This is a genomic window from Bartonella sp. AC158YNML (assembly GCF_042196725.1).
Classification (GTDB): Bacteria; Pseudomonadota; Alphaproteobacteria; order Rhizobiales; family Rhizobiaceae; genus Bartonella.
This window is the reverse complement of the sequence record NZ_JBHIQU010000003.1, coordinates 57,672-115,342: the sequence shown is the minus strand read 5'-3', so window position 1 is coordinate 115,342 and position 57,671 is coordinate 57,672. Positions and strand designations below refer to the sequence as shown.

Genomic DNA, 57,671 nt, shown 5'->3' with positions numbered 1-57,671 from the left:
AAAGCGGATGTTCATAAAGCTTGTCCGTATCGACTAAAAGCATAAACCCAAAGCGACGCACATCATTATAAATAAGGTGATAAAATTCACCATCCCTTGTCTGAATATCCATGATAAAATGGTCATGCTTAACCAATTTATTTCTCGTTGAAAAAGCTTTTCTCAAAATGTCATTCTCTATACGCCATGAACCAGACATTCCTAAATGGCTTAAAATTGTTTCATTATGAGAAAGATGAAATAATAAATATTTCGCACGTCGACCAAGTTCTATAATTTTTCTGCCGATAAGGCGCTCAGAAAACGCCTCAGGAAAAGGAAAACGCAAATCTCTACGATTAAGTTTGACAGATACTATCTTTGCATCAGTTACAACGGACTCAAGTCCACGACGAACTGTCTCTACTTCAGGAAGCTCAGGCATTACTCTTCTTTAATAATTATACACTTTCCAATCGTATGACTGATAAATTGGCTTCTTCCCCCCCCTCCTCAAAGAACGAAGACTCCCACAACATCTGGTCTGTAAACAATCAAGTTTCTTGTTGAGTGGCTTTCTCTTGGCTTTCTACTCATGTGAGTCATTTAACTAAAGGCTTTATGGCCAAACCCTGCCTTGAATATATACCACACACTCTAAAATACTTAGCGTATCAATGAGACTTGCATACCACCCCACCTTAAATGACGAAGTTTTACAGCATAACAGAATTAAGTCCATTCACCCTTACGAAATACAGGAACTCTTACACCATCTTGGGTAATGCCATCTATGTCAATTTCACCAGAACCAATCATCCAGTCAATATGAATGACACTTTTATTTCCACCACGTGCTGCAATCTCTTCTGACGTCAGTGATGCCCCATCTAAAAAGCATTTGGAATAACACTGCCCTAAAGCAATATGACATGCAGCATTTTCATCAAATAAGGTATTATAAAAAAGGAGGTCACTCTTAGAAATTGGTGAAGAATGGGGCACAAGAGCAACTTCACCTAAGCGACTAGCCCCTTCATCACTTTGCAAAACCTGTTGCAAAACTTCCTGACCTGTTGATGCACGAGCCTCAACAATACGCCCTGCTTCAAAACGCATCTCAATATTATCAATCAGTGCTCCTTGATAAGAAAGAGGCTTGGTCGAACGAACAAAACCCTCAACCTTATGAGCATGAGGCGTGGTGAAAACTTCTTCAGTCGGAATATTAGGATTGCAAACAACACCATTTTGAGCCGCAGATGCACCACCATGCCATTCATGATCATCTGCCAAACCAACTGTTAAATCGGTACCTGGTCCTGTAAAATGCAAAGCAGAGAAACGCTGCTCATTAAGCCAAGATGACCGTTGTTTCAAAGCTGCATTATGGACACTCCATGCATGCACTGGGTCCTCATCTGTAACCCGTGAAGCAGCAAAAATTGCATTTGCTAATTTCTTAATCGCCTCATTAAGTGGTAAAGAAGGAAACATCGCCTCAGCCCATCCTGCTGTTGGATATGCAACAATCGACCAATTCATAGCAAAATTAGATATTTTTTTAAGAGCAGGCTGGTAAGCTAACGAAGTCGCCTTATTCAAACGCGCAACCTTGTCAAAATCTTGATTGGACAAAAGCAAAGGATTATCACCAACAATCGCTAAACGTGCTGCCCCATTTTCATAAGCCTTCGCCATTCCCTCATAGAGCCAAGAAGGAGCACAATCAAAACTAGCCGTATGAGCATTTTCAAAACGTGTAAGTGATAACATATCATCACTAAAAATTGGTGTAATGACACCAGCACCAATCTTATAAGCATGATATGCGATACGCCGAACAAAAGGGAGGGCTGAAACTGGAGCAGTTAAAACAAGATCCTGCCCCTCTTGTAAATTCAACCCCACTTTCACTGTAATTTCTGCAAGACGATTAAGCATTTCAGGCGAAATTGTCTCATGAATATCAAAGTACATTACCAATACCCTTCTTTAAATAGAATGCGTTCTTTATGTCGTCATATTATAAATTGTTATTCAATATCTTTTGAATTTACTTTCTCCACGTATAATTATGGATATCATGATCGCTAAAGAGTTCACTTAATTCATAAACTGCAATGGATTGTAAAAACACTTCCTTGGTCGTGCAAAAATTATCGGTTTGTGTACCGTTTTTCTAACATTGCAACAATTGCATTTAACTGATCTGATGAAGGTAACGCCATAATCGGTTTATTTTCTTCTTTCCTAGCTGGATGTTGAGGCGCATAGGCGGGAATGGGAACTTTATCAAGCTGTACCATCGCAAAAGACGTAGGATGGTCCGTCTTGGACTGTGCTACCTGTGTAGAAGAAGATATACTCTTTTCTGTTCTTATTCCTCTACTTTCTAAACTTTCATCCACAAAGCTTGGCGTATTACCAGAACGTTCTTGGGCAAACGCATAAGCAACATCATAAGGGCGATTATTTGTAGGAATTTGAAGTGATCCATCACGCGATCGTTTTTCATAAAAAGCATTTCCCCCTGCAACATGAACATAGTGCATGTTTTTATACGGAAAAGACAAACCAGCGGTATGAAAAAACTTAGCGTGTTTAACTTTCTTATCTCGTTCACCCCGTAAAACGGCATCAGCCGCTTCTCTTACACGAGCAACAGATGCTTTCTCCGTCATAGGACGTGTTAAAACACCAGGAGCAAACTGCTTATATTGACCAACAACACCACAAATCGTCTTAGGATAGGCGGTCGAATTAACACGATTCATAACAACCGTCCCAACGGCAATCATTCCTTCACGGCTTGTGCGATTTGATTCAAAATACATCGCTCGCATAAGGCATTGACGCTCTGTCAATGGATACGTAACCGTTTTTGTCTTATTATTTATTTTTCCAGTATCTAAATGATTTGAAGCACATCCCACAACAACTAACGGCGCTACACAACAGGTAACAAAAACATTCCAACGATTTTTTTTCATCTTATGCAACACATTCCTATAATCTCTAAGCTATTCAAATTTTGAAATGAGCTTTAAATGTATCTCTCAATAAAGTACATAGCTAATTGTTACCACTCAGTAAAACTTTAATACAAGAGGTAATCAAAAAGTATCTATGCAAAATAAAAAATAAAAAACTCTTAATTTACAGATCGATATTGTTATTCTTCACGATTCAATATAGGCCATAATAACCCAGACGTTTCAATTACAATAAAATAACACTATCCACTTCTTCTACATACGAAAAAAATAATACAGATATCCCCTTTGAATATAAAATTTTAACAAAATGATCTGAAAGGAAATTCCCCTAGAAAACTCCCCTCCAGCCACAGTGTGAATGATGGTATCATTCAATATACAAATATGTCAAATCAAGAGTTAGAAATCTGCCATGCTTCTCTGAAAAAACTCTTTGTTACTTCTTTGTGCTTTTCCATAAGATGGTTATCTTATTCTTTCTATAGCTGCACTCTAAGAAAATACTCATATATCTACAAACTTATTTTATACATATAAGAAAAATTTTAATCTATTTTCTTCTCACCTACCCCAACTTTATAAGTAAGATCATCGCGAGGACGATCAGAAGACATATGATAACCCGTTATGATATAATGCAACATTTCAGCAATATTGGTAACATGATCACCAATTCGTTCAATGTTTTTTAAACAAAACAGTAAGTGCGTACAAACCGTAATATTGCGCATATCTTCCATCATATACGTCAAAAGTTCACGAAAAAGAGAAGTATACAAAGCATCAATCTTCTCATCACGCTCCCGCACAGCGTCAACACGCTCTAATAGGCGACTCGTATAAGCATTTAACACTTCTTTTAATTGATTGAGCGCTAAAGCTGTAATTGTTTCAAGTCCATGATAAAAGGACGCAGATTGACGTATTTCTGAAAGTGCAACAGTCCTCTTAGCAATGTTTTTGGCCATATCCCCAATCCGCTCAAGATCAGAAGAAATACGAATGGCTCCAATAATTTCACGCAAATCAACAGCCATCGGTTGGCGTTTGCATATAATAGCAACGGCTTTTTCATCAATGTCACGTTCTGCTTTATCTAAAAACACATCATCGGCAATCACTGTCGTTGCAAGTTGAAGATCACTACACACAACCGATGCGACAGAACGTTCAATCATCCTTTCTGCATGGCTCCCCATTTCTGTAATCCTTACTCTTAAATATTTTAGTTCTGCATCATAAGAACGGACAGTATGTTTCATAGACATATCTTACACTCCTCAATTTACCTATCCAAAACGCCCCGTAATATAATCTTGCGTCCGTTGCTCTTTTGGTGAGGTAAAGATCATTTCAGTCGCACCAACTTCTACTAAATGCCCTAAATGAAACATAGCCGTATATTGAGAAACACGTGCGGCCTGTTGCATGGAATGTGTTACAATAACAATTGTATAATTTTGCCGTAACGCATCGATAAGCTCTTCAATCCGTGCTGTCGCAATGGGATCAAGAGCTGAACAAGGCTCATCCATCAAAATAACTTCAGGACTAACCGCAATAGCACGTGCAATACACAAACGCTGTTGTTGTCCCCCTGATAAACTTGTTCCAAGATCATGAAGACGGTCTTTTACTTCTTCAAACAAACCTGCCTGCCTCAAACTCTTTTCAACCACATCATGCAATTCAGAGCGTGTTTTAACCAAACCGTGAATGCGTGGACCATACGCAACATTCTCAAATATAGATTTTGGAAAAGGACTAGGCTTTTGAAAAACCATTCCAACACGAGCACGCAATTCTACAACATCAATCCTCTGATCATAAATATTCTCCCCATCTAAGGTAATAAGACCCGTTATTTTAGCACCTTCAATTGTATCATTCATACGGTTAAAACAACGCAAAAAAGTTGACTTCCCGCATCCTGATGGACCAATCAAAGCAGTCACTTGATGTTCAGGAATATCAAGTGTAATACCATGGAGTGCCTCTTTGTCTCCATAAGAAACCTTCACATCCTGACCACGCATTTTAATCTTCATTACAAAAACTCACCTTACAAAAATCTTATCGAAATTGTTATTTTATTAAAATTATTGGCGGCGTTCAAATCGTCGACGTAAAAAAACCGCAGAAATATTCATGATCGCAAGAAAAATCATTAATACAATAATAGCCCCTGACGTCTTTTCAACAAAAGCGCGCTCTGCTTCACCAGCCCACATAAAAATTTGAACAGGCAACGCTGTTGCTGGATCCATGGGAGTCGTAGGAATATTAACAACAAAAGCAACCATTCCAATCAAAAGCAAAGGCGCAGTTTCACCCAAAGCCTGAGCTACTCCAATAATTGTACCTGTCAAAATACCAGGCGCGGCTAAAGGAATAACATGATGAAAAATCATTTGTGTTTTTGATGCCCCCAACCCTAAAGCTGCTGCACGAATAGAGAGAGGAACAGCACGCAAAGCAGAACGTGTTGCAATAATAATCGTGGGGAGAGTCATGAGCGCTAAAACAAGCCCCCCAACAAAAGAAGCGGAACGTGGTAATCCCAAAAAATTAATAAAAACCGCGAGTCCTAAAAGACCAAAGACAATCGAAGGAACAGCTGCAAGATTATTGATATTAACTTCGATAAAATCTGTAAATTTATTTTTACGTGCATATTCTTCCAAATAAAGAGCCGTTGCTATGCCTATCGGAAGTGAAACCAATAAAACAATGCCTATCATATAAAGAGAACCAATAATCGCAACCCCTAACCCAGCAGTCTCAGGACGACTTGAAGCGCCAAGTGTAAAAAAACCAACATTAAATGTTTTATAAAGCGTACCATCATGCGCTAAACGCTTTATCCATTCTATTTGCCGATTAGAAACTTTACGGTTTTTTTCTGCTACATGCAGATCAATCTGCCCCTTATAAGCAGAATCGATATCCGCAGCTGCCAAAACTTTGATTTTTTGCATTGTGCCAATCAGTCTTGGATTCTTTGTCACCATTTCACGGAGTTGAACACGTACACCACTTGAAAACATACGGCTAACATCCCGCAGGGAGGCTCGATCATTTTGATCGATATCAAGTTTCTTGGCTAACGCATTGCGTACAAGAATTGGATAATTCGCCATTATGAGGACCTGTGGATTTGTTTTATGTTGACCACCTGGATCAATAATCTTTTCATCCAAATAAATCGATAATGTCATTTGACTCTGCAAAAAGGCTGTATAACCTTGACTAATGATAGACCATAAAAGCGCAAATAAAAAAAACAAACCAATAAAAATGGCAATCAAACCATAAGCACGAAAACGACGTTCAGCCCAATACCGACGTTTGAGGCTAATATTGCGACGAGGAAAAAGAATTTTTTCATTCATTCATATTGTTCCCGATATTTACGCACAATATAAAGAGCTAGAATATTCATCAAAAGTGTCATGACAAAGAGTGTCATTCCTAATGCAAAAGCCACCAAAGTTTGTGGAGAGTTAAACTCAAAATCACCAGTCAATTGATTAACAATCTTAACTGTCATCGTCGTCATTGCTTCGAAAGGATTGAGTGTTAAGTTTGCAGCAACACCCGCCGCCAAAACCACAATCATTGTTTCACCAATTGCACGCGATGCTGTCAACAAAATTGCTCCCATAATCCCTGGAAGCGCTGCCGGTATAACGACTTTCTTAATTGTTTCAGATTGTGTTGCTCCTAAACCATAAGAACCTTCACGTAAAATGCGTGGAACAGCTGTTATAACATCATCCGACAAAGAGGAAACAAAAGGAATCAACATAATTCCCATCACAACTCCAGCAGTCAAAACACTTTGCGCCATAATAAAACTAACCCCGTCTGAGAGAGAAGCAGAGAGATCTCGTAAAAATGGTCCTACAACCTTCAAAGCAAAAAAGCCATAAACAATCGTTGGAATGCCAGCAAGAACTTCTAACAATGGCTTCACAATTGCTCGCAATCGCGAAGAAGCATACTCGGCCATATAAAGAGCTGAAAATAATCCTATAGGTACAGCAAAAAGCATGGCAACAAATGCAATATAAAGCGTACCAGCAAGAAGTGGTATTAAGCCAAATTGTCCTACTTCACCGCTTGAACCGCTCGCGGAAAAACGCGGATCCCAAACCGTTCCTAAAAAGAAATTTGAAAAAGATACAGACTGAAAAAAGCTTATTGTCTGAAAAAACATAGAAAGTGCAATGGCTATTGTCGTCAAGATAGCAACGATAGAAGCACAAACCAGTCCAATAATAATCAAAGATTCAACCTTATTACGCGCACGCTGATGAGGAGCAATTTGCATTATTCCACAGATAAAACCAAAGAATGCAATAGCAAAAAGGAAACCATAACCAATGAACTGAAGCTTTTCAGAAGAAAATACCCATGACTGTGCCATTGTGTACACATCATCCGATACTTCATCAGGTAAAATAAATCCCTTCGCGAATAATTGTGCCTGCACTGTCTTATAGGAAGCTGTAGAAAGATCCCCTTCAAAGTGATGAAGCATTTTGGCAAGACTTCGAAGAGTCTCCCAAAGTAAATCATGATTTACAGGCTCTGTTATATGCGCACTATATGCCTCAAGCTCTTGAGAGGCATTATATTCTAAATAAATTGTACTCCCAGAATCCCAAAAAATTAAAAAAATAAAAGCTGGAATAACAGTAATCAAAAATGTCCACCAGCCATAATAATACGCACGAGAATGCATTTTATGTCGTCTGTATTCAAGAAAGCGTGCACGCATATAAGAAATACAAAAGCCACAAAATCCAAGAATTAATAACAGCAAAATAATGAAGGAAATGCGCATTTTATCTTTCAGTTTTTATAAAAAAATAGCACCCAAATTTCCTATCCCAGAAATCCAACAAATTTTCCCTGCAAATTATTTCAATGTCATTACTCGACCAGCAGAAAAATCAAAACGCTGTGCTTGACGTTCCTTTTCAGGAGAAACAATCAAACCATATTCAGCCAAAGGACCCTCTGGACCAATCATTTGGTCAGAAAGAAAAAAATCAACATACTCTCGCAAACCTGAAATAATACCTAAATGTGCTTTCTTAATATAGAAAAAAAGTGGACGAGAAACTGGATATTGTCCACTAGAAATCGTCTCAACTGTTGGCGCAAAACCGTTAATATCAGCAACCTTTAGCCTATCAGCATTATTTTGATAAAAAGACAAACCAAAAATACCAACCCCTGTTTTATTAGAAGTTAGACGCGCAAATGTTTCAGAATAATCACCATCAATATCAACCGCTTTTCCATCCTTACGTACCGCAATACAAGCAGTGTGTATCTCCTTATCATCCATTCCTAAAGACTTCATCACCTCAACTGCCCCACTCTCTTTACACCCCTCAATAAGTAATTTTTCCTCAAAAACTTCACGTGTCCCATGCTTCTCTCCAGGAATATACGCTGCTATCGTCCAATCAGGAAGAGCACTATTAACTGTACTCCATTTCAAAAAATTATTCGGTTGCAATTTTCCGTCTATAATAATTCGAGCAGCAAGGGCTTTATAAACATCTACTGGCTGTAATTTCCAATCAGGCCCCTTAATATCTGTTGCAAAAACAATGCCATCATACCCAATACGTATTTCCTCAACATCTTTTACACCAGCATCAAAACAAGACTGTAATTCACTCGATTTCATTGCTCGCGAAGCATTAACAATATCAACAGTGTTCTCCCCAATACCACGGCAGAACTCCTTAATACCAGCTCCTGTTCCACCCGATTCGATAACAGGAACCTTAAAATGGGGATAAATTTCTCCAAATGTCTCAGCAACAATCTTTTGATAAGGTAAAACTGTAGATGAACCAGTAATCTGTATTTGATCGCGTGCATTGCCTCCATTTGCTGACAGCAGTAGCGCAAAAATCAATCCCACTCCAATTGATAATACTCTGCTCATCTATAAACTCCCTAAAAATTGAGGACAAAGCCTCTTAATTCATATCATACGGTCATTGTAGTTCACATTTGCACCATAACAAATATAAAAAAACAATATGGATCATTTTTTTAAAACCATGTTTTTATCTTCTGTCAAATAAATTCATTTGAACGCTTGAACTCAATAACATCCCAAAACAAATGAGCAACATCTGTACCGCAGAAGCGTTTAATTTCACGAATTCCCGTAGGAGACGTCACATTGATTTCTGTTATATAATCTCCAATCACATCAATCCCCACAAAAAGAAGACCTCGTTCCTTTAAGGCTGGACCAATGCGTTCACAAATCTCATAATCACGTTTTGTTAACTCAACATTTTCCGCGCGACCTCCAACATGCATATTAGAGCGCACATCTGTTTCTGTCGGAATTCGATTAATAGCTCCAACAGGTGCACCATCAAGCAAAATAATCCTTTTATCTCCTTTTCGTACTACTTCTAAATAGCGCTGAACAATAAAAGGTTCGTGATAAATTTCTGCAAACATTTCCAACAATGATGCTAAATTGCGATCATCTTGTTTTAAATAAAAAACACCAGCGCCCCCATTCCCATAAAGTGGTTTAACAATAATATCGCCAAATGTCTTTCTAAAAGCTGTTATTTCTTCAATATCTTTGGTAATTAGTGTTTCTGGCATCAAATCGGAAAATTCAGTAACAAAAATTTTTTCTGGACTGTTGCGTACCCATGCCGGATCATTCACAACAAGTGTTTTAGGATGAATACGTTCTAACAAATGAGTCGTGGTGATATAATTGAGATCAAAAGGGGGATCTTGGCGTAAAAGAACCACATCCATATCTGTTAATTCTGTGCGAACAGGCTTTTCTAATTGATAGTGGCTTCCCTCTTTATCATGTACAATCAATGGCTCTAGTCGTGCAATCACACAACCATCGCACAGAGATAAACGATCTGGTGTATAATGGAAGAGAGAATGTCCACGTTCTTGTGCTGCTAAAGCGAGTGCGAATGTCGTATCTCCTTGAATCCGAACTGTTGAAATATGATCCATCTGAATGGCAATTTTCATAAATAAATCCTCCCTATCCTAAAAGCAGACTGGTCTATGCATCATAAACTTAGTAAACAATAAAAGAACTATGACAAGAGAAAATTTATGACACAAGAAACAGATACAAAATTAAGCAACGAAGAAATCGAACGCTATGCACGCCACATCATTTTGCCTGAGATTGGTGGTGCAGGGCAACAAAAGCTAAAAAAAGCACGTGTCCTTGTTGTGGGCGCTGGTGGTCTCGGTGCTCCTGTCTTAACCTATTTGGCTGCCGCAGGTGTTGGAACCCTTGGAATTATCGATAATGACATTGTTTCACTTTCCAATTTACAACGCCAAGTTATTCATAAAACAAGTGCAATGAACAAAAGCAAAACAGACAGTGCTGAAACCACTATAAAAGCAATAAATCCCCATGTTGTAGTTGAAAAACACACCCTACGCTTAGATAACAGTAATGTAGATAAACTGCTCAATGCTTACCACATCATTGTTGATGGAAGTGATAATTTTACGACACGCTATCTTCTTGCTGATCACGCTGCCCAATGTAAAAAACCTTTAATAAGTGGTGCTGTAGAACGTTTTAATGGCTCATTAACCGTCCTTATGCCATATAAAGACAATAATCCTCACTATCGCGATTTATTTCCCACGCCTCCTGCTCCCGATACTATTCCAACATGCGCTGAAGCTGGAATTATCGGTGTTTTACCCGGTGTTATTGGGACCCTACAAGCAATGGAAGTTATTAAAATGATCACAAACATCGGAGAGCCATTAGTAGGAAAGATTCTTCTCTATAATGGATTATTAGCACAATTTAATATTATTACTTATAAACGCTCAAATTATAAAGAAAATGCCATAGTTATTAAGAAGCTTGGAGAATCTTGATGATGTTCTCTCTTCCACTAACTTTTAGCACTCTCGCAATATGTATTGAAATACTAATATTTTATCGTAAGTCATCGAAACATTGTAACCAATGAAACCTATTAAATTTATCACAAATATGGAAAACCTTTTGTGAAAAAATAATTCTCTATAATGGATTATCATCATAATTTCATGTCATCGTCTATAAATAGACAGAGACTCGTGCAAACTTAGCTCCCATCAGTATTCTTGTGTAAAAAATTTTCAACGTAGATAAAAATACAATCAACGGAACTCTATTCAACTATTTTACTAGTCACACATAAAAATTGTTTCACATGAAAGTGCTCACTTCAAACCATAACCTATAAATAATCTAAGTCATATTTTAGTGATCGGTACTATAAAAGGTCAATGATCTGTCCACACACTTCTAACCTTAAGAGAAAACGTCTATTCATCAAGCATCATAAAATGCAGCTTAGGATTATTGCACGTATAAGAACAATCAATTGTCTCAGTTCATAAGAAAAATACATGGAATTGATGTGTATAGAAGGATTAAGATAAACCTCATGGAGAGCTTTAATTACATAATTATTACATTCAGAAGCAGAAAGCTGCGGCTCATGAATTGATAATCCTTCAGCAATAATTTCATAGAACAATTATATGTAGAAAAAGTGAAGCACACAAATCTTGAAAACCAATCCACAGACGACAGTGTAAAAAGTGCATTTTTATAAAAGATCTCTTTAAAATAAGCGAGTAAATATGCAATGTTAAATGTGTTCTGTTTTGCGTGAGGGGCGTTCGCCCTAACAAAACATCAATAAGAGCTCTTTTTATAAAACTGCGAAACTAAAATTACAAAAAAATCAGACTTCTTTCTAAAATTAACATCTATGGTATAAGTTAATTTGGCTCGTTCGCTTTATTATTATCCATTGGTAAAGGAACAGGATGATCGGATAAACTGCGTAAATAAAGCAAAAGATCAGCACGATCTTGGTCATTTTTAATTCCACGGAAAGACATAATGGTCCCAGGAAATGCTTCACGTGGAGAACGTAGATAACGATCTAACGTTACAAAATCCCATTTTTGATCAGAGTGCGCACGTAATACCCGTGAATATGCAAAACCTGCTGCTGATGCCAAAGGGCGGTCAACAATTTCCCAAAGAACTGGACCAACACGCCCTGCTTCATTGCGTCCAGAAGTATGGCATATGGCACATTGGCGAAAAATTTTACGGCCATTTTCAAAATCACCTTGTTGAAGGCGGCTATTGAGTGATAGAGAAACATCCATCGCTTTCTGTTTTTCTTTAAATATATCGTTCTTGGTAACTGTATGATAATATTGAACCGATGTAGGATGATCATAAACTATATTGCTGAGTGTGGAAATTCCCACAACAATGATCAACACACATAAACAAGCAAAAACAAAATAGATAACTCTCCAGCGATTCATAAAAATTCAAATGTTCATGGTTTCATTACTATTTTTAGTATAAGCTTTTTCTTTATAACACACAACATCCTAAATGCACCACAGACGACGTTTGGAATCTTGCAATGGCTCTTGAACCAATTATTCTTATTCCTGCCCGTATGGGCTCAACCCGCCTTCCTAAAAAAGCTCTCGCTGAAATCGCTGGAAAGCCGATGATTGTTCATGTCGCAGAACAAGCAAAAAAAGCCGCATTAGGTCGGACCATCGTTGCAACAGATCATCATGATATTGCTGAAGCCGTTACAGCTTATGGACATGAATACATCATGACATCTTGTGATCACAAGTCTGGATCTGATCGTATTTATGAAGCTTTAACCCATATTGATCCTGAACAACGCTACAACGCCATTTTAAATATACAAGGTGATCTCCCAACGATAACGCCTCATGAAATCATTCGTGCACTATGCCCTTTAGAAAATAGCTTTACCGATATTGCAACCTTGGGTGCTCAAATCATTGAAGAAAATGAAACAAGAGATCCCAATGTTGTCAAGATCATTGGGACACCGCTTTCTCAAAATCGCCTTCGTGCTCTTTATTTTACTCGCGCCACAGCCCCCTATGGAGAAGGCCCCCTTTATCATCACATTGGAATATACGCCTATAGGCGCGAAGCACTTGAAAAATTTGTATCATTCAAACCCTCTACACTTGAGCAACGTGAAAAACTTGAACAATTACGTGCATTAGAACATAATATGCGTATTGATGTGGAAATAGTCGATACTATACCTTTAGGTGTAGACACACAGCATGATCTTGATAGAGTCCGTGAGATTTTAGCATGACAACACTAAAAAAAACTAATAAAATCTCTTTTCAAGGAGAATACGGTGCTAATTCTCATATTGCTTGCTCCAATATGTTTCCCAATATGACTGCTGTACCCTCTGCTACTTTTGAAGACGCCCTTAATTTAGTGGAAAGCGGGAAAGCTGATCTTGCTATGATCCCTATTGAAAATACTCTTGCAGGGCGCGTTGCAGACATTCATCATCTTTTACCGCAGTCGTCTCTTTATATTATTGATGAATATTTTTTACCTATCCATTTTCAACTCATGGTTTTGCCCGGCGTTACATATGACGAAATTAAAACCGTCCACAGCCATACGCATGCCCTTGCACAATGCCGAAAAATCATACGAAACAACGGTTGGAAACCTGTTGTTTCTGCTGACACCGCTGGAGCTGCAAAATTTATTAAAAAAAATGCTAAACGTTCACAGGCTGCCTTAGCACCTTTAATCGCAGCAGAACTCTATGGACTTGATATTCTTGAAAGAAATGTTGAAGATAACCCTCATAATATTACCCGTTTTGTCATCCTTTCACGCTCCAAACGACATGTCCCCAAACCTCAAAATGGCGAAAAAATCATCACCAGTCTTCTTTTTCGAGTGCGCAATGTCCCCGCTGCTCTCTATAAAGCTATGGGAGGATTTGCAACGAATGGTATCAATATGACAAAATTAGAAAGCTATCAAATTGGTGGAAATTTCAATGCAACACAATTCTTTGTTGATATTGAAGGACATCCTGAAGACCCGATGATGAAACTTGCCTTAGAAGAATTATCTTTCTTTTCTGCAGAACTGCGTATTATCGGTACTTATCCAGCACAAAACGATCGAACATCGTATATATAAAAGCAATTAAGCTGCTATCATTTTTTGTTGATATCAAAAAGCATCGTAAAAATTTCATAATGCAACGCATCTTGAAAGGGCTCGTTTTTTTCTACTCAACACCCTTTATAAACACTGAAGAAGAAAAAACAGCTCGTAACAGAATATATAAATTATTTTCATAATATTTTCTCACAAATTATATCACGATAAACCGCAATTCAACTCGTATAAAAACCAGTGTAAAAAATACAGTAACCAAAAATAAAAACGCTTGTACCATCTATTTTCCTTTATATATTCAAAGAGAGACTCTTGAGAAAAGTCATTTCCTCTGACAATATTCCAATAAAGATAACGAACTTCTAAATTCGCTCTCAAAACAATTAAAATTATTATACATAATAGAGCATTCAAATCTCTTAGATTAATACCATTCTAAACATAGTTTGAAACTAGAAAATGCAACTTAGCCCTGATTTTAGCATTAAGTTTGAGCTTTTATCTTTATAAAAATTGATTTATGATTCACCTCACTTTAGAAAAAGGAGAGGATAATGAAAAAAGTCTTCACGCGAGGATTATTAGCTGCAAATATTCTCGCCTACTCTAGTGTTGCATTTGCTGGCTTTGGTGAAAAAAAATGGAATTTTGCGCGGGATGAAAGTGTTGTGATCACACCATCCTATACATTCCAGCAAGGAGTTGAATACTCTTGTAATATCTTTAAACCGAAGAAAGTATCCTTTACTTTATCATACTCTGCCCCTTCTGATTTAAACAAATTGAGAATTTTTGTTGATGATGAAAAGAAAATAACCCATGATAAAGAAAAGAAAATCTTTACCCTAAAAAATATAAAATCTCTTCATATAAGTTTTCCTTGGTCAGGACGTTATATTTTTAAAAATATTACGAACAAAAAAGTTGTTGGAACAGATTGTGACACAGGAGGTTATGATTAACAATATTTCTATAACATCTAAATTTGAGTAGAGTTATTCTTTTTTTTAGGTGTTTTTTTCAAAATACGGCATAATGAGCCATTAAAACTAATCGCTGAAAAGATTATTTTTATATTAATATGGCAAACCTTAAGATGCTTATAAGGTCAGATATTAAAGAACTTTTGCGAAAACTAGAAGACTAGACTTAAATTGTTCTGTATTTTCTACTATCAGAGCTATTTTTTTAATAAGAATATAACTTCTATCTTCGCAACTGCTTTATTTTAAGTACTATAAAGCACATCGTACCCAAATCACTTAGATAAACAGAAAAGTAAAATTTGCATCTACAGATGCATTCCTCACTGCACTTTAAGTCATACTCATTCAGCTTTTTATAAAAATTTATCTCGCTTTTCCCTCCTTATTAAAGAATATAATTATTTAAGGCTATAAAATGTCGTGTATATAAAATACCATTTTTACAGTTATAAAATCATAAATCTGTGCCAGCCACCATTATTATTTTATAGCTTTTAAATTGCATCGTCTCTTGTATGAGTACAGTCCTTAAAAGATATGTGAAATCTTTTCTCCAATAATGGGAACACATATATTGATTTATCTAGTGATGAGCCCAACGTCTTTAATGAAGAAAATCAGCACTCAAGAAAAAAGAGCGATAACATCTACTCAAGATTTACATTCATAGATGTTAAAAGAAAAAATATTACGTATTTGATATTCTCGTTCACAATAGAAATGATGGAGTGGTATTATAAGATAAAACATTAACTCACTATAATTAAGTCTTTGATATTCATACTGAATCAATTAAAATCGTTTTCTTGAAAGTTACAAAGAGGAGTGGTGTGTGAGTAAAATTGATTGAAAAAAGGAATAAAAATGTTCCTTATGAAACCTCTCAAATGCAAAGGATTGCAACATTGGGGAGATGTTAAATAATATAAGGGTTCTGGCTTGTACTTTTATTAAACATAAAGATGGTAGTGCACAATGGACTTATACCTCAGCGGCAGTATGTATACACTTTACAAGTGATGTGATGAAATAGAGTTAAAAATATTTCGTGTAAAAGCATGTAAATGTAAAACTTAAGTGTATTGTGTTTAGAGTGTTCTGTTTTGTATGAAGGGGGAGACGTCATTGAATCAATATTTTATAATTTTCATAAACAATATTCTTCCTCTAAATTTCTCATTATAATTCATTGCACGATCTATATGCTTTATTTTCCTTTTTTGCCGTTGCAAATTTTAATGATTCAACTTCGTAATTTTAGAACAGACAGAGCTATCCTAAAATTCTTACAGGCAAGTTTGAACGAATGATTATAATTATACATTCAGATTATCTTAAACGAAGAAAATATTTTCATCCCCAATAAATATGAAAAACTCCTGCTATGAAAACTGATAAATCCTCAATCTCTTTGTTGTTTATATGTCAATAAATTAAACGCAAAGGAAAATTCTTTGTCGTTCTTAGGATATTTTTCGTTTCCAAGCTTGATTTTTCATTCCAAATCGACAATATGAACTTGGGAGGTTGGTGGTGGACGAACTACTCGCCAACTGGGTCAGGTCTGGAAAGAAGCAGCCCCAACGGGTTCTGGTACGGGTCATCGTGCCGACCTCCTATTTTGCTGAAGAAATTATTTTTATGCTGTCTTTTAGCGAAGTATTTTTAATCTTCAGAGCGGCATTTGTATGCAATGAGTAGAGGGATTTGATTGTCTTTAAATAAAGGCCCCCATAAATAATTTGATTAAGAAAAAATCCTTTTATATGAAAGTACAGTATTGACCTATGCTTTTGTATTATCAAAATATACGCATAACAAACTTCGAAGTTGGAAACATTCATGGAAAGTATACCGGTAGAAACAGCCTATCGTGTTCTTGCTCGTAAATATCGACCACAAAACTTCTCTGATCTCATTGGTCAAGAAGCTATGGTGCGTACTCTCACCAATGCCTTTGAAAAAGGTCGTATTGCACAAGCGTGGATGTTAACAGGGATTCGTGGCGTAGGTAAAACCACAACAGCACGTATTTTGGCACGTGCGCTCAATTATAAAACAAAAGATATTGACCAACCAACAACCATATTAGACTCTCTTGGTGAACATTGCGTACAAATTATCGAAGGACGCCATATTGATGTTATAGAAATGGATGCCGCTTCTCATACGGGCATTGACGATATTCGTGAAATTATTGAACAAATACGCTATCGTCCTGTTTCTGCGCGCTATAAGGTTTATATTATCGATGAAGTCCATATGCTCTCAACACAAGCCTTTAATGGTTTGTTGAAAACTCTTGAAGAACCACCATCCCATGTAAAATTTATTTTTGCCACAACAGAAATTCGCAAAGTTCCTATTACAATCCTTTCACGTTGCCAACGTTTCGATTTGCGACGTATTGAATCAAAAGCTTTGAGTGCACATTTGCGCCAAATTGCAAAATATGAAAAGGTAGAAGTGGAAGAGCAGGCACTCTCTATGATTGTTCGTGCTGCAGAAGGCTCTGCACGTGATGCATTATCCATTTTTGATCAAGCGATTGCCCATAGCAATGGCAATGTTAATGCTGTTGAAGTGCGTACAATGTTAGGGTTAGCTGATCAAGCACGTATTATCGATCTCTTTGAGTTTATCATGAAGGGTAATGTTGTCAATGCATTACATGAATTACGCAGTCAATATGATGCAGGTGCTGATCCTCTTACTATATTGACAGAACTAGCCGATTTTAATCATCTGGTCACACGTTTACGTTTTACACCAGAAATAGTGGAAGATTTCTCACTAACTGAAGAACAACGTTTAAGAAGTTTAGATTTTTCAAAAAAACTTTCCGTTCCTGTTTTATCCCGAAACTGGCAAATGTTACTCAAAGGCTTACAGGAAGTGAATCAAACTGCACGTCCACTTCAAGCCGCTGAAATGCTTTTAATTCGTCTCGCTCACACAGCTGACCTACCAACTCTTGATGAAGCTTTAAAAAAGCTTACGCAAGAAAAAACACCTCTCACACTCGTTACAAATTCTTCTCATCAAGAATCTACGAATGCAAATAATATAGCAAAAAAAACAACGGTCGATGCCCATACTTTCTCAAGCGTTACCAATACATTATCAGATTTAAAAACATCTTTGAAAAGCCAATTAGATAATTCCTTACAACCGGAAAATTTAGTTAAAAATCAAACTCCTGAAAAAACCAACGCCCACGAAGTAACAAAAACTCTTGAAGCTTTTCAATCTACTGATCTTTCTGAAAAGATTGAAAATTTATCGCATTGTGTCACACAAATAACAGAAGAGATTACTGAACCTAAAACTCTCGTAATTAATTCTTTGCACGATATTGTTCAATTAGCCGAACAGCATAATGACACTCCTTTCAAACTCCTTATTAAAGAATTTGTTCATCCTGTTTCTTTTGATGTTGGGCATATTACCTTAAGACTTTCTGAAAATACCCCACAATTTCTTGCTCATGATATAGAAAAAAAGATATCTCAATGGACAGAAAAACGCTGGACAATAACTTTTGTTAATGAAGGAGGTGGCCCAACCTTACAGGAGGAAAGTATAGCGATTCAAAAGACTCTTTTTTCCAATGCAGAAACAGATCCTGATATCGCAAAAATCCTCAATCATTTCCCAGAAGCAAAAATTGTCGATATTCGACTCAATAAAAAAGAAAATGATCTTGATTTACTTCCTAATACCTTTAAAAATGCTGATATTTTTCAAAATAACAGTAATATCAATGATGAATAAGGATACCTCTTCCTATGCGTGAAATGATGAGCATGATGAAAAAAGCCAAAGAAATGCAAGAGAAAATGCAGCAAATTCAAGAGGAAATGGCGAATTTACAAGTGGTTGGTGTTGCTGGCGGTGGGCTTGTCAGTGTTACATTAAACGGCAAAAATACCATAACCGCCATCCAAATTGACCCTTCATTACTCAAACCGGAGGAATCTGAAATTCTTGAAGACCTTGTTATGGCAGCCCATAATGAAGCCAAAGCAAAAATTGAAATGGCTATGGAAGAAAAAACTAAAAGCATGACAGCAGGGCTACCACTCCCATCAGGTTTCAAGCTTCCATTTTAATGAAACGGATTTTTTCCGTGGGACAAAAATATGTCTAAATACATTGCAGGACCTGAGATTGAACGTCTCATTCAGATTTTATCACGGTTACCAGGTCTTGGTCCACGTTCGGCACGTCGTGCTGCGCTTCATCTTATCAAAAAAAAGGAGACATTGCTGGAGCCTTTGGGAGCGGCTATACAAGCAGCTATAGAAAAAGTCGGCATTTGTTCTGTTTGTGGAAATGTCGATACCATTGATCCTTGTTCAATTTGCACAGATTTACGCCGCGATGATACAACAATCATTGTTGTTGAGGATATTGCTGATCTGTGGGCCCTTGAGCGCGCAAAAACTTTAGCCGCACGTTACCATGTGTTGGGTGGACGACTCTCTCCCTTAGATGGAATAGGCCCTGATGAACTCAATATTGCCACCTTAATACAACGTGTTGTACAAAACCCTATTACGGAGATTATTCTTGCTGTCAATGCGACTGTCGAAGGTCAAACAACTGCTCACTATATCACCGATCAGCTTTCCAATTTTCCAGTTAAAATTACGCGACTTGCTCATGGTGTCCCTGTAGGAGGCGAGCTTGATTATCTTGATGACGGAACTTTAGCAGCAGCTGTACAAGCACGAACAAACCTTTAAAACTTTTTCTTCTTAACCTTTAGCTTTTTAATGACGGGGGAATATTCAAGTGATCAAGAAAAAACTCTCACTTTTAAACGACTTTGGTCCTGGTATTTTAGTATGTTTACTCATATCAGCCTTAGCTTATGGTTTAGAAGTTGTAGAAAAACAGCTTTTTGCAGAAGCGTGGCTTGAAAGCCTTGTTTTGGCAATTCTTTTAGGCTCTATTACCCGTAGTTGTTTTACTTTGCCAACATATTTTCAAAAAGGTATCACCTTTTGTGCAAAAACACTTCTCGAAATTGCTATTGTTCTTCTAGGTGCAAGCATTAGTATTAATGCAGTCCTTTCAGCTGGTTGGAATTTACTTGCTAGCATCGTATTCGTTATATTCATAACAATTATCCTTAGCTTTGTCATTGGTCGACTTTTCGGGCTTTCTACACATTTAGCAATGTTAGTTGCTTGCGGGAATGCTATTTGTGGCAATTCAGCTATTGTCGCTGTTGCACCTGTCATAAAAGCAAAACATGACGATGTAGCCGCGTCAATTGCCTTCACTGCTCTTTTAGGGGTTCTTATTATTTTATTTCTACCCTTTTTACATCCATCTTTGAATTTGTCATTTAGCCAATATGGCGTGCTTGCTGGCATGGTTGTTTATGCTGTACCGCAAGTTTTGGCAGCAACAGCATCTATCTCTTTTGTAAGCGTCCAAATTGCAACAATTGTTAAATTGGTACGCGTTCTCATGTTAGGTCCTGTTATTTTTATTCTATCAATTATCTATCATCGCTCAGCACAAACACGTTTTCGTCTACATACTCTTGTGCCATGGTTTATAATCGGCTTTATTATCATGATGCTTATCCGCTCAAGCGGACTTATTCCTGAAACGGCTATAAATCCGATCAAACTTACTGCTCAGGTGTTCACTATCATTTCAATGGCAGCATTAGGTTTAGGTGTTGATATACGATCATTAAAAAAAGCAGGATGGCGCGTTATTTTGGCTTCAACCTGCTCCATAATTATTCTCGGTATTTGTAGCCTTATCATGATACAATTGAATGATTTAAATCATATAATACTTTGAAATATGCATTAATTGTTTCTTTTTTTAAGGGAGTATGCAATCAACCCAAAGTCCTCATTATTATTAAAATCAGTTCTTTCATAAACCAGAAAAAGTTCTAAAATACTGCTCATTATTCTATACAAAAAATTGAAAATGCTACGATATGAAGTGAAAACTATCGAATTTGCTTTTTCAATAAGCTTTTCAGTCTATAGTGATTTGCAACGGTATAGTATTCAATATGGAACGCATACAAAATAATGCTCTTTATTTCAGATCTGATTAAGTTAATTTTTTATAGAAGACTGATAGAATATGTTCTTTAATGAAGTCATCCTTCTCACGAAGAGAAAATACCTAAAACAGAACATATTTATGTTGCTCATTCACGTACTTGTAAAAAAATACCTCTCAAGGCACATGAACTCCCTATCACGGCTGTGCCTTGTGAATAATATAATGTAAAATCCCCATGAAGTGTCTAAAATACATTGTGCATCCCCCTCTTCGCTTTATGAAGTAACAAGCCCTAGCATCATACTATTATTAACTCCCAATGTTGCAACAGCTCTTGCATTTAAATGGTTTATGACAGAAACTTTACTCCTTTCTTAAATAATTTTATCCACACGCCAACTCTCCTTATGTCGTGTGAGACAAGAGTTTTAATTTATGGGTTTGAAATAAAAAAATCTTACAATATCCAAGGCTAGTATTTAAAATGGAAATGATAAACTATCATTATAAATCAGTTCATTGATAACAAAAATAAATAAGAATCACATCAATATCTCGTTTATTCTATAAAAGATATTGTTACTTATTGGCACTAGCAACTTTCTTACAAATGAAATATACGACAATAAAAAGATTAAAAATATAACAGGCCTTTTGTTTACCGTTTTATTCAACTAAAATATTTTTATGCTTATCCTTGCTATAGATACTGCTTCAATTTATTGTGCTGTTGCACTTGTTCGCCATAAATCTGTTATTGCGCGTATTAATGAGCGCATGAACAAAGGGCATGCTGAAAAACTTATTGGGCAAATTACACAAATAATGGCACAAGCCAATATGACGCTTGATCAAGTTGAGCGTATTGCTGTCAATGTTGGACCTGGATCGTTTACTGGTGCACGTGTCGGTGTTGCAACAGCGCGCGCTTTGGCATTAGCACTTGAAATACCAGCTGTTGGAGTGAGTGCTCTTGAAGCGTTAGCTGCGCAAATAACAACCAATACAAAGAGTACATCAGCAATTACTGTTGTCATTGAAGCAGGGAGAGATATGTTTTACCATCAAAATTTTCATCAGGATCTTATCCCTTTGGGAGCGCCGGGATTAAAAACAGTTGGAAATATCATCGAAGATTTGCCTCCAAAAACCCAACTAACTGGCCCAGCTGCTGATGTCATTGTGCAGCATATGAAAAACCATAAAATAAACGAAAAAATTGTCCTAGAAAAAATCCCCTGCGAAGCGGCTGATATTGTAAACTATGCTTATCTTGCTGCAAACAAACAACCACAAAATTCACCTCGCCCACTCTATCTACGCAGTGCTGATGCAAAACAACAAACCGATTTTGCTTTACCACGAAAAAAATAATGTCCAAATTTTCATTAACAAAAAAAGATTTTGAGATTGCTCCGCTACAAGTTCATGATAGTGCGGCTCTTCATCAAATTCATCAATATTGTTTTACCCTTGCTTGGAAAAAACAAGCTTTTGATAATTTCTTAACAGATCATTCTATCTTCGGGTACAAAGTTTTTCTCATTGATCGCCCTGATCAAATTTTAGGCTTTTGCCTCTGCCGTCTCATCCTTGATGAAGCAGAAATCATCACAATTGCTGTCCACCCTCATTATCGTCAACAAGGAATTGGTACCCTGCTTGTCGATCGTACCGTTTGCCATCTTCACAACAAGCGCGCTATAAAATTATTCTTGGAAGTAGAAACAACAAATCTTTCTGCTTTGAACCTTTATCAACGCTTCGAATTTCAAAAAATTTCTAAACGTCTTGCTTACTACCCATCAAAAAATGGTCGCGGTGATGCAATTATCATGCAAAAAACTTTTAAGCAAATAGATTGAGATTTGTGTAAAAAACATTTAGACATGCACTATGAATAAAGTAAATTCTAAAAATACGCCTCCTGTTACTCCTAAAAAGGTTTTTATCAAAACTTATGGATGTCAAATGAATGTTTATGATAGCCAACGTATGACTGATAGTCTCAGTTCACAAGGCTATGTGACAACACACACTCCCGATGATGCCGATCTTATTCTTGTTAACACCTGTCATATTCGTGAAAAAGCAGCAGAAAAACTTTATTCTGATCTTGGTCGTTTGCGCATTATGCGTCAAGAACGCACACCTGATAAACCCTTGACAGTTGGTGTAACGGGTTGTGTTGCACAAGCTGAGGGAAGTGAAATCTTGCGCCGTGCGCCAACAGTGGATCTTGTTATTGGTCCACAAATGTATCATCGCCTGCCAAAATTGTTAGAAAAAGCCAAACAAGGAAAAAAGATTATCGAAACAGACTATGCTGTTGAAGATAAATTTGCTCATTTGCCGCCTCATAATAAACATGCAGTAAGAAAACGGGGTGTTAGCGCATTTTTAACAGTACAAGAAGGGTGCGACAAATTTTGCACTTTTTGTGTTGTTCCCTATACGCGGGGTGCTGAAATATCACGGTCCGTCGAGCAAATTACCGAGGAAGCCCGCCAGCTTATTGAAGCAGGTGTTAAAGAGATTACGCTGCTTGGACAAAATGTCAATGGTTGGCATGGACAAAGTGCTGATGGCAAAACTTGGCGTCTTGGCGATCTTCTTTATCATCTTGCAAAACTCGATGGTTTAAAGCGTTTGCGTTACACAACCAGCCACCCGCGTGATATGGATGATAGCCTTATCGCCGCACATCGAGATCTTGATATGTTAATGCCTTACCTCCATCTGCCTGTTCAATCAGGTTCAGATCGCATCTTAAAAGCCATGAATCGCCAACACAAAAGTTCTCATTATCTTCATCTTATCGAAAAAATTCGGACGGCACGACCCGATATTGCCTTTTCAGGTGATTTTATTGTAGGATTTCCAGGCGAAACAGATGAAGATTTTGAAGAAACCATTAAACTTATTCAACAAGTGCAATACAGTTCAGCTTATTCTTTTAAATATTCCCCCCGTCCTGGAACAGTGGGAGCTACCATGAAAAATCATGTTGATGAATCTGTAAAAGATGCCCGACTTCAACATCTACAGCACCTTCTCCTTGAACAACAAAATGTGTTCTTGCATTCTAAAATTGGTCAAAAAACGAACGTTCTTATCGAAAAACCTGGGCGTCACTCAGGGCAAATGGTAGGGCGTTCCCCGTGGCTTTTACCTGTTGTCGTCGATACAGAAGCCTCTACAGGTAGCGTGGTAGAAATTCATATTAAAAATGCAAGCTCAAACAGTTTTGTTGGTGAAGTGACCAATAGATAACCATGCCTCTAAGACCTTGTTCACAATAAATATTTTGGAAAACTCTTTTATTTTAAAAGAAAATGATTACATCTAAAGTGTGCACTTTTGCGAAAGAGAGTTTGTCTTTTATAGAGTTTACTCAAAAAGATGTGTAGTATTTATGTAGAGATGGAGAATAGGCTGAAAGCTTCAACCGAAAAAATAAAGCGCGTTAAAGAAAACGTAAATATTGCCCTTGAAAAGACTGATCCCTTGGGAAAAGTAAACGCTTCAGATACAAGCCAAGTTGTTTTGATTTTTGAAAACAATAAATATGCAAAAGTAGTTTTTGGTAAATTTGACGAAAACCTTGCTTATATCGGAAAAAAACTTGAACTCAGTATTCATCCGCGTGGTAATGAAGTCTTAATCCATGGAAGTATTTCTGTTATAAAACGTGCGCAATATGTATTGCAGCAGCTTTATGAACGTGCAAAAACACATCAAGAGCTCACTTTATCAGATATAAAAGGAGCGATTGCTATGGCAAGTATACCCAAAAAGCAGAAAGAGGACACAATAACACACAAATCTGCAACAAAAAGTACACCAGCACAGTTGAGAACTCATAAAAAAATAATTCATGCACGGACTCCAACACAAGATGCTTACATCCACGCTATGGAGCACACTGAACTTGTGTTTGGTGTAGGACCAGCAGGAACAGGCAAAACGTATCTTGCTGTTGCTCATGCCGCAATGCTTCTAGAACGTGGTATCATTGAGCGAATTATTCTCTCACGTCCTGCTGTTGAAGCTGGAGAACATCTTGGTTTTCTTCCCGGTGATCTCAAAGAAAAAGTTGACCCATATTTAAGACCACTTTATGATGCTCTTTATGATATGATTCCTGCTAAAAAAATAGAACGTATCTTAGCTTCTGGTGACATAGAAATTGCTCCTCTTGCATTTATGCGCGGGCGAACACTTGCCCATGCCGCTATTATTCTTGATGAAGCACAAAATACTACGCCCATGCAAATGAAGATGTTCCTCACACGTCTTGGAGAAGGAGCGCGTATGATTGTTACCGGTGATGTAAGCCAAATCGATTTGCCTACAGGACAAAAATCAGGTCTCACTGAAGCAATCCGCATTCTTTCAAATGTAGAAAATATTGCAATTGTGCATTTTGAGGAAAAAGATGTTGTACGTCACCCGCTTGTTACTGCTATCGTTCGCGCTTATGATCGTGATTCTAGAATACACAATAAAAAAAAATCACTCGCGTGCGACACATTAAAAAATGAATTTGATTCATCATGATTATTATTGATATAATGATTAAAAGCGCAGGGTGGAATGATGAGGAAATGCTTTATAATATCACCGAAAAAGCGTTAACGACAACAATGCATCATGTTTCATTGGAAAATGTTGTAAGCGAAATTAGCCTGCTTTTTACGGATGATGAACATATGGCACAAATCAATGCACAATGGCGCAATAAAAACAAATCCACCAATGTATTATCCTTTCCTGCTTTTCCCCTTAAAGCTGGAAATCCTCCTGGTCCCATAATGGGTGATATTATTATTGCACGAGAAACTGTTGTTCTCGAAGCAGAGAAAGAAGGAAAAACATTTCAAGACCATTTAATGCATATGATTGTTCATGGCATCTTGCATCTACTTGGTTATGACCATGAAACTGATAATGAAGCACATCAAATGGAAAAGCTTGAAAGAGAAATTCTTCAAAAGCTTTTCATAAAAGATCCTTACGCTGAATTGTCTATAAATGATAAAATTTAACTTTTAAAATTAATATTACGAGCATACCATTTAAGCCTCTCATTCATCTATTATAAAAAGAAAGTTTAGAAGATTTCAAAACCATGGCCAACAAAATAAATGCACAAAATAATAGTCCTACATCTTCTAATAATGAAAAAAATCCCTCTCAACAAACGAATCATACAGAAAAATATTCTCTGATGAATCATTTATTTTCATTCTTACGTGGTCGTAATTGTGCATCTACGTCACTGCGCGATGACCTTACCGTTGCCCTCACGACTAACAATGAAAAAGACACCGCCCTCTTCTCACCTGAAGAACGTACTATGCTGCATAACATTTTACGCTTACGTGAAGCACGCGTAGATGATGTTATGATACCCCGTTCTGAAATTGAAGCATTAGAAATAAACACTTCACTTGGAGAAGCCCTTAAATGTTTTGCAAAAATTGGTCATTCTCGCATACCAGTTTATGCTGAAACTTTAGATGATCCGCGTGGAATGATCCATATCCGCGATATTCTTAACTATATGATTCGCTTTATTATCACCCCAACAAAAACCGAACAGAAATCCGATTTTCTTCAATTAAACCATGCAGACTTGCATACCCCAATCGGTGAATTGGATCTAATCCGAAAAGTTCTCTTTGTTCCCAGTTCTATGCTAGCAAGCAAATTATTAACACGGATGCAAACCACACGAACACAAATGGCTTTAGTTATTGATGAACATGGAGGAACAGATGGTCTCGTTTCAATGGAGGATATTGTTGAATTAGTCGTTGGTGATATCGAAGATGAACATGATAATGTTGACAATGCTATCGTACGCGAACCCAATAATAAATGGCTCGTTGATGCAAGAACTGAACTAGAAGATGTGGAGAAAGCTCTTGGACCTGATTTTATCGTAGGGGAATATGGTGATGATGTTGATACTATTGGTGGTTTGATTGTCTCCATTCTTGATCGCATTCCTGAAAAAGGTGAAATTATCGAAGCTGTACCTGGCTATAGATTTCGTATTTTAGAAGCTGATAAACGCCGGATTAAGCGGTTACGCATTTTTCGCATTCCAGAAAATGAGAATCTTGAGAACAATGCCATTCCTAAAGAATAGTCCAGAGTTTTTTAACAATTTCATCGTTTTTTTGTCCTCTGTTACCGGCTGGAAGCGCCAAGCATTGATCTTTCTATGTGGTGCTTTTACTTCTTTTGCACTTCCACCCTTTTATTTGACACCTCTTTGCTTTTTAACTTTCCCCATTTTTATTGTTTTACTGGACTCAATACAGTCCTCCCCAAACAATAAAAAACATTTTTTTATCTACGCTTTAAGCTGTGGAACCTTTGGTTTTAGTTATTTTATTTGCGGACTTTGGTGGCTCTGCAATGCTTTGTTAACAGATCCAGATTCTTTTGGTTGGGCAGTTCCACTAGCCATTTTATTTCCTCCTCTCTACCTTTCTTTTTATTGGTTTTTTTCTGGTTTCATTGTCGGCTTATTATGGACAAAAGGAATAGCACGCTTTTTTGTTTTAGCCTTTTCTTTAGGATTAGCCGAGTGGTTGCGTGCGTTCTTATTCACAGGATTTCCATGGAATGCTCTTGGCTATACAGCCATGCCCACCCCAATGCTCATGCAATCTGATGCCATCGTGGGACTGTACGGAATGAATATTCTTGTGGTCTTAACCTACAGTTTGCCAACAGTTTTACTCACAGATGAAAAAAAGAAAGCTGCCCTTTCTCTTTGCTTAGCACTTATATTTATTCACTGTAGTTTTGGATTTTATCGCCTCCATACGATAGACAATACAGCTGAAGATCAAAAAAGAAGTTTTTGGGTGCGCATTGTTCAACCTTCTATACAACAAAATATAAAATTGCGCGATAATACACGAGAAGCCACGTTGGAAGCGCATATGAATCTGAGTGCAGCACCAGCAACTGGTAAAAATCCAGAACCTGATTTTATCGTATGGCCTGAAGCATCTGTTCCTTATCTTCTCTATGATCAATCATCTATCACAATGCACATCGCCTCTCTTTTAAAACCTAAACAATGGGCTATTATCGGAGCAATACGCGCCAGTGATGATTTACCCCATTCCCAAACACAATATTTTAATACAATTGTAGTCATTAACGCTCAAGGTAATATTTTTAACACTTCCGATAAACTTCATTTGGTCCCTTTTGGTGAGTATCTTCCCTATCAGAATTTATTGAAAAAAATTGGATTGCATATCCTCGCTGATAATATTGGTGGATATAGTGCTGCGCATGTGCGCGAAACTGTCACAATGCCAAACGGATTTTCTTATCTACCCTTGATTTGTTATGAAGCAATATTTCCTCATGAAATGACTTTTAAAGGTTCCCCGCCTCAAGCAATCATTAATGTTACAAATGATGCATGGTTCGGTGTAACACCAGGACCCTATCAACATCTTCAACAAGCACAGCTTCGTGCCGTTGAACTGGGAATCCCCCTCATACGGGCAGCCAATAATGGAATATCAGCAGTTATTGATTCTTATGGACGAATCGTTGTAGCTCTTCAACAAAATGCTGTGGGCATTATTGATTCAAAAATTCCACCATCCATTACCCCTATAGGAAGCAATGAATACAGAACTTTCTCTACTTTTATCTTATTCATCCTTATGCTATTGTGTCGTATTGGTTTTGGTTTTACAAAACAGCTTAAATGATTCAAGTGCTCCTTGTGCGATATTATGTTGCATATACCAGTAATATTGGGAAAAAATATTACATATTATTTTAATTATATGATAAACCAGCTTCGCATAAATCTGATGTTGGTTTAAAAGAAAAGTGCTGGAAATTAAAGAGTTGCATTATGACCGAAACTAGAAAAAAACCTGACCCTATAGATATCTATGTTGGAACTCGTATTCGTTTACGTCGTAATATTTTAGGACTTACTCAAGAAAAACTAGGTGAAAAATTAGGCATCACTTTTCAGCAAATCCAAAAATATGAAAAAGGAACAAACCGTATCGGTGCCAGTCGTCTTCAAGCGATAGCAGAAATTATGGATGTTCCTGTTTCTTACTTTTTTGATAAAGGACTTACCTCTCAACAAGTAGAAGGTTTTGCTGAAAGTGATCACAATTTTATGGACTTTTGTTCTAGCAGCGAAGGTATCCAACTCATGCGGGCTTTTACGAATATCTCTGATGCTAAAGTGCGTCGAAAAATCATTGACTTAGCAAAAGCACTTTCTGAGGAAGATTTAACAAATAAGCTATAAAATTAAAATTATATTTTTTCTCTCTTATTCATATAAATTCGCATTAACGATTTGCTGTGGAATTGGCAAACCGTAGAAATTTTAGTAGGCAATTAATTGAATCGTTGGTTTTCTTTTTGAAGGAGTTCCTATGCCGCATCAAGATTATCTTTTTACGAGCGAATCGGTATCAGAAGGGCATCCTGATAAAATTTGTGATCGTATTTCTGATGAAATCGTTGATATGATCTATAAAGAAGCTCAAAAGACTGGTACTGATCCGTGGTTAGTCCGCGTTGCTTGTGAAACTCTCGTCAGTGTAAACCGTGTTGTTATTGCCGGTGAAGTGCGTGTTCCCGATACACTCTTAAAAAAAGATAAAAATAAAGAGTTTATCTATGATAAGATTGGCTTTCCACTCATTAATCCTACGCGTTTTCGTACAGCAGCACGCCGTGCTATTCGTGCTATTGGCTACGAACAAGCCGGATTTCATTGGAAAACTGTTAAAATTGATGTTCTATTGCGCCCTCAATCTACGGACATTGCAAGAGGCGTTGATAATGCTACAGATCGGCATGGTGAAGAAGGAGCAGGTGATCAAGGTATCATGTTTGGATATGCTTGCCGTGAAACACCAGATCTCATGCCTGCACCAATTTATTATGCGCATAAGATTCTCAAACTTCTTGCCGCAGCCCGTCATAAAGGAGAAGGAGAAACTGGAAAATTAGGACCAGATGCTAAAAGCCAAATCACCATACGTTATAAAAATGGAAAACCTATAGAGGTAACATCCATCGTTCTTTCAACGCAGCACCTCGATGAAAGTTGGGATTCCAACAAAGTGCGTACAGTGGTTGAGCCATACATTCGTCAAGCTTTACATGATATTCCCATTTCTGATCAATGTAGTTGGTATATAAACCCAACAGGAAAATTTGTCATTGGTGGTCCTCAAAGTGATGCCGGATTAACAGGACGCAAAATTATCGTAGATACGTACGGAGGCGCAGCACCCCATGGAGGCGGTGCTTTTTCAGGAAAAGATACGACAAAAGTTGATCGTTCTGCAGCGTATGCAGCACGTTATCTGGCTAAAAATATTGTTGCAGCTCATTTAGCAGAAAGATGCACCATTCAACTCTCCTATGCAATTGGTATTGCACAACCTTTATCTATTTATCTTAATCTTCATGGAACAGGAAAAGTCGATGAAAAGGTTATTGAAGAAGCCATCCGCAAAATAATGGACCTTTCACCTACCGGCATTCGAAAACATCTTGACCTCAATAAACCTATTTATGCAAAAACAGCTGCCTATGGTCACTTTGGTCGTAAACCAAAACACGATGGTTCGTTTTCATGGGAAAAAACTGATCTCGTGAAAACGCTTCAAACAATGATCCAAATCCCATGATTAAACATAATATACGTAAGAGTGAAGCATTTTTTGGACGCCGACAAGGAAAACAACTTCGAAACAGTCAGCTTACACGTATAAAAATGCTTCTCCCATATTTTAATATTGATCTAAATGTCCCTCCTCCCTCAAACTTTACATCCTTATTTTCAAGCAAAGTAAAAGAAGTTCGACTTGAAATCGGCTTTGGTGGAGGTGAGCATTTACTCCATGAAATGGAACATTTTCCACAAACCGGTTTTATCGGCATCGAACCTTTTATTAATGGCATGGCGAAAATATTGTTGTCCCTTGAACAACATAAACACCATCAAAATCGTCTTCGCCTCTATAATGATGATGCTACGCGCCTCCTTGATTGGCTTCCTGATAACTCGCTTGATGGAATAGATCTTTTCTATCCTGATCCTTGGCCGAAAAAGAAACACTGGAAACGACGTTTCATCAACATAAAAAATCTTAACCGTTTTGCTCGCGTTCTTAAAAAGGGAAAAAAATTTCGCTTTGCTAGCGATATAGACAGTTATGTAAACTGGACCTTATACCATTGTGCACAACATGATTACTTTGAGTGGAAAGCAGAAAGCCCTCAAGACTGGAAAAACCCTTATCCACTATGGAGAGGAACCCGCTATGAAGCAAAAGCTCTCCGCGAAGGACGAACGCCTGCCTATCTTACCTTTATCAAGAAATAAATGATCAAGCGCTTTTCTCATAAACAACTTGAAAAATTTTGGATTTAAGAGTATCAATAGTTAAATTCTTGGTCTTATGATGAAGAGTGGGCCGTTGGACCCGCTCTTTTTTAATATCATAAAACTGATGAAACCAACTTGGATAAAATTTATGAATGAAGTTGAAAAAATAAGCAATCTTGACGAACCGCGCCTGTTTGAAGAAGATGGTATCGAAGCACAGGTTGCTGCTCTTGTCATACCACTACTTAAACCTTTAGGTTTTCGTTTGGTTCGCGTGAAACTTCTTGGTCAAAATGGTTTAACACTTCAAATTATGGTTGAACGTGCCGATGGTTCTATGACCATAGAAGATTGTGAAACGGTTAGTCGAACTGTTTCTCCCCTCCTTGATGTACAAAATGTTATTGAACGCAAATATCATTTAGAAATCTCATCCCCTGGAATTGATCGTCCATTGGTAAGAAAATCTGATTTTTTTCATTGGCAAGGGCATCTTGCAAAAATTGAAACCAAAATAACAATTGATGGGCGCCGAAAATTTCGTGGGACACTTACAAATATCACGCAAGATGGATTTATTTTAAACACTGATAAAGCTGCTTATGGAGAAGCCATGTATACCCCTATTTCCTTTTGTGATATTATAAATGCGCATTTAGTGCTTACCGATGAGCTTATTCGCGATGCATTGAAACAAAATAAAGATTTAAGTCAACAATTCATTGCCGAAGAGAACGTTAACGACTCTATACAGACGCTCAATTTCAAAAAATAATATCACTGGGAAATACCCATCGTGTGGCACAAAGAAGGAGAAAATTGATGGCTACAAGCGCTAACAGGCTTGAGATTCTGCAAATTGCAGATGCTGTTGCACGTGAAAAGTCAATCGACCGTGAAATTGTCATTTCTGCGATGGCTGATGCTATTCAAAAAGCAGCACGTTCTCGTTATGGTCAAGAAACCAATATTCGTGCTGAAATCAATTCTAAAACAGGTGAAATTAAATTACAGCGCCTGCTTAAAATCGTTGATGTCGTTGAAGACTATACAACGGAAATTACTTTGTCTGATGCTCTCAAACGTCAAGCAGAAGCAAAAATTGGTGATTTTTTTGCTGATCTTTTACCTCCTATGGATTTTGGACGTATCGCAGCACAATCTGCTAAACAGGTTATTGTACAAAAAGTACGCGATGCAGAGCGTGATCAGCAATATGAAGAATTCAAAAATAAAGTTGGTGAAATTATTTCTGGTACAGTTAAGCGTGTGGAATATGGTAACGTCATCGTTGATCTAGGGCGCGGTGAAGCTATTGTGCGCCGTGATGAATTAATTCCTCGTGAATCATTCCGCTATGGAGATCGCATTCGTGCTTTTGTCAATGATGTACACCGTGAAACGCGTGGGCCGCAAATTTTCCTTTCACGCACCCATCCCCAATTTATGGTAAAACTTTTCACTATGGAAGTACCTGAAATTTATGATGGTATTATAGAAATCAAATCTGTTGCCCGCGATCCGGGTTCACGAGCTAAGATCGCCGTTGTTTCACGCGATGGTTCCATTGATCCTGTTGGAGCATGCGTTGGAATGCGAGGAAGTCGTGTACAAGCTGTTGTTGCTGAATTACAAGGCGAAAAAATTGATATTATTCCTTGGTCGCCTGATGCAGCAACATTTGTCGTTAATGCATTACAACCTGCTGAAGTTTCTAAAATCATCCTTGATGAAGATGCTGAACGTATTGAAGTTATTGTGCCAGATGATCAACTTAGCCTTGCTATTGGACGACGTGGACAAAATGTTCGTTTAGCTTCGCAGCTAACAGGATGGAACATTGATATTTTAACGGAAAAGGAGGAATCTGAAAATCGTCAAAAAGAATTTACTGAACGGAGTAAATTGTTTATGGAATCCTTAGAAGTTGACGAAATGATCGGACAAGTTATGGCGTCAGAGGGTTTTTCTTCTATTGAAGAAATCGCCTATATTGATCTGGAAGAAATCGCTTCTATTGATGGTTTTGACCATGAAACTGCTAATGAAATCCAAAGTCGTGCCCGTGAATATCTTGATCGGCAAGAAAAAGAGCTCGACGAAAAACGTAAAAAACTCGGAGTTTCTGACGAATTGCGAACACTTCCTGGAATGACAAGTGCTATGTTGGTTGCTGTTGGTGAGGATGGTGTAAAAACAATAGAAGACTTTGCTGGCTATGCCGTTGATGATTTAGCCGGCTGGAGAGAACGTAAAGAAGGTCAAACACAGAATTTTTCTGGTATTCTGACCCCTTTTGACATTACACGTGATGATGCAGAAGCTATGGTTTTAGCCGCACGTGTACAAGCAGGCTGGATAGACCAAGCTGATCTTGTTACAGAAAATCCTGTAGAAGATGAAAATTCTGCAGAAAATGAAAAAACAGATGATTTGGATGTGGATACACTTTAAATGAATGAACGGACTTGCATTGTGACCCGAAAAAATGCTTCAGCACAAATGCTGATCCGTTTTGTTATTGGTCCCAATAACCAAATTGTTCCTGATCTTAAAGCGAATTTACCAGGGCGTGGCGTTTGGATTTCTGCCCATCACGCTGTTATTGAGAAAGCAATCAAACAGAAAGCTTTTCATAGAAATTTTAAAACAGATGTTGAGGTTGTACCAAATCTTGTGCATATTGTTGATACGCTTTTACTAAAAGCTGCTCTCTCAAGCCTTTCCATGGCAAGAAAAGCAGGAGCCGTTGTCGCAGGAGCAACAAAGGTTGACACCGCTATTCGCTCTGGTCAAGTTATTCTTGTACTCCATGCCAAAGAAACAACAGAAGATGGAAAACGAAAAATTGCACAGGCCATCCACACAACACAACAACAAACAAATCGCACTATAAAAACCATATCTTTATTTACAAGTGATGAAATGCGAGTGGCTTTTGGCTCTAGTCCTGTAATGCACGCAGCTTTATTGGACACAAAGGCTGCTGAAGGATTTCTCAAAACGATATATAAATTGATCACCTATCGTGATGACAAACATAGTAAGCTTGGTGAGATGACGGCACAAGCCGTGAAGGAAGTACAATGAGTGAAAATAACAACGACAAAACAACAATCAAGAAGACACTAACTCTCAAGCGGTCTGTCTTGGAAACGAGCACGGTCAAACAAAATTTTAGCCATGGCCGTACAAAGGCTGTCGTTGTCGAAACTAAACGGCGTAAAATTACGCGACCTGATGAAAAAACTGAGACCCTACAGCCCATTACAAAGCCGCATGTGGCTTCCCAGCGCTCTAAACCACGTTTTGAGGGAAAAAAGCCTCAAGAATCTGTAGCCAAAAGCAATCTTTCATCGGCTGAAATGGAAGCAAGACTTCGCGCATTAGAAGAAGCACATATCCAAGAAAGAATAACGCGAGAACAAGCCGAAGAAAAAGCAAAACGCGCTAAAGAACAGGAAGAAATTTTACAGCAAGAAATTAAAGAAAAAGAAATACATCCCCAACAAGAAGAAGAAAAACCGCTGATACAGACTCCACCTGTTCCTCCTCTCATCGAACAAACAGATATTCCTCTTGCGCCTAAAAACACAACTGTGATTGAAAAACGCAAAATAGATGAGGATAAAGAAGAAGAGCGGCATAACCGACGTTCTAATCTTTCTAAATCAGAAATACGCGCGCCAAAAGTTATCAAAGGGACTGATGAGCGACGTCGTGGAAAACTAACTCTTAATAGCGCACTGGATGAAGAAGGAAGCGCACGTGGGCGCTCAATGGCTGCAATGCGGCGCAGACAGGAAAAGTTTAAGCGTGCACAAAACCAAGAACCAAGAGAAAAAATTTCTCGCGAAGTTGTTCTTCCTGAAACAATTACCATTCAAGAGCTCGCACAACGTATGACTGAGCGTTCCGTTGATGTAGTTAAATTTTTAATGAAACAGGGACAAATGGTGAAACCTGGTGATGTTATTGACGCAGACGTTGCCGAACTCATCGCTGTTGAATTTGGCCATACTGTTAAACGTGTTTTAGAATCTGATGTAGAGGAAGGTATCTTTAATGTAACAGATAATCCTCAAAATATGCAGCAGCGTCCCCCTGTTGTAACCATTATGGGCCATGTTGACCACGGAAAAACTTCTCTTCTGGATGCTATTCGCAAAGCAAATGTTGTTTCTGGCGAAGCAGGTGGTATTACGCAGCATATTGGTGCCTATCAAGTAGAACAAAACGGTCAAAAAATTACTTTTATTGATACACCAGGGCATGCTGCATTTACCGCTATGCGTGCTCGTGGAGCTCGTGTTACCGATATTGCTGTTCTCGTTGTTGCCGCTGATGATAGTGTCATGCCCCAAACGATTGAATCAATCAATCATGCCAAAGCTGCTGGTGTCCCTATCATTGTTGCTATCAACAAAATTGATAAACCAGCTGCGAATGCACAAAAAGTACGTACAGAACTTTTACAACATGAAGTGTTTGTTGAAACTATGGGCGGGGAAACTTTGGACGTTGAGGTTTCTGCTAAAACTGGTCAAAACCTAGATAAACTTCTCGAAGCTATCCTTCTTCAAGCTGAAATGCTTGACCTGAAAGCAGATCCTCAGCGAACTGCAGAGGGCGTTGTCATTGAAGCCAAATTGGATCGAGGACGCGGATCTGTTGCAACAGTTCTTGTTCAAAAAGGTACATTACATCCTTCTGATATTATCGTTGCCGGAAATGAATGGGGTCGTGTACGCGCTTTGATTGATGACCGTGGTCGCCATGTCAAAGAAGCTGTTCCCTCTACACCAATTGAAATTTTAGGCATGCAAAGAACACCACAAGCTGGAGATCGTTTTGCTGTTGTCACACATGAAGCAAAAGCACGCGAAATTTCTGAATATCGTCAACGATTAGCTCGTGATAAAGCTGTTGCTCGACAAACGGGTTCGCGTGGTTCTCTTGAACAGATGATGACAAAATTGCAAACAACTGGTGTTAAGGAGTTTTCTCTTATTATAAAAGGAGATGTGCAAGGATCAATTGAAGCAATCGCTTCAGCATTAGAGAAGCTAGGAAATGATGAGGTTCGTGCGCGTGTTGTACATTCTGGTGCTGGAGGAATTACTGAAAGTGATATTTCTCTTGCAGAAGCATCTAATTCAGCTGTGATTGGTTTTAATGTTCGGGCCAATAAACAAGCGCGTGATTTTGCTAAAACACAAGGAATTGAAATTCGTTATTATAACATCATTTACGATCTTGTTGACGATATCAAAGCCGCCATGTCTGGATTACTCTCACCAGAACAGCGTGAAACATTCCTTGGTAATGCTGAAATTCTAGAAGTCTTTAACATTACAAAAATCGGAAAAGTTGCTGGATGTCGTGTTACAGAAGGTAAAATAGAACGAGGAGCAGGCGTTCGCCTTATCCGTGATAACATCGTTATTCACGAAGGAAAGCTAAAAACACTCAAACGCTTCAAGGATGAAGTCAATGAAGTACAAAGTGGTCAAGAATGTGGAATAGCCTTTGAAAACTATGAAGATATGCGCGCAGGAGATATCATTGAGACCTTCCGTATCGAACATATTAATCGCACATTATAAAATAATCCAATAACTTTACCCTAGTGTAAAATGAGGAAAGTTATTCGATTATATAGACAATGTCTCTTTTTTTCCTTATCTAAATGATCAAAAAAGAGGTCTTGTAGCGAGGATAAAACTTTGATGAAAAATGCAGGGCCATCAAAACGGCAACTTAGAGTAGCAGAGCAAGTACGTCACGCAGTAGCGCATATACTACAGCGTGGTATTTTGCTTGATGATGTCTTGAAGGATATTGTCATTTCTGTCTCTGAAGTACGAATGTCACCAGATTTAAAAATTGCCACTTGTTTTGTATCACCTCTCAGCACTCTTAAAAATACTTTCCATACCGATACCGATGTCATTGATATTCTCAATAAACATAGTCGTTTTCTCCGTGGAGAAATCAGCCATACGTTGCAACAAATGAAATATATGCCTCAACTGCGTTTCCGACTTGATAATAGTTTTGATAATTTTTCAAAAATTGATGCCCTACTTCGTTCGCCTGAGGTCGCGCGCGATCTTCACCATAGTGATAAAGATAAGGTTTAAGTATGGCACGACACCGCAAAAAAAAAGGACGTCCTGTTTCTGGCTGGGTCATATTTGATAAACCAAAGGGAATGAAATCCACAGAAGCTGTCTCACAAATCAAATGGCTCTTTCATGCACAAAAAGCAGGACATGCCGGTACGCTTGATCCTCTTGCTTCTGGTCTCTTACCCATTGCATTGGGTGAAGCAACCAAAACCGTTCCTTACGTGATGCAAGGCAAAAAAACTTACCGTTTTCATATCGCTTGGGGACAAGAACGTTCAACAGATGATCTAGAGGGAGAAATAACCAAAACATCTCTCAAACGTCCAACTCGAGAAGAAATACTTGCTCTTCTTCCTCAATATACAGGTATTATTTTGCAAACACCTCCACAATTTTCAGCAATAAAAATTGCTGGAAATCGCGCTTATGATCTAGCGCGTGAAGGGGAAATCGTTGAAATTCCACCCCGTGAAGTGGAAATAGAAACTTTCAAGTTAATAGAAACTCCTACCAAGGAGTATTCTGTCTTTGAAATAACCTGCGGGAAAGGAACTTATGTGCGCTCTTTAGCACGCGATATGGGACGTGATCTGGGATGCTACGGGCATATTGCTGACTTAAGACGTATTACCGTCGCACCTTTTGATGAAGAGGATCTCATCACATGGGATGAACTAAAAGCAGCTAGCCCGCTAAATAAAAATACTACAGAGGAAAATAATAGTTCTTTTGAAAAAAATTTCACAACACTCGATGGGCTCTTAATTGAAACGAGCGCCGCATTGGATTGCCTCTTTCATTATACCCTTAATGAAACCCAAGCACAAAGAGTTATGAAGGGGCATTCTATACTCTTGTGTCATCACAAAATACCTCTTGATGAAGATGAAATTTGTGTCCTCTATAAGGAACAACTGCTTGCTATCGGCACCCTCGACAAAGATCTATTTAAAGCAAAGCGGATTTTTACAATTTAATCGATTCTTTCCCCCTTTTTCGGAAAGATCATTTTTCTCTCTCAAATAAAGAAAATGTGTTGCTTTTCATTGTCTCCATTTTTCTTATTCACATCAAAAATTAAGTTAACGATACAAGCCAATACCATCATACACTTTGTCCCCCCCCCTAATGTAACAACAGTCCTTGCATTTAAAAAGATTCATAAGAGGCATGTTATATCCCTTTTTCAATCTCTTTTTACTCACACGTTAACCTCCGTTTGTAATGTATCAGCGAATGATTTGGATAGATTCAACCTAAACACATTTAAAATGAAATAATCCTACGATATCTAGACTTTTACATTCAATATAAAAAACAGTTATTTATTCTTATAATCAATGTGTTGGAATCATATTCATTGCGTCCAACCTTAAAAACTCAAGAATCTATATCATGTTAAATCACTCATTTGATCATTACAGTACACACCTACATAATCTCTTTTTGGCAAAAAGAATTGTTCCGAATAGAAAAACTCAAACCTCAGGATTTAAACACATTGTAAGGATAATCCCTTCCAACTATTTATCCAATAAAAATTGATCGTTGACCACCTAAAAATGGCATAATTATGCTTACAATCGATCATTCTAATCGTCACGAAAGCACGCAAAGGTTTTGTAAAAATATCTGTAAAGAATAAGAAATTGTCAAGCTAGGGATTAGCTTATCGTTGTTTTTTGTATCGAATAAAAAGCTAGTATATCTCTTCATTCCATGGTTGGTATTTTGTAAACAGTTTGAACTTTCTATACCAGATATGAGTAAAGATATATCTGGTTGAGTAATATTTAAAAGGATAAGATAGCTTCATTTTGCAAAAACATGCAAGCAAAAACAAGCTATTTTTCATCTTACTATTATCCCTTTCATTCGACTCTACTTTTTAAATAATAGGGATTACGCTTTGTCTTACGTTTTTATTTTTCTCGTTCTTTTAATATGATTATTTCTCACTCAAAATAGGACGCCTAAAATAAAAAATTGTTGTGCTGCTTATTCACATGCTTTTTTAAGAAACATTTCTCAATGCATTCGAACTTATTTCACAACAACGCTCGTAAAATATATAAAATTCATTGCGCATGGCCCCATCTTTACGCTTAATAAAAATATAAGCCGGTATCACCATTCTATTTTCTAATTTAAAGTGTCGTAATAAACCTTGGCACTCGAAATAGTTTATTAGAAATCCTCCTTTTTCTATCATACCCGCTCTTACTTGTGACGTACAAGAAAATGGTTTTGATTGATGCAATATAAAGTAAAGTAAACAGATTTGAAATGAGAAAAACTTAAATTTTTGAAGACTATTATTTACCATAAAAAATGATAATTAGTCATTTATAAGTCAATATATTAACTATTGTAATACCCGTTTTTTTGTTGTTGCACTTATGCAAAAAAATTGATCAAAATAATATTAACATAATTTAATATTTTACAAAAAAACTGTTTTAACCCTAAGGGAGATGATCAGAGGAGACTTTTAAAAGCATCTCATTGGCTTGGGGTATTGTTTGGCGTTCAATCATGCGGTGCACTCTTATACCGTTAGGAGCACAATTTAAATGACGCAGACGCTTATTGACTTCGGCATCCGCTTTTGTGCGACGATGATTATGGCGTAAATAATCTACCCATGTTGGCATATGATAAGCCTCTGTCCAATATTCAGGTCTTTCCAGATCTCGTAAAAGGACCCATTGACGCGCACCATCGCGTAACCGAATATGGCGTCGACGCGTCATCACTTTAAGAAACTCTTCGAGATCATTTTCATGAATTTGATAATCAATCATTATCATGATCGGGCCACTTCTTGCTTTGAGGTCGAGTAATAATTCCGGCTCTCTAAAATGATCAAGAGGATTTAAATCTATCTGAGGAATTTCTTGAATTCTAAACTTTACCCCCGCAAGAGCACCTAAAATCAAGAATAGAGAACAAATGCTCAAAGCAATTGTTGGAGAATAACCATCAGCCAAAACTCCCCAGATTGCACTTCCAATAGCCATCCCCCCATAAGATGCCGTTTGATAAAGTGCTAAAGAACGAGCTACAACCCAGCGTGGTGTAGAAAGTTGTACAGATGTATTAAACAACGATAATGCCAAAACCCAACATAAACCTGCAGGAAATAAAGCAATATGGCTTATAATCAATGAACGGCTTATTCCCAATAAAAAGCAAGAAAAGGCAAAACCAATAAATGCACTTGCAATAATTGTTTCTGAACGAAAATGATGCCGTACAAATTCATTAATAATACCTGCTGTCATGGCTCCTAACCCAAAACAACCCAGCAACGTACCATAAAGAAGGGCATTTCCTCCGAGAACTTTATGCGCAACAATTGGCAAAAGTGCTAAAATCGAAATTGCTCCTATACCAAAAAGGAACGCTCGAACCATAATACTTAAGAGATTAGGCGACATCGCAACATAACGCAAACCATCTGAGACAGCTCCTAACAGTCTTTCTCGTGGCAATGGGTTGTTTTTATAATTCGATTTCCAGAAAAATAACGCACCAATAAGAGGAATATAGCTTATAGCATTAAACAAAAAAGCAGCAGATGCACCCAAAGTTGCAATAATGGCACCACCAATCGCAGGGCCAACACTCCGCATCAAATTAAAGCCAACACTATTCAAACTAACAGCAGTAGGAATATTTTCCCTGCTCACAATATCTCCTATCGTTGCTTGCCAAGAAGGATTATAAAAAGCCGTGCCACATCCAATAAAAAACGTAAAACATAATAAAAGCCAAGGTGTGAGAAATCCCAGATAGGCTAAAACAGCTAAACTCATGGATATGACCATCATCATAATTTGCGCGCACAACATAATTTGACGCCGATTAAAATTATCAGCTAAGGCCCCTGCCATCAAAGAAAACATAACAAGTGGTAACGTTGTCGCACTTTGAACAAGCCCAACCATGGAATGCGAAGAACTAATCAACGCCATTAACCACCCTGCTCCAACAGCCTGTATCAATCCCCCTAAATTAGAAATAAGAGTCGATAACCATAAATTTCGAAATACCGAATTACGGAAAAGTTTTAATGTTGAAATGCTCTGCATCTTTTTCCTCCAAATCGGTATTTATCATTTTTTTACCATACACACGCAATAATTTTTGTATCAAAAGGATGCATAATTCTTTAAAAATTCTCATAAAACCCTCTTTAAATCAATATTTCTAAATAAAAGCCCTTGATTTAGAGAAAGACTTCAAAATGCTGTTAAGGACTAGTATTTTAACCTTCTTTCCTATATAAGAACGAGAATAGGTAAGAGTCTTCGACTCTTCTTGTTTCTTAACAGACCCTTGCTGAACGACATCTCGGCTGTGGGTGGCTTTATGTTTCTTCGTTTTTGGAAAGGATAATACGATGTCGATTACAGCTGAACGTAAACAAGCTCTTGTCGCAGAATACGCAAATAAAGTTGGTGATACAGGATCACCAGAAGTACAAATTGCTGTACTTTCTGAACGTATTTCTAATTTAACAAACCACTTTAAATCTCATAAAAAAGATAATCATTCTCGTCGTGGTCTTTTGAAGATGGTGTCTCAACGCCGGCGCCTTCTTGATTATCTTAAAGGAGTTGACCAAAATCGTTATCAAACACTTATTAAGAAATTAGGTTTGCGTCGCTAAAAGAAAAATGGGGGTGGTATTTAAAAAAACACCCATTTTTTTCAACGTGTTTCTTTCAGTTAAAATTTTTAAAAGCTGATAAGTTATTATGGGATAGGATTGCTTACCATTTCACATTTAATGCGGTTTTCTTCTTTTTTTACCAAAAGGATAGAAGTAACTTGTTGTCTACCCCAGAGCTTGAAAATATGCTACGCACAACCAGAATTTGAGCAATCAAAGATTTAAACACTGGTCATTAAGGATAAAAAATGTTTAAAACGCACAAGATAGAAATTGAATGGGCCGGGCGTCCGCTCACCCTTGAAACAGGGAAAATAGCGCGTCAAGCTGATGGTGCAGTGATTGCCACCTATGGAGAAACGATTGTCTTAGCTACCGTTGTATCAGCCAAAATCCCAAAACCAGACCAGGACTTTTTTCCACTCACCGTTAATTATCAAGAAAAATCCTATGCTGTTGGTCGAATACCTGGGGGCTATTTAAAACGTGAAAGTCGACCAAGTGAAAATGAAACTTTGGTTTCACGTTTGATTGATCGCCCAATTCGTCCCCTTTTCGTTGAGGGATATAAAAATGATACACAAGTTATTGTTTCCGTTATACAGCATGATCTCGAAAACAATCCCGATATCCTTGCAATGATTGCATCTTCTGCCGCATTGACCCTGTCAGGTGTTCCTTTCATGGGGCCTATAGCCGGTGCCCGCGTTGGCTATTGTAATGGACAATATGTTCTTAATCCTCATATCGATGAAATGCCTGAATCAAAACTTGATCTTGTTGTTGCTGGAACAGAAAGTGCTGTTTTGATGGTTGAATCAGAAGCACAAGAATTACCGGAAGATATCATGTTGGGAGCTGTGATGTTTGGTCACAAAGGCCTTCAACCTGTCCTTGATGCCATCATCAAGCTTGCTGAAGTTGCTGCAAAAGATCCTCGTGATTTTGTTCCTGAAGATCTTTCTGAACTTGAAAAAGCGGTGCAGAAAATGGCAGAACAGGATATACGAAAGGCTTACACAATTACTGATAAGCAAGAACGTTATGCTGCAATTGATGCTCTAAAAACAGAAATTATCAGTAAATTTATGCCAGAAACAGAAGACGACTGTCAATTCAGTGCAGATCAAATTGCAACCGTCTTTAAACAATTGCAAGCAAAAATTGTTCGTGGAAACATTCTTGATACCCAAAAGCGTATTGATGGACGCAATCTTTCTACCGTGCGCCCTATCCAATCAGAAGTAAGTATTTTACCCCGCACACATGGATCCGCACTCTTTACCCGCGGAGAAACACAAGCTATTGTCGTTGCAACATTGGGAACTGGTGAAGATGAACAATATGTTGATTCTTTAACGGGTATGTATAAGGAAACATTCCTCCTCCATTATAATTTTCCACCATTTTCCGTGGGTGAAACAGGACGCCTTGGTTCTCCTGGTCGTCGTGAAATTGGACATGGCAAATTGGCATGGAGAGCAATTCATCCCATGTTGCCAAATAAAGAATCTTTTCCTTATACCATTCGTGCTGTCTCAGAAATTACTGAATCCAATGGATCTTCTTCTATGGCAACGGTTTGTGGAACGTCACTTGCTCTCATGGATGCTGGTGTTCCTCTAGCACGCCCTGTTGCTGGTATTGCTATGGGCTTGATTAAAGAAGGAGAACGCTTTGCTGTTCTTTCTGATATTTTAGGAGATGAAGATCATCTTGGAGATATGGATTTTAAAGTCGCAGGAACAGAAAATGGTATTACTGCCTTGCAAATGGATATCAAAATTGATGGTATTACCGAAGAGATTATGAAAATTGCGCTTGAACAAGCCAAAGGTGGCCGAATCCATATCCTTAATGAGATGGCGAAAGCTTTAACCAGTGCACGTGCTGAGCTGAGTGAATTTTCTCCGAGAATCGAAGTTATGAATATTTCTGTCGATAAAATCCGTGATGTTATCGGCTCTGGTGGTAAAGTTATTCGGGAAATCGTGGAACAAACAGGAGCAAAAATTAATATTGAAGATGATGGTACCATTAAAATTGCTTCTGCTGATGCTAAAACCATTGAAGCGGCAAAACGCTGGATCCATTCTATTGTTGATGAACCTGAAGTTGGTGCTATCTACCAAGGAACAGTTGTAAAAACTGCAGAATTTGGTGCATTTATAAACTTCTTTGGTTCTCGTGATGGACTCGTTCATATCTCTCAACTTGCATCAGAACGCGTCGCCAAAACAACCGATATTATTAAGGAAGGCGACAAAGTTTGGGTTAAGTTAATGGGCTTTGATGAGCGTGGAAAAGTTCGGTTATCAATGAAGGTCGTTGATCAAACAACCGGAAAGGAAATCACCGGTGATAAAGCGATGAATGAAGAAAAGTGCGTGGATGAAAAAAAACAACCTGAAAATAAGCGCCGCCGTAAGAAAAAAGAAGAGTAAGCCTTTCTTCTTATCAATCATGAAATGCCATCCCAATATTGGAATGGCATTTTTCTTTGAAAGAGCCCTATGTGTTATTATTTTTGCCTTTTGAAAATCATGAACTCCCGTATCCAGATCCAAGCCAATGTTGGCTGAGTTTCGGTTTAACAGAAGTTCCGGCTCAAAAATGGGCGCAAAATTTAAAAATTATTACGCCTTGGCGACCAGATTTTTTAAAATTTGTCGATACTCAATTTCACTGCTCTCCTCAAATAGATAAAACTTTCAACTATGATGGTGCATTTTTACATTTGAGCAAATATCGTGGTTTTAATCAAAATTGTTTTCTTGATTTATTAGAATGCGTTAAACCCAATGGATGGGTTGTGATCAGTGGGAATAAAACTGCTGGTGCTGCTTCAATGATGAAATGGGTCAAAAATATTGTCCCCATCACCAATAAACTGTCTAAAAATCATGGTCTGGTATTTTGGCTGCAAGTTCCTCCACAAATAGAGAAACAGAATATTGTACAATTGCGCTCACCACCGCTTACTTTTGGTAAATTTCAAACTACTTCTGGTATGTTCTCACACGGTCGTATTGATCCAGGATCTGCTGCGCTTGCTTCTTATATGCTCAAAGTTATTTCTGGAAAAACAGCTGATTTTGGTGCTGGATGGGGTTATCTTTCTCACGTTGCGCTTGAAAGAAGTAAAAAACTCACTGCTCTCGACCTTTATGAAGCAGACTACAATGCTTTGAGAGCAGCAAAACAGCACCTTAAATCCATAACAACTCCTTTTCCAATTCATTTTTATTGGCATGACCTTGTACATGAACCTATCACAAATCTATATGACACAATCATTTCAAATCCACCGTTTCACACACAACAAACAACAGATGTTTCATTAGGAAAAAATTTTATTATAAATGCTGCAAAGTGCTTAAAGCCAAGCGGCAGTCTGCTTTTTGTTGCAAACCGCCACCTGCCTTATGAAACATTATTAAAAAATATTTTCCGCACAGTGTTGATACACGAACAACCCCATGGTTTCAAAATTATCGAAGCACGCAGATAAACAGAACAAGCAATAACTTTCAAAGAATAAAACGTGAAAGATCGATATCAGCAGCAAGCTCGCCAATAGATTTTCTCACGTAAGCAGCATCAATTGTAAATGTTGTTCCAGCTTTATCAGGCGCAGTGAAAGAAATTTCATCCAAAACGCGCTCCATCACCGTTTGCAAACGACGTGCTCCTATATTTTCAATCCTTGCGTTTAAATCTACAGCAATATCTGCTAAAGCATCAATAGCATCATCTGTAATTTCCAAATGAACCTCTTCCGTTGCCATAAGAGCGATATATTGTTTAATCAAACTAGCTTCTGGTTCCGTTAGAATGCGTCGTAAATCTTCCCTTGTTAAAGGGTTGAGCTCCACACGGATGGGCAAACGTCCTTGAAGTTCCGGTAATAAATCAGATGGCTTGGAAACATGAAATGCACCTGAGGCAATAAAAAGAATATGATCGGTTTTTATTTGCCCATATTTTGTAGAAATTGTTGTTCCTTCAACCAAAGGCAAAAGATCCCGTTGAACGCCCTCACGCGAAACCGCAACACTTGCTCCACCATCCCTGGTTGCAATTTTATCAATCTCGTCGATAAAAACAATACCGTCATTTTCAGCAACACGAAGCGCCTCTTGAATAATTTGCTCCTGATCAAGGAGTTTTTCAGATTCATCATCAATGAGCGGCTTAAAAGCATCTCTTACTGTCGTCTTACGGACTTTTGTACGACTGCCCATTTTTCCCAAAATATCTGATAAATTCATAATACCCATTTGCGCCCCAGGCATACCAGGAATATCAAAGGTTGAAGCACTACTGCTATTATTATCGGCGACTTCAATTTCAATCTCTTTTTCATCCAATTCACCTTCACGCAATTTTTTACGAAAACTATCACGAGTAGTAGGACTTGCTGTTTTACCAACAAGGGCGTCTAAAACACGCTCTTCAGCATTCACGTGGGCCTTTTCTTTTATTTCATCCCGTTTCTTTTCACGCACAAGAGAAATGGCAATTTCAACAAGATCTCGAATAATTTGCTCAACATCACGTCCCACATAACCAACTTCAGTAAATTTAGTCGCTTCTACTTTAACGAAGGGTGCTCCAGAAAGTTTTGCTAATCGACGTGCAATACCAGTTTTACCAACACCTGTTGGCCCTATCATTAAAATATTTTTTGGCATAACTTCTTCACGCATCGGCTCATCAAGCTGTTGCCTACGCCACCGATTGCGCAGTGCAATAGCTACAGAGCGTTTGGCATCATTTTGGCCAATAATAAAACGATCAAGTTCAGAAACAGTCTCACGAGGGGAAAATACAACACACATTTAAATAGCTTTCTCTAAAGAAGATAATTCTGCATCCAATGTTTCAATCGTAAAATGATCATTGGTGTAAACACAAATTTTAGCGGCAATAGCCATAGCTTTACGAGCAATAGTTTCTGCATCCAAATCCAAATCCATGAGTGCACGCGCTGCTGAAAGAGCAAAATTTCCTCCAGAGCCAATTGCCATAACCCCATCTTCTGGTTCTAAAACATCACCAAGCCCTGTTAGAGCCAAAGTTACTTTCTTATCAGCCACGAGCATCATTGCTTCGAGACGACGCAAATAGCGATCTGTTCTCCAATCTTTTGCAAGTTCTACACAGGCACGCATAAGCTGATCAGGATATTGTTCAAGCTTTGTTTCCAATCTTTCTAGTAATGTGAAAGCATCTGCCGTAGCACCTGCAAAACCAGCAATAACCACTCCGCTTTTGCCAAGACGACGGACTTTACGTGCATTGCCTTTCATAATCGTCTGTCCAAGAGAAACCTGACCGTCGCCAGCCATCACGACTTTGTCACCTTTTCGTACCGTAATAATCGTTGTGCCATACATTATGTCTGGCTTATGTTCTGTCATAAGGAGACTCCTTAATATTAACTTATCTTTTTAATATTGTCTTTTCATACAATGTAAAACTCAAGTACTATTGTCCTATTTAAGAACATATACAGTAAAACACAATGATTCAGCATAACTCAATTTGTTAAAATTGAAAAAATGATATTATTGTTGTCAATGTAAATTACTGCTAAATAGCTTTATGTAAACAGTTTATACCCCTTTAGAGGAAAATTATGAAAAAAATAGCTATAGGAACCTTAGGTGGAACAATTGCAATGACTGCTGATAGTTTTGGTCACATGCAACCGACTTTAACTTCAGATAACCTCATAAAAAGTGTTCCTGCTTTAAATAACGTTGCTGATATTCATGCACAAACATTAATGCAAATACCAAGTGGATCTTTATCGTTTCAAATGCTTTTTGAAATAATTAAGTGGGCAAAACAACAAATAAACGCTGGTGCAGAAGGTATTGTTTTAACACAAGGGACTGATACTCTGGAAGAAACAGCTTTTTTTCTTTCTCTTTATTGGAAAGAAGCTGAACCTCTCATCATAACCGGTGCTATGCGCATGCCTCATGAAGCAGGAGCCGATGGCCCAGCTAATATTTTAGCAGCCACTCATGTTGCGGCAGCCCCACAAAGTCGTAACAGAGGCGTTCTCGTTGTCATCAATGATACAATTCATTCACCTTATTGGCTCTATAAAAGCCATACCGTCAAAGTCGAAACATTTCAATCAGGTGTTGCAGGTGTTTTAGGAACTATTTTAGAGGGAAAACTTATTTATTTCAATGATCGAAAATTTTTCCCAAAAACGTTTGATTTTCCCCAAAACCATGATCATCAAATTGCACTCCTCTATTCCTCTTTATCTTCTGATGCAAAATTAATGAAACTATGCCTCGAAAGTGGGTATTATGCTGGGCTTGTTATTGCAGGTTTTGGTGCAGGACACTGTAGTTTTCAAGAAGCAGACCTCGTACAACAATATGCACAAAAAATACCAATCATTATTGCTAGTCGTTGTTGTAATGGCTCCACAACTCGTATAACTTATGGCTATAAAGGCTCAGAAATCGATATGATTGCTTCTGGTGCGCTCATGTCTGGTTATTTATCAGCCGTAAAAGCGCGTCTACTTTTATGGGCTTTTTTGGCGCAAGGGTATTCATTGGAACAAATCCGTGTAGATTGGAATGACTGGACGATAAGCTAACAAAAAATGACCTATTATCTTGAAGAAGAGAGCATGAAAAACAAAATTTACTTGAATACAAAGCCGTTCACATGTCCGTTCTTAATCGATTGCTGCGGCAAAAAAATTCTCGACCAATACAAATGATTGATACGACTATACAAAAAATTAATCAGAAAGATAATCTGGTCAAATCCGTTTCTGACCGATATTCACCCTACCGTGTCTTTACTGCACAACAATGGTCAGAGTTTCGTGCGGATACACCTCTTACTTTGACTTTTGATGAAATTAAGCGTTTACGCTCTATGGATGATCCTATCGATCTTGAGGAAGTTCAACGCATTTATCTTTCTTTATCGCGTTTGTTATCATGCCATGTTGAAGCCGTACAGGAACTTTTTCACAAACGTCAGAAGTTTCTCCATCAAGAAGAGATGAGGAAAACGCCTTTTATTATTGGAATTGCTGGTTCTGTAGCAGTAGGAAAATCAACCACTGCTCGCATTCTTCAAGAACTATTGAAACGTTGGACATCTAGTCTTAAAGTTGATCTGATCACAACGGATGGTTTTCTCTATCCTAACGCAATCTTACAGCAAAAAAATCGTATGAATCGTAAAGGATTTCCTGATTCTTATGACATTAAAAAATTGCTATGCTTTCTTTCTGCTATAAAAGCAGGTGTCGGAAATATTCGTGCTCCGCTTTACTCACATATGACCTATGATGTTCTAGAAAACCAGACAATTGCCATTGACCATCCTGATATTTTAATTGTTGAAGGTATTAATGTATTACAGGTCAGTGATCTTCCTAAAGATGGGAAAGCCATTCCTTTCGTATCTGATTTTTTTGATTTTTCAATTTATGTCGATGCTGAAACAGAAGTCATTCGTCACTGGTATTTGGAACGTTTTAAACGTTTGCGTAAAACAGCTTTCCAAAATCCTGAATCCTATTTTCATCGTTATGCCCACCTCAATGAAAAAGAAGCCTCAAAAATTGCTGAGGATCTTTGGCAAACGATTAATTTAAAAAATTTACAAGAAAATATATTGCCAACACGACCAAGGTCCAATCTCATTCTACGAAAGGGAAAAAATCATTTGGTCGAATATGTCGCACTTAGACGACTATAAGGATCTCATAACTATGCACCACCACCCCGTTCATTTTACCTCAACGCGTATCGATAACAGTTGCCCTATCATCTTGGTAAACCAAAGAACTCTTGCCAACTTATCACTTGATGCGTCAACAACAGCATGGATAAAAGTTAATGACTTTACTGGTAAAGCAGGACAAATACTCTTTATTCCTCACGAAACGGGGCATTTAAAAAAAGTTTTATTTGGAATTGGCAATGGTAACGATCCTTTTATCACAGGAGTTCTTGCTCAAAAACTTCCTGCTGGTCAATGGCATTTAGAAGGTACAACCTCTGATGAAATAAATACCTATCTTGGATTGGCATTCGGCAGTTATCAATTTAATCGCTATCGTCAAAATTCTTCTTTCAAATCATTATCTATCCATGTCAATGAGGCAATTGATCTTAATGAACTCCAACGAATTTATGAAGCTGTCTTCTTTGTCCGTGATCTCATTAATATTCCAGCCAATGATATGAACCCTGATACTCTCGAAAAAGAAGTACGACAACTAGGAAAAATTTATGGTGCTCATGTCCAAAGTATTTGTGGAGATGATCTCTTAACCCATAACTTTCCGATGATTCATGCCGTAGGACGAGCAGGCAGTACTCCACCACGACTGATTGAGTTACTCTGGGGCCAAGAACATCATCCTAAAATAACGTTGGTGGGCAAAGGCGTAACTTTTGATACTGGAGGACTCGATATTAAATCAGCCAATAACATGTTGCTTATGAAAAAAGACATGGGGGGTGGAGCAAACGTTTTGGGATTGGCTAAACTTATCATGGATGCAAAATTGCCTTTCCGTCTACGCGTTTTGATTCCAGCTGTAGAAAATGCAATTTCTGCCAATGCTTACCGACCAGGTGATATTCTTAAAAGTCGTAAAGGCTTAAGTGTTGAAGTGGGCAATACAGATGCTGAAGGGCGACTTGTCCTTGCTGATGCACTCGCCTATGGTGATGAAGAAAGTCCACAATTCATGCTTTGCATGGCTACTTTAACAGGGGCAGCACGCACAGCATTAGGACCAGATCTTCCGGCATTTTATTGTAATGATTCACTATGGGCACAACAAATTTCTGAATCTGCTCACGCTGTTTTTGATCCTCTTTGGCAAATGCCCCTTTGGCAACCTTACCAAGAGATGTTATCATCACCAATTGCTGATCTTAACAATGTAACTGGAAATAGCTTTGCTGGCTCTATAATCGCTGCTTTATTTCTTAATTCTTTTGTTGAAAAAACCAAACTTTTTGCCCATTTCGACCTTTATGGATGGGTTCCAAAAGAAAAACCAGGGTATCCTGTCGGTGGTTCTGCACAAGTTATTCGTGCTCTTTATAATCTCTTTAAAAATTAATTTTGACATAAAACAAACATAAAAATGGACAATTTTAGAACTTTAAGAGCAATTGTTCTTCATCTTTAATTGTGTTCTGTAATTTATTTGAGGATAAAAATTCTACCAATACAATTATTATGAGCCTATTTAAAGGAAAAAAAACAAAGGATGAAAGATAAATAAATGTTCCCTAGAGATCCGAGATTACATGCGTTCAGAGAAGATCTAGCAGACGAACGTCTTAAAGGCGAAATTACAGCTCAGCGCTTTGTGCAAGGTGAAAAAAGACGCGTTAATGTACCTGTTGCTGGATTGTTTAAAGAAAATAATAACAAAAGTGAAATGCAGACAGAGTGCTTATACGGAGAAGAACTTCTCATCTTTGAGCATGGAGAAGAAATGTCGTGGGCACAATCTCTCAAGGATGGTTATGTCGGTTATATTGATACAAAAGTTCTTTGTACATCAACCGTAGAACAAACACATGTTGTTACAGCGCCACGTACTTTTCAATATTCCCAAGCTGACTTACGTGGACCAGTAGAATATCCTTTATCTATAGGAAGTAAAGTAAGCGTTGTTAATGAAGTTGAAGTCCGTGGAACCAAGTATTCTATACTTGAAAATGGGGGCGCAATCGTTAGCGATCATCTCAGTCCAATTGGCAACGTCGTGTATAAAGATTATGTTAAAGCTGCTGAAATGTTGATCTATACACCTTATCGTTGGGGTGGAGCCAGTGGTTTTGGAATTGATTGCTCAGGACTGGTCCAACTTTCTATGACAATGGCTGGTCAAGTTGTTTTACGCGATACTGACATGCAACAAAAAACTATAGGAAATCCACTCTCAGATAGTGATAAACTTCAACGAGGTGATTTGATTTTTTGGAAAGGTCATGTCGCTATTATGACTGATTCTGAAAATATTATTCATGCAAATGGTTCCTCTATGGATGTTACGATCGAACCACTGGAAAAAGCAGTTACGCGTATTGCTCAAAAATGCCAGCGATATCCTGTAGAAAAACGACGTCCAACAACACTGGGAATATAGTACGTGCTTTTACATGAATATGACAATGTGGGCTATTGTTGGCTGTTTGCTTCATATCGACGTAAGAAGGTTTTTATAAATTGAATTTATATCAAATGGAGTGCATTGCTTAATTATCCCCTAAACCTCGGTATTTAAGAGGATTGTACTTTTTTATACATAAAACTTATTGAGTTTTTGTATTTTTTTTAGTGATGGGTGTGCGAATAGAGGTTAGAGAATAAGATTTTCTAACATACGCCCTACAGAGTTGCATTCTCTTTTACCAATTTTCTCCATGTATGTTTTGAATTTTGCTAAGTTATGTTGTAAAAAAATATTCAATATTTTTTCAAAAGTTTTTATCAACATACACTGTCCTTTGGATATTGCAAAAATTCAGCACCCAGCTTTCTCAATGGCTTTTTTAAATCATCATTTTTTACAATAATGTGTTGATTTTAAAAATAAAAAAGCATTATGCAACTCAAATGAGATCTCTTGCCATTCGTATTTTTCACTGTTCCACATATCCTTTTACTTTGAATTAAAAAATTGTCCAATGACAGCTTGTTAAATGGGTTTGCATGTAATTTGGAAAGTAGTTGAAATATAGATTAAATAGATAACGCATAAACTGTTAAAATATAATGGAAAGTATAACGTTGATTTTAAGAAATTATAATAAAGTTAATTCATAAGTTTATAAATATAAAAATAGCAACTTTCAGTGTATCTTGTATTATTCATTCATAGATAATGCTAAAAGATGAATTGAAAAGAAAATTCTCTCAATCAATACGCAATTGAATAATACAAGCGTGATACTATTTATAAGTACCTTCTATTATTATAGAATATAAAAAACATAAGACACTGCATAGTCTTTATCATTTTAAAAATATTGCTTTGCATAATTTTGAAAGCTATAATGCTACACAAAAAGGAAATGGATAAACCACACAATAATTTCTACCTTTATGCTTTTATCTTTTTCCAAAACGAATATACTTATCCTTCTATTAGCTTGTTCTTAAACAATTTTTTCTGATTTAGAGAAAGAGTATTTAAACAATGAAATAGTACAGCATGAAGAGAGACAGTTTTATGTAAAGGATATTTTATGATTATAAATCAATATGTTGATTTTAATATGCATCATCATGATGAGGAAGCAGTTTTTTATGCAAAAAAATCCTTTTGAATCCTTGCTCAATATGTATGCAATACACACCACACGATATTCTCTTCTCACAAACTCATTAAAGAAGAAAATTTCTCAATAACTGAATTAATGGTTTATCTGCATCAGGCATAGGATATTGATCAAGATCACCAATAAAAACCCATTCTAAATTTTGCCCTTCTCGTCCTTGCGCAACGCCCTCATAATGGTCACAAAGATACAATGGCATTAAGAGATGAAATGTTTTATAGCTATGACTTGCAAATGTTAAAGGGTGTAAATTATTTGGTTGAACATAAATACCAAGCTCTTCCTCTAGTTCACGAATCAATGATGCTTCCGGAGTTTCACCTTGCTCAACCTTGCCACCAGGAAACTCCCATAAACCAGCTAGTGATTTTCCTTCAAGACGCTTAGTTAGCAAAACACGATTATTCTGATCGAACAATGCGCATGCAACAACAAGAAGAATGGAACTTTTTATATACATATTACTCGCCAATAGGGATCATAAAGATAACTGTCTTTATCTATCATACCCCTCCTGCTCCTAAAAGAACTTACATCCTTCATTTTTTCTGAAAAATAATAAGCTGTTAAATATAAAATGCATCCGTTAACTTCTATAATTGCTGTTGATCATAACGTACTCTTTTGTTAAATCGCAAGACCAAACTGTCGCTGTACCATTACCCAAACCGATATCAACACGAATTGTGATGTGCTTACCTTGCATATAAGTACCTATTGTCTCTTCACAATACTCAGGATCTCGTTCGCCATTGATCGCCACACGATGCTCACCAAACCAAATCATCAATAGATCACGATCGACTTCAACACCAGCCTTCCCAACGGCCATAACCACCCGTCCCCAATTCGCATCTTCACCGGCAATAGCCGTTTTTACAAGTGGTGAATTTGCAATTGACAAAGCAATCGTTTTTGCAGCATCGTTTGTTGTAGCACCAATTACATTAACCTCAATTAAATGACGAGCACCTTCACCATCACAAACAACTTGTAATGCGAGCTCGTGCAAAAGTGCACTCAAGTGCTTTGAGAACACTTCATAACGCGGATCTGTTTTACATCTAATGCAGGGAAAATGTTCTTTTCCTGTCGCAAACAACATAAGCGTATCTGAAGTTGAGGTATCACTATCAACAGTAATTGAATTAAAAGAACCCTCAACTGCCTCTGATAACATGGATTGGAGTGCATCCGAAGAAATAGTAGCATCACTAACTACAAATGACAGCATTGTCGCCATATCGGGTGCAATCATACCAGCACCCTTTGCAATTCCATTAATGGTAACACACTCTCCCCCACAGTCAAAAGTGCGCGTCGCAAGTTTTGGAAATGTGTCCGTTGTCATTATGGCTTTCGCAGCTTCCAACCAATTTCCCTCTTCTGCTGTCTCTGTCATACCTGGTAAAAGATTGACAATACCTGAGGCATCCATTGGCTCACCAATAACACCTGTGGAAGCTATAAAAACTTCATCTTCTCTAACCTTTAAAGCGTTCGCTGCTGCATATATTATTTCATTCGTTGTGTGCTTTCCTTTGCTTCCTGTAAAAGCATTTGCATTTCCAGAATTTACAACAACAGCTCTAGCAACCCCATGAAGAAGCGATGCGCGACAATGCTCTACAGGAGCAGATGGACATTTAGAACGTGTAAAAACGCCTGCCACACTCGCTGGCTCATCGAATATAATCAAAAGAAGATCTGTACGACCTTTATATTTAATCCCAGCTTCAACTGTTGATATCCGTACACCAGATAATGGAGAAAGCTCCTGGATCTTTTGAGGCGACAAAGGAGAGATTTTCAAAACCACAATATGCTTTCTATAAAAAAATGAAATGATTGCAGATCAATAACCTCTCATAGAAAACTGCTAGATTTTTTGAACAAAACCAACCTAGCAAATTATCTATTAAAGAGGCTATCTACTTATTTTCCTAGCTATTCCGTATCTTCTTCATCGGACGTCTCATCGGGAAGCAGCGTCCCATTTTGATGAAGCGATTCCATGATTTTTGTAACATTAGGATCAGGGTATTTCACATCTATCTTGCTACGTAAATCAACAATCAGTTCTTGATAGCGCTTTTTTATCAGCTGTGTCCGCAACATTTCTTTAACATCATCAAATGCAGGCGGTTGTTTTACACGACGATCCTCTAATTTAATAATATGCCAACCAAAAGGACTTTCAACAGGTTGTTTAGTGTATTCGCCAACTTTTAAACCAAATGCGGCATCTTCAAAAGGCTTGACCATTTGACCATGGCTAAAATAACCAAGATCACCCCCAACGGCAGCAGAACCATCTGTTGAACTTTTCTTTGCAATCTCTTCAAAACTTTCGCCTTTATTTAAATGCTTAATGATAGCTTCTGCTTCTTTTCTCGTTTTGACCAAAATATGACGCGCTTTAACCTCATCCTCCTTAGGTAGAGCAGCAACTTCTTGCTTATAAAGAGCTTCCAAATCAGTATCCGATATTTTGTCAACAATCGTCTGTTTAAAATAAAGCTGTTGAAGAACATTATCACGCATGACTGCCATACGTTTATCGTAAGCTTCTGTCTTATCAAGACCTTTTCTTCTTGCTTCTTTTGCAAGTGCCTGCATATCTAAATAAGCTTTTAGAACCATCATACGACGTTGTTCATCAGGAAAACGTGCTAAATTAGGATTTATTTCAAGTGCTAAATCATCCAATTGACCTGCTGTAATATTTTTCCCATCAATAACTGCCATAACATGAGAAGGAGAAATTGCTTTTTCAGAAGCTTTCTCCAAAGTTTTTAAATCATTCGATGGTGAATTCACACCTTCTTTGGCTTTCACCCCTAAACTTGTACTTGCCAATAAAGTTGATGCTAAAAACAGCGTGATAAAGTTGAATTTCATAAATATACTCCTTAAAAGTGAAGGCAGGTTCAAGATTCCAATTTTCTTTACCATAACACTTTATTCTTTAAATATAGAGAAATAAATTAGTAATTTCATTGTAAAAAATATAAAATCGTTCTTTTATCTCGGTTTCTACAACCCTATCTAATGCAAATGAAAAACATGATCATAGAGAAAAATGATATATTGTATCTTCAATTACTTTGTATTGTATCAGTTAAATAGCATACCTAAAGTTGACATAGCGCGCTTAGCCTCTTATCTCTACGTTACAATTAAAATGGAAAATTGCACACCTGCAAGTATAATGGTACCATCTGCATTTCATTATATCTCTAATGATATCAGAAAACTTAAAGAAAATGTAGAGAATGGGGAAAACGTATGAATTACCCAACAAAAGTGACAATAATTAAAAGAAAGGGCCAGTGATGGTCGGTTTAGGTGTTTTTGCACGTAAATTTTTTGGTTCAGCTCATGAGCGACGCCTCAAAGCACTCCGCCAAAAAGTTGCACAAATTAATGCTTTGGAAGAACAATTCGTAAAATTAAGTGATGAGCAGCTTTACCAAAAAACAGATGCCTTTCGTAAACGTCTTAGTGGAGGTGAAAGTATTGATTTGCTCTTACCAGAAGCTTTCGCAACTGTTCGTGAAGCAGCAAAACGTGTTTATGACATGCGTCCTTTTGACGTACAACTTATTGGTGGAATGGTCCTTCACGACTGCGGCATAGCTGAAATGCGTACTGGTGAAGGTAAAACATTAATGGCAACTCTACCAATTTATCTTAATGCATTGGAAGGTAAAGGCGTTCATGTTGTGACAGTAAACGATTATCTCGCCAGTCGTGATGCTGAAACAATGGGGAAAATTTTTAGTTTTCTAGGGCTTACAACAGGCGTGATTCTTCATGATCTTGATAGTGAAGCCCGCCGAGAGGCATATGCATGCGACATCACCTATGCCACAAATAATGAACTAGGTTTTGACTATTTGCGTGATAATATGGCCTTCGATCATAGTCAAATGGTCCAACGTGGACATCATTACGCAATTGTTGATGAAGTTGATTCGATTCTTATTGATGAAG

General features: G+C 37.6%; 48 protein-coding genes and 1 other RNA gene (2 of these 49 cut by a window edge). 33 read left to right on the top strand and 16 right to left on the bottom strand.

What is annotated here, in order from left to right; all coding sequences use genetic code 11:
• The 9 genes from mutM to gshB form a co-directional block, all read right to left on the bottom strand.
• On the bottom strand, positions 1-424 hold the 5' portion of the coding sequence (gene mutM, locus ACFIM1_RS02785) for a bifunctional DNA-formamidopyrimidine glycosylase/DNA-(apurinic or apyrimidinic site) lyase (protein ID WP_375606811.1). Its footprint begins 452 nt before the window's first position; 424 of the gene's 876 nt are visible here — the first part of the coding sequence; its start codon is at positions 422-424; its stop codon lies beyond the left edge, outside the window.
• Between the two features lie 287 nt (positions 425-711).
• On the bottom strand, positions 712-1,959 hold the full coding sequence (locus ACFIM1_RS02780) for an aminopeptidase (RefSeq protein ID WP_375610529.1): 1,248 nt from the start codon (positions 1,957-1,959) through the stop codon (positions 712-714).
• A 179-nt stretch (positions 1,960-2,138) separates the two neighbouring features.
• Positions 2,139-2,972 (bottom strand): cell wall hydrolase, encoded by an 834-nt coding sequence (locus ACFIM1_RS02775; protein ID WP_375614567.1) that lies wholly within the window; start codon positions 2,970-2,972, stop codon positions 2,139-2,141.
• Between the two features lie 551 nt (positions 2,973-3,523).
• A complete protein-coding gene (gene phoU / locus ACFIM1_RS02770) occupies positions 3,524-4,246 on the bottom strand; it encodes a phosphate signaling complex protein PhoU (protein WP_375614568.1) in 723 nt (240 codons plus the stop codon).
• Positions 4,247-4,267: 21 nt separating this feature from the next.
• Positions 4,268-5,026, bottom strand: a complete 759-nt coding sequence (pstB, locus tag ACFIM1_RS02765) for a phosphate ABC transporter ATP-binding protein PstB (protein ID WP_139412809.1) — start codon at positions 5,024-5,026, stop codon at positions 4,268-4,270.
• A 51-nt stretch (positions 5,027-5,077) separates the two neighbouring features.
• Complete coding sequence (gene pstA, locus ACFIM1_RS02760) at positions 5,078-6,370, bottom strand: phosphate ABC transporter permease PstA (protein WP_375606807.1); 1,293 nt, start codon at positions 6,368-6,370, stop codon at positions 5,078-5,080.
• The gene (gene pstC / locus ACFIM1_RS02755; protein ID WP_375606806.1) at positions 6,367-7,827 is read right to left on the bottom strand and encodes a phosphate ABC transporter permease subunit PstC; all 1,461 of its coding nucleotides are present in this window, start codon (positions 7,825-7,827) and stop codon (positions 6,367-6,369) included. The genes pstA and pstC overlap by 4 nt, the downstream gene beginning before the upstream one ends.
• Before the next feature lie 75 nt (positions 7,828-7,902).
• Positions 7,903-8,949: a substrate-binding domain-containing protein gene (locus ACFIM1_RS02750; protein ID WP_375606805.1), complete on the bottom strand. Its 1,047-nt coding sequence runs from the start codon at positions 8,947-8,949 to the stop codon at positions 7,903-7,905.
• Positions 8,950-9,083: 134 nt separating this feature from the next.
• A complete protein-coding gene (gshB, locus tag ACFIM1_RS02745) occupies positions 9,084-10,031 on the bottom strand; it encodes a glutathione synthase (protein ID WP_375608046.1) in 948 nt (315 codons plus the stop codon).
• Between the two features lie 87 nt (positions 10,032-10,118).
• Here gshB and ACFIM1_RS02740 point away from each other — a divergent pair, with 87 nt between their 5' ends.
• Positions 10,119-10,913: a molybdopterin-synthase adenylyltransferase MoeB gene (locus tag ACFIM1_RS02740; RefSeq protein ID WP_375608045.1), complete on the top strand. Its 795-nt coding sequence runs from the start codon at positions 10,119-10,121 to the stop codon at positions 10,911-10,913.
• 897 nt (positions 10,914-11,810) lie between these two features.
• Here ACFIM1_RS02740 and ACFIM1_RS02735 read toward each other — a convergent pair.
• Complete coding sequence (locus ACFIM1_RS02735) at positions 11,811-12,374, bottom strand: c-type cytochrome (protein WP_375608044.1); 564 nt, start codon at positions 12,372-12,374, stop codon at positions 11,811-11,813.
• A 104-nt stretch (positions 12,375-12,478) separates the two neighbouring features.
• Here ACFIM1_RS02735 and ACFIM1_RS02730 point away from each other — a divergent pair, with 104 nt between their 5' ends.
• The 24 genes from ACFIM1_RS02730 (at position 12,479) to truB (ending at position 38,608) form a co-directional block, all read left to right on the top strand.
• Positions 12,479-13,210, top strand: a complete 732-nt coding sequence (locus ACFIM1_RS02730) for a 3-deoxy-manno-octulosonate cytidylyltransferase (protein WP_375609200.1) — start codon at positions 12,479-12,481, stop codon at positions 13,208-13,210.
• On the top strand, positions 13,207-14,070 hold the full coding sequence (locus ACFIM1_RS02725; protein WP_375609199.1) for a prephenate dehydratase: 864 nt from the start codon (positions 13,207-13,209) through the stop codon (positions 14,068-14,070). The genes ACFIM1_RS02730 and ACFIM1_RS02725 overlap by 4 nt, the downstream gene beginning before the upstream one ends.
• A 536-nt stretch (positions 14,071-14,606) precedes the next feature.
• On the top strand, positions 14,607-15,014 hold the full coding sequence (locus ACFIM1_RS02720; protein ID WP_375606799.1) for a hypothetical protein: 408 nt from the start codon (positions 14,607-14,609) through the stop codon (positions 15,012-15,014).
• A 1,546-nt stretch (positions 15,015-16,560) separates the two neighbouring features.
• Positions 16,561-16,658, top strand: an RNA gene (gene ffs, locus ACFIM1_RS02715) — signal recognition particle sRNA small type.
• Between the two features lie 222 nt (positions 16,659-16,880).
• Positions 16,881-18,812, top strand: coding sequence for a DNA polymerase III subunit gamma/tau (locus ACFIM1_RS02710; RefSeq protein ID WP_375694483.1), 1,932 nt, complete (start codon positions 16,881-16,883; stop codon positions 18,810-18,812).
• Positions 18,813-18,826: 14 nt separating this feature from the next.
• Positions 18,827-19,150, top strand: a complete 324-nt coding sequence (locus tag ACFIM1_RS02705) for a YbaB/EbfC family nucleoid-associated protein (RefSeq protein WP_375608041.1) — start codon at positions 18,827-18,829, stop codon at positions 19,148-19,150.
• A gap of 30 nt (positions 19,151-19,180) precedes the next feature.
• Complete coding sequence (gene recR, locus ACFIM1_RS02700) at positions 19,181-19,786, top strand: recombination mediator RecR (RefSeq protein WP_273790577.1); 606 nt, start codon at positions 19,181-19,183, stop codon at positions 19,784-19,786.
• A 49-nt stretch (positions 19,787-19,835) separates the two neighbouring features.
• A complete protein-coding gene (locus tag ACFIM1_RS02695; RefSeq protein WP_375694482.1) occupies positions 19,836-20,864 on the top strand; it encodes a YeiH family protein in 1,029 nt (342 codons plus the stop codon).
• A 906-nt stretch (positions 20,865-21,770) separates the two neighbouring features.
• Positions 21,771-22,457 (top strand): tRNA (adenosine(37)-N6)-threonylcarbamoyltransferase complex dimerization subunit type 1 TsaB, encoded by a 687-nt coding sequence (gene tsaB / locus ACFIM1_RS02690; RefSeq protein WP_375694481.1) that lies wholly within the window; start codon positions 21,771-21,773, stop codon positions 22,455-22,457.
• Positions 22,457-22,948 (top strand): ribosomal protein S18-alanine N-acetyltransferase, encoded by a 492-nt coding sequence (gene rimI, locus ACFIM1_RS02685; RefSeq protein ID WP_375608038.1) that lies wholly within the window; start codon positions 22,457-22,459, stop codon positions 22,946-22,948. Before tsaB ends, rimI begins: the two co-directional genes overlap by 1 nt.
• 31 nt (positions 22,949-22,979) lie before the next feature.
• Positions 22,980-24,356 (top strand): tRNA (N6-isopentenyl adenosine(37)-C2)-methylthiotransferase MiaB, encoded by a 1,377-nt coding sequence (gene miaB / locus ACFIM1_RS02680; protein ID WP_375694480.1) that lies wholly within the window; start codon positions 22,980-22,982, stop codon positions 24,354-24,356.
• 129 nt (positions 24,357-24,485) lie between these two features.
• Complete coding sequence (locus ACFIM1_RS02675) at positions 24,486-25,643, top strand: PhoH family protein (protein WP_375694479.1); 1,158 nt, start codon at positions 24,486-24,488, stop codon at positions 25,641-25,643.
• Positions 25,640-26,131, top strand: coding sequence for an rRNA maturation RNase YbeY (gene ybeY / locus ACFIM1_RS02670; protein ID WP_375608035.1), 492 nt, complete (start codon positions 25,640-25,642; stop codon positions 26,129-26,131). The genes ACFIM1_RS02675 and ybeY overlap by 4 nt, the downstream gene beginning before the upstream one ends.
• Before the next feature lie 83 nt (positions 26,132-26,214).
• Complete coding sequence (locus ACFIM1_RS02665) at positions 26,215-27,240, top strand: hemolysin family protein (protein ID WP_375694478.1); 1,026 nt, start codon at positions 26,215-26,217, stop codon at positions 27,238-27,240.
• A complete protein-coding gene (lnt, locus tag ACFIM1_RS02660; protein ID WP_375608033.1) occupies positions 27,203-28,837 on the top strand; it encodes an apolipoprotein N-acyltransferase in 1,635 nt (544 codons plus the stop codon). Before ACFIM1_RS02665 ends, lnt begins: the two co-directional genes overlap by 38 nt.
• 149 nt (positions 28,838-28,986) lie before the next feature.
• Positions 28,987-29,400 (top strand): helix-turn-helix domain-containing protein, encoded by a 414-nt coding sequence (locus ACFIM1_RS02655; protein ID WP_375609192.1) that lies wholly within the window; start codon positions 28,987-28,989, stop codon positions 29,398-29,400.
• Between the two features lie 130 nt (positions 29,401-29,530).
• Positions 29,531-30,799 carry a methionine adenosyltransferase gene (gene metK / locus ACFIM1_RS02650; RefSeq protein ID WP_375609191.1) on the top strand — a complete coding sequence of 423 codons (1,269 nt, stop codon included), beginning with the start codon at positions 29,531-29,533 and terminating at the stop codon, positions 30,797-30,799.
• Entirely contained in the window at positions 30,796-31,497 is a 702-nt protein-coding gene (locus tag ACFIM1_RS02645) for a tRNA (guanine(46)-N(7))-methyltransferase TrmB (RefSeq protein ID WP_375609190.1), read from the top strand. Before metK ends, ACFIM1_RS02645 begins: the two co-directional genes overlap by 4 nt.
• 151 nt (positions 31,498-31,648) lie before the next feature.
• Complete coding sequence (rimP, locus tag ACFIM1_RS02640) at positions 31,649-32,275, top strand: ribosome maturation factor RimP (RefSeq protein WP_375609189.1); 627 nt, start codon at positions 31,649-31,651, stop codon at positions 32,273-32,275.
• Positions 32,276-32,322: 47 nt separating this feature from the next.
• Entirely contained in the window at positions 32,323-33,954 is a 1,632-nt protein-coding gene (gene nusA, locus ACFIM1_RS02635) for a transcription termination factor NusA (RefSeq protein ID WP_375609188.1), read from the top strand.
• Positions 33,955-34,590 (top strand): RNA-binding protein, encoded by a 636-nt coding sequence (locus tag ACFIM1_RS02630; RefSeq protein ID WP_375609187.1) that lies wholly within the window; start codon positions 33,955-33,957, stop codon positions 34,588-34,590. It abuts the gene before it with no gap.
• The gene (infB, locus tag ACFIM1_RS02625) at positions 34,587-37,106 is read left to right on the top strand and encodes a translation initiation factor IF-2 (RefSeq protein WP_375608028.1); all 2,520 of its coding nucleotides are present in this window, start codon (positions 34,587-34,589) and stop codon (positions 37,104-37,106) included. The genes ACFIM1_RS02630 and infB overlap by 4 nt, the downstream gene beginning before the upstream one ends.
• 123 nt (positions 37,107-37,229) lie before the next feature.
• The gene (gene rbfA / locus ACFIM1_RS02620; RefSeq protein WP_375609186.1) at positions 37,230-37,643 is read left to right on the top strand and encodes a 30S ribosome-binding factor RbfA; all 414 of its coding nucleotides are present in this window, start codon (positions 37,230-37,232) and stop codon (positions 37,641-37,643) included.
• 2 nt (positions 37,644-37,645) lie between these two features.
• Positions 37,646-38,608, top strand: coding sequence for a tRNA pseudouridine(55) synthase TruB (truB, locus tag ACFIM1_RS02615; RefSeq protein ID WP_375608026.1), 963 nt, complete (start codon positions 37,646-37,648; stop codon positions 38,606-38,608).
• A gap of 1,488 nt (positions 38,609-40,096) precedes the next feature.
• Here truB and ACFIM1_RS02610 read toward each other — a convergent pair.
• Positions 40,097-41,725: an MFS transporter gene (locus ACFIM1_RS02610; RefSeq protein WP_375609185.1), complete on the bottom strand. Its 1,629-nt coding sequence runs from the start codon at positions 41,723-41,725 to the stop codon at positions 40,097-40,099.
• Positions 41,726-42,036: 311 nt separating this feature from the next.
• Between ACFIM1_RS02610 and rpsO the strand changes: the two genes are divergently transcribed.
• The 3 genes from rpsO to ACFIM1_RS02595 all read left to right on the top strand — a co-directional run bounded on the left by rpsO (position 42,037) and on the right by ACFIM1_RS02595 (position 45,820).
• Positions 42,037-42,306 carry a 30S ribosomal protein S15 gene (gene rpsO, locus ACFIM1_RS02605; RefSeq protein WP_005774142.1) on the top strand — a complete coding sequence of 90 codons (270 nt, stop codon included), beginning with the start codon at positions 42,037-42,039 and terminating at the stop codon, positions 42,304-42,306.
• A 251-nt stretch (positions 42,307-42,557) separates the two neighbouring features.
• Positions 42,558-44,753, top strand: coding sequence for a polyribonucleotide nucleotidyltransferase (gene pnp, locus ACFIM1_RS02600; RefSeq protein ID WP_375608024.1), 2,196 nt, complete (start codon positions 42,558-42,560; stop codon positions 44,751-44,753).
• A 71-nt stretch (positions 44,754-44,824) separates the two neighbouring features.
• Entirely contained in the window at positions 44,825-45,820 is a 996-nt protein-coding gene (locus tag ACFIM1_RS02595) for a class I SAM-dependent methyltransferase (protein WP_375609184.1), read from the top strand.
• Between the two features lie 19 nt (positions 45,821-45,839).
• On the opposite strand, the gene hslU is transcribed toward ACFIM1_RS02595, so the two are convergent.
• Both hslU and hslV read right to left on the bottom strand, forming a co-directional pair.
• On the bottom strand, positions 45,840-47,150 hold the full coding sequence (hslU, locus tag ACFIM1_RS02590) for an ATP-dependent protease ATPase subunit HslU (RefSeq protein ID WP_375606778.1): 1,311 nt from the start codon (positions 47,148-47,150) through the stop codon (positions 45,840-45,842).
• Positions 47,151-47,732 carry an ATP-dependent protease subunit HslV gene (gene hslV, locus ACFIM1_RS02585; RefSeq protein WP_375609183.1) on the bottom strand — a complete coding sequence of 194 codons (582 nt, stop codon included), beginning with the start codon at positions 47,730-47,732 and terminating at the stop codon, positions 47,151-47,153.
• A 218-nt stretch (positions 47,733-47,950) separates the two neighbouring features.
• Between hslV and ACFIM1_RS02580 the strand changes: the two genes are divergently transcribed.
• The 4 genes from ACFIM1_RS02580 to ACFIM1_RS02565 all read left to right on the top strand — a co-directional run bounded on the left by ACFIM1_RS02580 (position 47,951) and on the right by ACFIM1_RS02565 (position 52,480).
• Positions 47,951-48,940, top strand: coding sequence for an asparaginase (locus ACFIM1_RS02580; RefSeq protein WP_375609182.1), 990 nt, complete (start codon positions 47,951-47,953; stop codon positions 48,938-48,940).
• Between the two features lie 122 nt (positions 48,941-49,062).
• On the top strand, positions 49,063-50,061 hold the full coding sequence (gene coaA, locus ACFIM1_RS02575) for a type I pantothenate kinase (RefSeq protein ID WP_375606822.1): 999 nt from the start codon (positions 49,063-49,065) through the stop codon (positions 50,059-50,061).
• Positions 50,062-50,074: 13 nt separating this feature from the next.
• Entirely contained in the window at positions 50,075-51,442 is a 1,368-nt protein-coding gene (locus ACFIM1_RS02570) for a M17 family metallopeptidase (protein WP_375609181.1), read from the top strand.
• Between the two features lie 165 nt (positions 51,443-51,607).
• Positions 51,608-52,480: an NlpC/P60 family protein gene (locus tag ACFIM1_RS02565; RefSeq protein WP_375608019.1), complete on the top strand. Its 873-nt coding sequence runs from the start codon at positions 51,608-51,610 to the stop codon at positions 52,478-52,480.
• A gap of 1,241 nt (positions 52,481-53,721) precedes the next feature.
• Here the strand turns inward: ACFIM1_RS02565 and mutT are convergent.
• The 3 genes from mutT to ACFIM1_RS02550 form a co-directional block, all read right to left on the bottom strand.
• Positions 53,722-54,135 (bottom strand): 8-oxo-dGTP diphosphatase MutT, encoded by a 414-nt coding sequence (gene mutT, locus ACFIM1_RS02560; protein WP_375609180.1) that lies wholly within the window; start codon positions 54,133-54,135, stop codon positions 53,722-53,724.
• A 126-nt stretch (positions 54,136-54,261) separates the two neighbouring features.
• Entirely contained in the window at positions 54,262-55,494 is a 1,233-nt protein-coding gene (gene argJ / locus ACFIM1_RS02555; protein ID WP_375609179.1) for a bifunctional glutamate N-acetyltransferase/amino-acid acetyltransferase ArgJ, read from the bottom strand.
• Positions 55,495-55,622: 128 nt separating this feature from the next.
• Complete coding sequence (locus ACFIM1_RS02550; protein ID WP_375609178.1) at positions 55,623-56,576, bottom strand: peptidylprolyl isomerase; 954 nt, start codon at positions 56,574-56,576, stop codon at positions 55,623-55,625.
• 434 nt (positions 56,577-57,010) lie between these two features.
• Here ACFIM1_RS02550 and secA point away from each other — a divergent pair, with 434 nt between their 5' ends.
• Positions 57,011-57,671 carry the start of a preprotein translocase subunit SecA gene (secA, locus tag ACFIM1_RS02545; protein ID WP_375606772.1) on the top strand. It continues 2,057 nt past the right edge of the window, so the window shows 661 of its 2,718 coding nt (coding positions 1-661); it begins with the start codon at positions 57,011-57,013; its stop codon lies off the right edge, out of view.

Coding starts and splice junctions, on each gene's coding strand:
- ACFIM1_RS02780 (WP_375610529.1), bottom strand. CDS start 1,959: ATGTACTTTGATATTCATGAGACAATTTCGCCTGAAATGCTTAATCGT.
- ACFIM1_RS02775 (WP_375614567.1), bottom strand. CDS start 2,972: ATGAAAAAAAATCGTTGGAATGTTTTTGTTACCTGTTGTGTAGCGCCG.
- phoU (WP_375614568.1), bottom strand. CDS start 4,246: ATGTCTATGAAACATACTGTCCGTTCTTATGATGCAGAACTAAAATAT.
- pstB (WP_139412809.1), bottom strand. CDS start 5,026: ATGAAGATTAAAATGCGTGGTCAGGATGTGAAGGTTTCTTATGGAGAC.
- pstA (WP_375606807.1), bottom strand. CDS start 6,370: ATGAATGAAAAAATTCTTTTTCCTCGTCGCAATATTAGCCTCAAACGT.
- pstC (WP_375606806.1), bottom strand. CDS start 7,827: ATGCGCATTTCCTTCATTATTTTGCTGTTATTAATTCTTGGATTTTGT.
- ACFIM1_RS02750 (WP_375606805.1), bottom strand. CDS start 8,949: ATGAGCAGAGTATTATCAATTGGAGTGGGATTGATTTTTGCGCTACTG.
- gshB (WP_375608046.1), bottom strand. CDS start 10,031: ATGAAAATTGCCATTCAGATGGATCATATTTCAACAGTTCGGATTCAA.
- ACFIM1_RS02740 (WP_375608045.1), top strand. CDS start 10,119: ATGACACAAGAAACAGATACAAAATTAAGCAACGAAGAAATCGAACGC.
- ACFIM1_RS02735 (WP_375608044.1), bottom strand. CDS start 12,374: ATGAATCGCTGGAGAGTTATCTATTTTGTTTTTGCTTGTTTATGTGTG.
- ACFIM1_RS02730 (WP_375609200.1), top strand. CDS start 12,479: ATGGCTCTTGAACCAATTATTCTTATTCCTGCCCGTATGGGCTCAACC.
- ACFIM1_RS02725 (WP_375609199.1), top strand. CDS start 13,207: ATGACAACACTAAAAAAAACTAATAAAATCTCTTTTCAAGGAGAATAC.
- ACFIM1_RS02720 (WP_375606799.1), top strand. CDS start 14,607: ATGAAAAAAGTCTTCACGCGAGGATTATTAGCTGCAAATATTCTCGCC.
- ACFIM1_RS02710 (WP_375694483.1), top strand. CDS start 16,881: ATGGAAAGTATACCGGTAGAAACAGCCTATCGTGTTCTTGCTCGTAAA.
- ACFIM1_RS02705 (WP_375608041.1), top strand. CDS start 18,827: ATGCGTGAAATGATGAGCATGATGAAAAAAGCCAAAGAAATGCAAGAG.
- recR (WP_273790577.1), top strand. CDS start 19,181: ATGTCTAAATACATTGCAGGACCTGAGATTGAACGTCTCATTCAGATT.
- tsaB (WP_375694481.1), top strand. CDS start 21,771: ATGCTTATCCTTGCTATAGATACTGCTTCAATTTATTGTGCTGTTGCA.
- rimI (WP_375608038.1), top strand. CDS start 22,457: ATGTCCAAATTTTCATTAACAAAAAAAGATTTTGAGATTGCTCCGCTA.
- miaB (WP_375694480.1), top strand. CDS start 22,980: ATGAATAAAGTAAATTCTAAAAATACGCCTCCTGTTACTCCTAAAAAG.
- ACFIM1_RS02675 (WP_375694479.1), top strand. CDS start 24,486: ATGTGTAGTATTTATGTAGAGATGGAGAATAGGCTGAAAGCTTCAACC.
- ybeY (WP_375608035.1), top strand. CDS start 25,640: ATGATTATTATTGATATAATGATTAAAAGCGCAGGGTGGAATGATGAG.
- ACFIM1_RS02665 (WP_375694478.1), top strand. CDS start 26,215: ATGGCCAACAAAATAAATGCACAAAATAATAGTCCTACATCTTCTAAT.
- lnt (WP_375608033.1), top strand. CDS start 27,203: ATGAGAATCTTGAGAACAATGCCATTCCTAAAGAATAGTCCAGAGTTT.
- ACFIM1_RS02655 (WP_375609192.1), top strand. CDS start 28,987: ATGACCGAAACTAGAAAAAAACCTGACCCTATAGATATCTATGTTGGA.
- metK (WP_375609191.1), top strand. CDS start 29,531: ATGCCGCATCAAGATTATCTTTTTACGAGCGAATCGGTATCAGAAGGG.
- ACFIM1_RS02645 (WP_375609190.1), top strand. CDS start 30,796: ATGATTAAACATAATATACGTAAGAGTGAAGCATTTTTTGGACGCCGA.
- rimP (WP_375609189.1), top strand. CDS start 31,649: ATGAATGAAGTTGAAAAAATAAGCAATCTTGACGAACCGCGCCTGTTT.
- nusA (WP_375609188.1), top strand. CDS start 32,323: ATGGCTACAAGCGCTAACAGGCTTGAGATTCTGCAAATTGCAGATGCT.
- ACFIM1_RS02630 (WP_375609187.1), top strand. CDS start 33,955: ATGAATGAACGGACTTGCATTGTGACCCGAAAAAATGCTTCAGCACAA.
- infB (WP_375608028.1), top strand. CDS start 34,587: ATGAGTGAAAATAACAACGACAAAACAACAATCAAGAAGACACTAACT.
- rbfA (WP_375609186.1), top strand. CDS start 37,230: ATGAAAAATGCAGGGCCATCAAAACGGCAACTTAGAGTAGCAGAGCAA.
- truB (WP_375608026.1), top strand. CDS start 37,646: ATGGCACGACACCGCAAAAAAAAAGGACGTCCTGTTTCTGGCTGGGTC.
- ACFIM1_RS02610 (WP_375609185.1), bottom strand. CDS start 41,725: ATGCAGAGCATTTCAACATTAAAACTTTTCCGTAATTCGGTATTTCGA.
- rpsO (WP_005774142.1), top strand. CDS start 42,037: ATGTCGATTACAGCTGAACGTAAACAAGCTCTTGTCGCAGAATACGCA.
- pnp (WP_375608024.1), top strand. CDS start 42,558: ATGTTTAAAACGCACAAGATAGAAATTGAATGGGCCGGGCGTCCGCTC.
- hslU (WP_375606778.1), bottom strand. CDS start 47,150: ATGTGTGTTGTATTTTCCCCTCGTGAGACTGTTTCTGAACTTGATCGT.
- hslV (WP_375609183.1), bottom strand. CDS start 47,732: ATGACAGAACATAAGCCAGACATAATGTATGGCACAACGATTATTACG.
- ACFIM1_RS02580 (WP_375609182.1), top strand. CDS start 47,951: ATGAAAAAAATAGCTATAGGAACCTTAGGTGGAACAATTGCAATGACT.
- coaA (WP_375606822.1), top strand. CDS start 49,063: ATGATTGATACGACTATACAAAAAATTAATCAGAAAGATAATCTGGTC.
- ACFIM1_RS02570 (WP_375609181.1), top strand. CDS start 50,075: ATGCACCACCACCCCGTTCATTTTACCTCAACGCGTATCGATAACAGT.
- ACFIM1_RS02565 (WP_375608019.1), top strand. CDS start 51,608: ATGTTCCCTAGAGATCCGAGATTACATGCGTTCAGAGAAGATCTAGCA.
- mutT (WP_375609180.1), bottom strand. CDS start 54,135: ATGTATATAAAAAGTTCCATTCTTCTTGTTGTTGCATGCGCATTGTTC.
- ACFIM1_RS02550 (WP_375609178.1), bottom strand. CDS start 56,576: ATGAAATTCAACTTTATCACGCTGTTTTTAGCATCAACTTTATTGGCA.